Below are 57671 nucleotides of genomic sequence, written 5' to 3' on the forward strand. Positions count from 1 at the left end.
TGTGAAAGGATTTTAGAAAGAGTATGTTCGTCTGCAAGAACGTCTCCTGAATTTATAAAAAGAATATAATCACCTTTCGAATTTAAAATTCCTTTATTTTGGCCGTCGTAAATACCTTTATCCGGTTCGCTAATCCAAAATGAAAACTGATCGGCATACTTTAAAATCACATCCAAACTCCCGTCCTTGGAAGCTGCATCGATTATAATATGCTCGCATCGATCCAAACCCGTTTGACTCCGCACGGATTGGATGGTTTTTTCCAAACCGACACGATCGTTATAATTAATGGTCACAATCGAAATTTTCGGTTCTTGTTTAGTCATGTATCGAAGCTTATTGAAAATACGTTTTGAAATTCTTTTATAAAATATTCAAATTTTATAATGTAATATCTTAAAAATTTGCAACTTTATTTTTGTAAAGACGCTTCATTCGTTTTTTATCGAAGCCCTTTCTTAAAATTTTTATCCAACTTAAAATTTGTTTATAATCTCTACGACCTTATAAATTTCATCCGCAGTATGGAAAGATGAAATCGGAAGACTTAACGTTGTTCTGTGGATTTCCTCGGATATCGGAAATTCTCCTTCTTCCAACATTCCCCTCATCGCGACTTGTTGATGAGGCGGAATCGGATAATGAATTTCCGTTTTTACCCCGTTTTTCAACAGATATTCCCTTAAAACATCTCGTTTCGTATGGCGAATATTAAAGATATGATATACGTCGTACGTCTCTTCCGTTACGAACGGTTTGATAAAATCTTCCTTTAGATTTTCAAGATAAATCCGAGCTAAAGATCTTTTATGTTCGTTCATCGTATCCAAATACTTAATTTTGATACTTAGGATTGCCGCCTGCAATTCGTCCAAACGGGAATTGTATCCCGGTAAATCGTTTTTATATTTGATCGACGAACCGTAATTTCTCAATTTTTGAATAGCTTCCGCATATTGGTCGTTATCCGTCACAACGGCGCCTGCGTCCCCGATCGCTCCTAAATTTTTAGTAGGATAAAAACTAAATCCGTTTATTTCCCCGAAGGTTCCCGTTTTCTTGCCTTTATACAAAGCTCCGTGCGCCTGCGCACAATCCTCTACTAAAAATAAATTATTTCTTTCCTTTATCGTTAAAATCAAATCCATTTCACACGGCTTGCCGTACAGATGGACGATCAGAATCCCTTTTGTTCTAATATTGATTTTCTCTTCAATTTTTTTAGGATCAATATTATAAGTTTTTAAATTAGGTTCGACTAAAATCGGTTTCAAACCTGCGTGTAAAATCGCCAGGATCGAAGCGATATAAGTATTCGATGGTACGATGATTTCGGAACCTTTCTCTAAGTTTAACGCTTTCAGGGCGAGTATCAACGCATCCAGTCCGTTTCCGACTCCGATACAATGTCGGTTTCCGTTGTATTCGGTAAATTGATTTTCAAAGTCGGAGACTTCCCGCCCTAATATATACCACCCGCTTTCAATGACTTTCGAAAGCCGCGTTTTATATTCTTCAAAGTACGGCGCATTCGCTAAACGTAAATTTTCGTATTCGATCATACGGGACTTTTACCGACTAATTGAATAAAATCGGAATAATTTCGAATATAATCGTCTTCCCTATAATAATCGGAAGCCACAACCAAAAGGACACAACCCGAAGAAAATCCCTCCATGGAATGCCAAAGCATTTTTCCCAAAATCACTCCCAAATTATCTTTATTCATAAAGATTTTTTGTTTCGTCAGTCCGTCGTCTAGTTTCAAAGTAAAACTTCCACTAACGCAAAAAATAACCTGCTCAATTTCTTTATGAGCATGGAGACCTCGCATGCTCACTGAATTTTCCAGATTATTAATATAATATATACGTTTGATCTCGAAAGGAATATCGCGCAAAGATTCCATGATGACCAAGTTCCCGTCTCGATCATCGTGAATTTTTTTCAAATGAACGTAACCTGAATTTTTTACTGTGATTTCATCCATATAAATTTAAAAAGTATAATCCTCAATGATCCGTCCGTTCTCGCAAAGGAATCAAAAAACGTAAAAAGTTGCGACTCTTTATTTAACGTTTACAGAATATCCTGTGCGAATCGAACTCGAGGCAATTTAAAAGTCCACTCGCCCGCAAAATCCGGTTATCGTAAAAATTTACTCTGAATTTTTCGGAAACGATTCCGCCCAGACAAAAACATTCTTTTTGCAAGCACAAGACCGAAAAAGAAAACTTTCCAAAAAACCTCGATCCAAACGGAAGGGGAGTAAAAATTCCTTGCCTCCACCATATTATAGATTTCCATAATATTCAAACTTTTTAATTTTAGATCAAAACGATAAACGACTTCCCTCAATTGAGTCACGTATGTGTCGTATATTACCTTCAACTTTGTATATTCCAAATTGTAAGTTGAAATTCCGGTTCCGTAAATTTGTCCCGAATAGAATTTAAACATATGAAAATGATAAAATATAAGCGGACTTCCATTGATTTGAATCTTTCCGTCTCTCAATCGAACCGTATATTTTTCCACGTTCCAAAGAGCTACGCCGGATCGTTCGTTTTTTAATACACACACGTTTTCATACGTCCGAGGCCAAACATCCAGATATTTTTGATCTCCCAAACGACCGTCCTCAACTCTATTATAACACCATTCTAAACATTGTTCCCTCCAACGATTGAGGCATTTCATTCCGATTTCATCCCGATTGAAATAAACCATCTGCACGTTGTAAATTCCGTTTGCCTCGAGATGTTTGAGACGATCCGGAAATCGATGCGGGATAATCATGACGGAATGTTTTCCAATCTCATCGTAAATCGGAGTCACATCGGAAAAAAAATATATATCCGAATCCAAATAAGTGATGTGATTGATGTTCGGATTTTTTGCCAAGACGTAAGACGGTAAAACCGGAGAAAGTGTCCAACAATACTCCTGCCAAGTTCGGTTTCCTTTTGCGACCAAAACATCCCCCGACTCGACTTCGTTCAAGGAAAGCGCCGTAACGTGTTCGAGTGGATGCGTTTTAAGAAAGTCGTAAGTTTTATCATCCATTGCAAGAATCCAAAGATGAAAATCCCCGAAATGACGACCGATGGAGTCATACAAAGATAGTCCCAAAGGTAGATAATTAAAATCGAATAGAGTACAAAGATATTTCATTTTCCGATATCTTTGATTTCAAAAATCATTCCCATTTCTCTAGTCGGTATTCCGTCTAACGTTTCTACGGCTTGTAAATAACTGTTAAAGTCGGCCGCCAGCTTATATTTTTTATCGAACAAAGAAACAAATTCTTCAAAGTTAAAAAACCAAGCCGGATACGACGCTTCGTAAATTTCGGGAGAAACTCGTTGAGCGGACACGACGGACTTCGGCAAATCGATAAAATAAGTTCTATCTATTATAATATAAGGAAATTCGTAATCGATTATCTTTTTGATTAAGGCAAACGGATCCTTGATATACGGAAAGGAGCTCGAAGCTAAAAATGCGTTAATTTTTCGATCCCTTACACAAGCTTCGATTGAATCGTAAAAATGAAGGATATCGTCCTTAAAAAACGCATTGCCCACTTGTACAAAATTCGATTGTTCCACGATATTCCAAGACAACGCTCTCATCCCTTGCAAGAAAATTCGATTCTGATAGTAGCTGCTACCGAAAGAACCTCCAAAATCCAAAACGTTCAACTCGTCGTTTGTCATCGTTCCCGCATAAAGTAATGCGGATGTTAAGGGCCAAGAATACTGGATCTTATCGAATAGGACCGAATCCCTCTCATAAGCGGCATGACCTTGTTTCACTTTTAAAACGGACTGTTTACACTTTTCTATGATTTTCTCCGAATCGTAAGATCCGCATAATTTCGCCGCCTCCTCCCAAGTTTCGTAGATGCCGTTAAAGCCGATGCGAAGAGACCCGGGTTGTTTCCCGAACTTTACTCGTGTATTCAATCGAGTTCGAGCAAACTTCAGTAAATCGAAAAAAATCGGAGGTAAAAGTTTATAGATCAGTTTTTTTAAGTATATTCGTAAATTTGAATTCATCAGGGATATTTAAAAATTTGCATTGAACGTATTTCGGTTATAGTTTAAAATTTCGAATTCTAAATCGATTCGAAAAACAAAAGCTAAATTTACACGGTTTAAAAACCTTTAAGTAGTCGCATGATTCGATTGAGAATTCGATTTTTAAGACCGGACCTACGTAGTCTACGAAAATGATCTCGATACAAATCCCTCGCTTTTCTATTTTCCTCGATTTCAATTTTTTCGATTTTGATCGGCGACGAACTCAAATCGACGTCGTATTCATTCGTAATATCGCAATGTGTCCCCGAGGCGTCCAATCCGATATTGTGCACAAGGGATCTCGCGGGATACAACGTCAATCGATTCAGTAAAAACGCGGAAGCATGCCACCTGATCGCCCAAGAATCGTTTTTGGAGGAAACCTGATCCATTAGCATTTGTGTGTAAGGATACGATCCCTGCATATCAAATTCATACGTTAGTTTTCTTGATACCAAGTCGTCCAAAAGTTTTTGTCCATCCGGCTCGAATAAATCCCACGCCCTTTTCCAAGTCGCCCATCCCCAGCAATCAGCCCCTCTTAAAAAATAAGTTTCAGGGATTTTAGCGTTAAACGGAAGGCGATAGGCGTGTATGGAAGCGACTCGATCAACGTTTTCATAATATTCTAAAGCTTGATTTAAGTAAGTTAAAAAATATTTCGAAGTGATCATATCGTCTTCTAAGACGACAATTCTGCCGTATTCGGCTATAAGTTCGGTCACTCCCGAGATGATAGAGTTTGCCAAACCTAAATTCGTTTCCCTTTCAAGGACCGTAACTTTTTTAAATCCTACGGTTTTTTTGGCGATTGACCTGACTTCCTCGATCTTATCCGAATTCAGATTCGATTTAGGCCCGTCGCAAAAAACAAATAATTCGGATTGATCCGCATAATCATTTTTTAATAAAGAATCGATGGTCCTTCTTGTATGTTCCGGTCTATTATAAACAAAAAGTGCGATTGGAGCCAAATTCATCGTAAATTTCCTACGTTATCGACTTCCGAAAATCGTTAAACCGATATATCAATCTCCAAAAACGAACGGAGTCCAACTGTATAAAAAATATTTCACGCGTACGTTTAAAGAAAAGATTAAATAAAGTACTCGCGATAAACTGTGAAATTACGGTCGCAACGGCTGCTCCCTTAATTCCATAAAGCGGAATTAGAAAGTAATTTAATAATATATTCGTCAAACAACCCGATATACTTTTATACAATTCCCCCCTCGGTAAATTCTCCGTTAAATAATAACGGCTACTCGCCACGCCTAAAAAAACAAAAATTCCGGCCCAAATGTGGATCGCCAATATGGCGCCCGCCTCCGAAAATTTTTCCCCGAAAAATAAACGGATAATCGGATCGGATAAGAATGTCATCGGTATCGCTATCAATAACGCCAATAAAAACATAAAGGAATGAAGAAGACCCAAACGTTCTAAGTACAATTTTTGACTGAACTCTTTCGCTTTTAAAATCGCAGGAAAGATCGACGAAGCGATCGTCATCGGTATAAAATACCAAACCTCGCTGATTTTGACCGCAGCCGTATAAACTCCGACCGCTTCGTCTCCCAACATTTGTCCGATCATAATCTGATCGATCCGCATATAAACGATAACGGCAAGCCCCGAAAGCAACAACATCCAACTGTCCCTCAACAATGCACGAGCCCTCTTCCAATTGGCATGGATTACGGATAACGTTCCATCATGATACTTATATAATAAATAATATCCGAATAAACTAATAAATGATTCCACGAGACCGACCCAAATGAACGCGAATACTCCCAAACCATTCAGTATCAACAGGATCCTTATTCCGGAAAATATAAAGAACAGTCCGTTTTCAAGCCAGACAAAGTATTTAGAAAGTACCTGTGCTTCGTACCAATACTTTACGACTCCGAAGGCCCGGAAAACCAGCGTAAATCCTACGAGAAATACCATCCAGAATAGGTCCGGCTCGTCGGGTCGAAGAAACGGTATTAAAATAATTGCACCACCGAAGGCAAACACACCGGCGATGAACTGCAGTAAAAACGAGGTGGAAATGATTTCTTCTTTATGAGTTTTTTCTTTGATGAGTTCTCTGACGGCCACTCCGTCAAGACCAAGATTCGTAAAACTACCGATCAACGCCGTATATGCGATCACATAATTTAGTTTTCCGTAATTATCCGGACCTAAATATCGGGCGATCCATACCCCTAAAAACATTCCCATTCCCATTCGGAAAATTTTATCGAAAAACAGCCAACCGCTGTTATGCAATATATTTTTCAGATTCGGATATCGAGTATATAATTTATTGAGTAATTCCAATGGGTGTTGTCTTTTGATTGATGAAACGAGTTCAGCAAAGATCTTCCGTATTTTCATCATCGGCTACGGTCGTAATCAAAGCTCCCAATCCAGAGAACAATGCCATCATCTGCGGTTCCGAAGATTCCCATGGAATCGTAGTAACCAGATACGGAATCAAACAAACGTAGAAATGAAAATACCGAACGGATCTTCGATTTCCCTTGAAAGAATTAATGACGGCGATGACAAAAATGAAAAACGAATAGATGTAGAGTAGTAACGCCGTTATCGGGCCGGATGTCTTATGCGAATCAAAGAACACATTGTGATACCAAAAAGTTCCGTTGTTTTCGATCGAAATCTGAGGATATATAAAAAAACCGTTTTTAATCGTGTTCCAATAATCGATATAATGTTTCAACTTTATGGAATATTCGCCATGTAGAATCCTCTGACCTATTTTTGTATCTTGCAAAAACATATAAAAAATGAAACTTAGAAACAAAATACTTAACAGTGCGATGGTAACTTTATAAACTTTGTTTAAAGACGAAGCAAAAAACAACCTCCGAAGTTGAATCGTCGTCATAAAAAATACGTTAAGAATGATAATGTAAAAGAAAGTCCGGGCATTGAATAAAAATGAAATTGAAATACTAACGGTTAGTATCATTAAAAAAAATAAATGCTTCCATCTTGATTTTTTCTTTATATCAAAAAGATAACCGTTAAGACAAAAGAGAACAATAGGAAGTATACTAGCAAGAATGGTAATCCCCGGAGAATTATATTCCGCCTTATTAAAAAGATGAAACGCTTTCCCGTAATACGGAGGATCCAAGTAAACAAAGGTCGCAATTGAATTTATGATTGCGAACAAAAACATACCGAAAGCGATTCCTATAAAAAAAAACTCTTTTTGTTTTGCATTCGGAAGCGCGAAAATAATAAAAAATGAAAACAGAACGGGAAACGCCTTAAATGCGTAACTGATAGGATACAATTTACCGTCTATATGTTCGGGCATAAACGGGGTTTTATAAAAAAAGAAATAAGCTAATAAAAAAGAAAGGATCAACGGCAAAGCCAAAGCCGAAGGAATACTCCACTTAACTTGTCTCATTAATAAAATACTGATTATAAAACATAACCCGATCGTCAGCAAGGAAAGACGTCCGTGTACCGTTCCAAAGCCGATTGAAATCGAACAAATCCAAAGAACGATGGGAAAAGAAAAAACTCGGGGCTTAAACAAATAATCGATCACCGACAATACCTTTTTAAATGAAAAACAAATCAAATAGGCTCTCCCCAAATAATAACCTACCCGGCGCTTGCCTGTAGAGAGCGAGATGCTCAGTTTCCCTGACGAGCCATATATTTTTGATAAGCTGAACGGGATTTGGAAACACTCTGTAAATTTTATCGAGCCCCGAAGCCCGTAAAAATCGTTTTAAAGGTTTTAAACGTAATTAACATATCCAGCCAAAATGAAAAATTCTTTATATAATAAAAATCGTATTCTAATTTTACATTCATCCCGTCCACTTCCGCCGCATATCCTTGTTCCACCTGCGCCCAACCGGATATACCGGGTCTAACGATATGCCGATATGCGAAAAATGGTACGTCTTTTTCATACCATTCTGAAAGTTCCATAGATTCCGGCCTAGGACCAATAAAACTCATATCTCCTTTCAACACATTTAAAATTTGTAATGTTTCGTCAAAACGATATTTTCGTAATATTTTTCCGATCTTAGTGATCCTAATATCATTTTCTCCCTGGGTAAATCCTTTCCCTCTTTTTTCAACGTACATGGTTCTAAATTTATACATGGTGAAAGTTCTTCCTCGATAACCCATTCTTTTCTGCGAGAATACGATCTTCCCTTTGCTTTCGAAGCGTATAAGTATCCCTATTAGAAACATAAAAGGCAGAAAAGCGGGCAGAAAGATTAATGCCGTTATAAAATCAATCATCCGTTTTATTTTTTCATAAGCCCGAGAAGGTAACAACGAGCCGAATTCATTTTCTGATAGGTGTCTAATTTTTACTCGTCCGGTTAAAGACTCTATAATTTGTTTCGTATGATACACGGGTACTCGCGATAAAGTACAACGTGCTAAAAATTTTTCCCACTCGGGAGTTAAACCCTCTGCACGAAGATCCGCTACTACCGCATCAAATCTTTCCTTTCCTAAATCTGGTTGTTTTAAAAAAACAAACTGGGTTCCATGAGTCTCTCGAAATTCTAACGCTTCCCCAAAAGGCACTAACGCGAACCTTTGTAAACGATATCTATGCCCTATAAAATATCCTATATAACACCAAGATAATGTAGTAAAAGAACCTAATAGGATGACTTGAACGCTATAGTTTAGTCTATTCATCAAATAGAAAGCAATCAAAATGCCGAATACGATTGCAGTCGTAGGTAAAATGTAAGCGGAAGACTGAGTCCCAGGATACTTTAATAATCTCCTTAAGGAAATAAAAGTAATATTAAAAGCAATTAAAACGCCGATGGCCGAGTTTAAACTGTTCTTGTCTATATGATTCCAAAAATCCCATCCCCATCGAGGAATTATGGTAATACAAGTAACCAATAGACTGCCGACCGTTAACTGAAAAAGAGTGCTTAATAGCACTTGCTCATGCATTCTTGAATGGCGTCGGACATACATAATAAGTTACGAAAAAATTTTCAAGATAGTATCAGAGGCGTTATCAATGGAAAATTTACTTTTAAGTAATAAATTTGCGTTTCTACCCATTTGCTTTCTGATCTTATCGTCTAGTAAAATAAGTGCGTTTTTATAAAAACCGTCGTCATCTCCGGAAGTCGTAACCAAACCGGATCCGGAATCTTCCAATATTTGTTTAAGATCGTTTCCCATATTTACAGATCCTAAAATGGGTTTTCCCTGAACCATATAACCAAGAATTTTGCCCGGAAAATTATGCGTCTTATGATTAAAATGCAAAGTAAAAAGCCCAACGTCAAACTCTGCTAGCATGATTTTAAATTCCTCTTGCGGCACGGAACCAAGTAGAATCATATTACTTAATTTCAAATCCTGAATAGATTTTCGAACTAACTCTACTTCATCCCCCGCCCCAACCAATAGAAATGAAACATTTGTATGAGATTGCATCCTCGCTGCCAAACGAACAATATTCATCATATCCTGGGCCTGGCCGATATTTCCTCCGTAAAAAAAAACGACTTTCCCCTCTAAATTCAACTTTTTACGATAAAGGTTACTTTGATTCAATACCGGTAAATCGGTTGCCCAATTATAGAGGAGTTGAATGTTTTTAAATTCAGGAAATGTTTTAGAAAACCATTCGATATTACCGGGCGATTGAATACCGATTCTATCCGCAGCTTTGTAATTTAGTCTTTCATAATATTTGAAAAAATACGCTATTAAAGATTTTTCGCGAATCATGCCGTTGTCGATGATCCATTGTGGAAAAAAATCTCTTAAAATTAAATAGGAAGGAGCTTGCCAAAGTTTTTTCAGTCGAAACACCAAGTTTCCCCAAAAAATAGAAGGAGAATAATAGATAATCAGATTATGGTGATTTTGAATAAAATATTCTTTTAAATATCTCCATGCTTTTTGGGAAAGCATCCACTCATTGATAAGGCGTCTTATTTTTGAAACGTTCTTAATTTGACCCGATGAAAATTGTAAAATAGAAATTCCATTTAAACTTGTTTTCTTATAATTTTGACTCAATCCGATCCCAGGCGTAATGACAGTAATCTCATGCCCTTTCTCTTTGAGTTTTATAGCCAACTCATGCATCATTTTAGCTGCGACTTTCGTACTTCCGGGCATATAATCATCGACGACGATGCAAATTTTCAAAATAGGATCCTAATATTTTTTCCAGACCACTCGGTTTATATAATCAGTATAACTATGAATGATTCGAACAACTTTCTCCGAAACATTTGGCATACTATAATCACTCACGTTTCTTAAAAGTCTAAGTTCTCCTCTAGGTTGCTTTTCCAGAACTTGAAGAGCCTGTAATATTCTTTCTTTTTCCAAACCAACCATCATTACAATCGCCTCTTCCATTCCTTCCGGTCTTTCATGCGCCTCTCTAATATTCAAAGCGGGAAAATTAAGTATCGAAGATTCTTCCGTAATCGTGCCGCTATCGGAAAGAACGGCCTTTGATGATAGCTGGAGTTTATTATAATCTTTAAAACCCAAGGGCCTTAAAAGTTGAACGAGCGGATGAAACGAGACATTCAATACATCGATTTTTTTCTGCGTTCTAGGATGTGTCGAAATAATAACTGGAAATTTAAATACTTCCGCTATGGTATTAATGATATCTATTAGTTTAGTGAAATTTTTGTCCGAATCTATGTTTTCTTCCCTATGCGCGCTTACAACAAAGTATCTCCCTTCTGTAACATTCAATTTCTCTAAAATATTGGATTTTTGGATTCCTTCCGAATAGTAATTTAACACTTCAAACATTGGGCTTCCCGTTTTAATGACCGTTTCGGAAGGTAAACCTTCTCTCAAAAGATACTCCCTAGCGATACTACTGTAAGTCAGATTGATATCGGCAGTATGATCGACAATACGCCTGTTAATCTCTTCGGGTACACGTTGGTCGAAGCAGCGATTCCCAGCCTCCATATGGAAAATAGGTATTTTTCTTCTTTTCGCGGGAATGACCGCCATACAACTATTTGTATCTCCTAAAACTAAAACCGCATCCGGACGCACCCGAGAAAGTAATTCATCAACTTTAATAATAACGTTTCCGATCGTTTCCGCACCCGATGCGCCTGCGGCATTCAGAAAATGATCCGGCTTTCTAAGTTCCAAATCATTAAAAAAAATCTCATTGAGTTCGTAGTCATAATTTTGACCGGTATGAATTATCATATGATCACAATATTGATCCAGTTTTACAAGAACGCGAGATAACCTGATAATCTCCGGTCTTGTGCCTATAATTGTGGAAACTTTTAATTTTTTCATATATCGATTTTACAAGAATACGTATCCGGTCGAGATCTATCGAAAATCTCACTTGCCCAAAGCATTACTATCATTTCACTTTGGCCGATATTGGTAATATCATGCGTCCATCCCGGTATAGACTCAACGATTTGAGGAGATTCCGATCGGGTTATAATTTCAAAATATTCATTTGTTAGAATATGCCGAAAACGAAACTTTGCCGTTCCAGTCAGAACAAGAAATTTTTCAATTTTACTGTGATGATAATGCTCTCCGCGTGTTATACCCGGATGGGCTGTAAAAAAAGAAAATTGACCCGCATCCTTGGTCTTCAACATTTCTACAAAAACGCCTCTTTGATCTTCATATTGAGGGACTGAATAAGAAAACGAATCGGTATCTAAATAACTAGTAAACGTTGCATATAAAGCTCGTTCTAAACCAGTCCCTACATTAGGAATTATTAAATCTTTACGACTTTGTTTAAATGACTGCAATCGTTCATAGAGCTGCTGTAAAGTTATTTCATATGAATGAATATTAGGATCGAAACTAGGAGACGAATTTTTTAAGATACTGAAGAATTTATCGATCACGTCGTCGATATACACTAAAGTAAGGGTTGTATCAGGATCGTTAATTTTGACGGGCAGATCTCTAATGATATTATAACAAAAAGTAGCCACAACAGAATTGTAATTAGGACGACTCCATTTTCCAAAAACATTTGGCAATCGGAGGATAAAAACCGGATTTCCATTTTCAGATTGTAAACGATTGAGTAAATGTTCGGCTTCTAATTTACTTTTACCATATTCATTATCCGAAGTAGCTTGGATTGAAGACGAGTAAAGAACGGGAGTTTTTTTATTTTTCTTTTTTAATAAACTACAAATATATTCCGTTAAATCCGTATTTACTTTTTTGAATTCCGATAACTCTTTAGGACGATTGACTCCAGCTAAGTGAAAAATAAAATCCGCTTCGGAAATCAATCGGGATAATTCCTCCTCGGTAGTTTCTTTGACATAAGAAAGGATCTTAAACTCTTTTGTTTCAAACAATTGAGAAGTTAAATTTTTTCCGATAAAACCGTTTGCGCCCGTTATTAAAACATTCATAATTCAATCAATGATTTCGGCTATCTTTCCTTCGATTGTATTTCTAATAAACTGCAACTTTAATAACATTTTCTTCATTCCGTCTAAGTTGAGTCTTTCCGTGTTATGAGAATTATAATCTTCCAAAGAAGAAATTTTTTTCTCCCCTTGATCAATAAACTTTCCATAATTCAAATCTCTTAAATCAGGGGGAACTCTATAATAATCATCGGCCATATCCTCCGCGCTCGCCATTTCTTCACGACTTAAGAGAGTTTCGTAGAGCTTTTCCCCGTGACGAGTACCTATAATTTCAATAGGATAATTAACATGATCCAACAATTCCAACAATGCTTTCGATAAAGTTTCAATCGTCGCAGCAGGAGCTTTTTGTACAAAAATATCGCCGTTATTTCCATTTAGAAACGCGTACAACACGAGTTCCACCGCATCCTCTAAAGACATCATAAATCGAGTCATATTCGGATCCGTTATAGTTAGCGGTTTATTATTTTTAATCTGCTCTATAAAAAGCGGAATCACAGATCCGCGAGAAGCCATTACATTTCCATAACGAGTCCCACAGACTACCATCTCGGAGTTTTCGATACTTCTAGATTTAGCAACCATGACTTTCTCCATCATTGCTTTGGATATTCCCATTGCATTGATAGGATAAACCGCTTTGTCGGTACTTAAACATACCACTTTTTTAATATTGCATTGAATAGCTGCCTCGATCACATTTTCAGTTCCTAATATGTTTGTTTTGACGGCTTCTAAAGGATGAAATTCGCAGGATGGAACTTGTTTCAAGGCAGCTGCGTGAAATACATAGTCAACGCCGCGGAAAGCGCTCCGAACCGAATCCAAATCCCTGACATCTCCGATAAAAAACTTCAATTTAGAATTGTTATATTTCTTTCTTAAATCATCTTGTTTTTTTTCGTCTCTACTAAAAATTCTAATTTCTTTAATATCGCTATTCAAAAATCGATCTAAAACCGCTTTTCCAAAAGAGCCGGTTCCTCCTGTTATCAAAAGAGATTTGTTTTTAAACATTTATTTAAACTCCAGGTACTTTGTTTTTATCTACTAAAACATCATGAAAAAAACCGAACGTAGAATGTGCGGTTTTTTTCCAATTATAGATTTTACTTTTTTTATAGGCGTTCTGCGCTAATTTCGTTCTTAACTTAGGAGACTCAATGAGTTGGACCAAAGACTCCGCTATACTCATAGGATCCTCAGGATTAAAATACAAAGCATTATCTAGACGTTCCTGAAAAAAATGAAACACTGCCTTGAACGAAAGACCAAACGATCACATTTTCATACGAAGGATATCGAATAGATACGTTCAAAGGACAAAGCAATCAAAGGTAAATAACGGAGAATTCACTTTACCTATCTCTAATTTTCTTTATTTTGAATATAAATATCTTTCTTTGCAAAACCCGTCGGCTTTACAAGACGAACCAAATTTCTCAATCGATTGTCAAGATTACTTATCATCCGTCTTAAATGTTGTTCAGGGCGCGCGATAAAACTCGTAACATTAAAGTATTCTTTACCGATTGGAGATTTTTGAGAAAAATAATAATTAGAAACACAGTTACGATTTTCATCGACCACGATTGGACTTACAGAATGCCAGGACCAAGGATTTGTTTCCATGATCGCCAAACGGTTGAACGTACTCTCAATCGTTACTCGTTTTTTGACTTTCTTATCCCATAGTTCTAAGTTTCCACCTCGTTCGAGAGACCATTCGGGAGTCACGTAATACAAAAGGTTCAAGGTACGATATCGAGTTCTTGTCATTTCATGAGAGTTATCAATATGGGGATTGAGAAAATTTCCCTTCCCCATCAAGCTTAAACCGCCCGCATAAAGGGTCCGGTCCGGTGTTTGCTCAACGATTCCTGTGATCTCTTCTACTACGCGAATTATTTTCTCATCTTGAATCGCAAAGGTTATATCTTTTAAGATAGGATCGAATTGATCGAAATTTTTTGAAGTATATCTTTTCTCTCGAAAACTATTCATCAAACGCATCTCGTTTTTCTTTGGAAAAACAGAGTAGATTTTTTTTGCAATTTCTTCCGGAAGTACATCATCCAGATAACAATAACGAACTCCTACTTCGTTAATAGAGTTTTGAAAGTTTTTTTTCAATTCCTCTAACTTTGATGATAACTTGGATTGAATTAAAGAAACTAATTCTTCTCTACTTGGCATTTTTGTCATTTTCCTAATTTACCTTTTGTATTTTGTAAGAATGCAAATGTTTCGTCCGCCGCCTTATCCCAAGAAAATTCCTTGGCTAACTGAAAAGACTTTTGAGAAAGCTTACCGCGCATCTCTTCGGAATCGATCATTGAAGTTAAAGTTTCCACAATTGACGACACATTGAGCGGGTTAAAGTATCCACCGGCGTCTTTCAATATTTCGGGCATAGCGGAAAGATTCGAACATGCTACCGGAAGCCCCGAAGCCATTGCTTCAGTTAGAACCTGACCGAAAGTTTCACAAGAAGATAAAAAAACGAATAGGTCCGCTTCTTTGTATTTTTTTTCAATCTCCGAATATGCGATCCTATCATGATATTGAATGTATTCACCCTTCGGATCCTCGCTTTGCATTGCGCGGGTTAATTTTTTTAACGGCCTGACTTCATCGGGATTACCGATTAAATCTAACGCAACCGGATACCCGACATTCCTAAGTTTTCCAACCGCATATACTAAGTTCCATTGATGTTTGTATTCTCCGAGAAAAGATACATAAAGAATCCGAAATGGAGTTTCAATTGAACAAGACTGAATGCTTCTTTGCTTTTTTGGTTCTCGAAAGAATTTTTTATTAATCCCATGATTCACAATTTTGATTCGCTCGATTGGAATCTTTACTCTTTTTAAAACGGCATCTCTCGCAAATTTGGTCAAAAAGATCACTCCATCCGCTTTTCGAAATGTGTATGATTGAATAAAATAAAGCATAATGAAACGAAAAGTATTTTTTGAAAAACCGTACCTCTTAATCTCATTCCACTCGAATGGTAGTAAGTTCTGGCTCATCGTTACAAACGGTCTAAAATTACCCGAATAGGTGCCGCCGGGAACAAAAAGGAGATCCAATTTGGTTTCTTTCAATCTTTTACTCAATATAAACCGGTTCCAAAAGAACCTATATAAAAAAGATTTATCTAATAAAGATTCATAAACCTTTTCAAGCCAAGGTTTGTCTTTGATACTATTTAATGTGTCCGTTCCACCCCAAATATAAACTTGATGAAAACCATATCTATTCGGTTGCGCGGCATTCAAGAACTCAATCAAATGAGTCACTCCACCGCCGCCTCGTATGTTGGATGCGTCGATTCCTAAGATCATTGTTTGGATTGATACAACCTTATAAAAATAAACTTTTGGAAGAATTTAAAAGTCCAACTATCAAAAGTTCTTTGAATAAAAACAAAGTTGTCGAAAATTAATTTTTCAATAATTCTAATATGATGTAACATTGAAATTTTAAGAATCGAAGGTAATATAAAAGCCTGAAATCAAAAATCATCTTTATTCATGATTCAGCGAAGTTTTCTTCTGAACTTTTTGAATCATTAAGCTAATGTAATATAATAAAGCACTTTGTATTACGGTAAACTCAAGTATATATTTAATGAGCGTATTCGGAAGGTCTCTAAAAAAGAAAAAAGGCAAAAAGGAACAGACTGCTATATAAACACCGGACAAACTTTTTTTTCTCTTTAAAAAATTTAAACCTAAAGATAAAAAAAACATAAATATCATGGCTCCGATCAATCCGAAATTGACCACTAACTCCACATAATTGTGGGTTGTACCTTGAAATGAGCTTATACTGTTTCCCAGCTCCTTTGCAGCTTGAATGTATTTAAATTTTTCCGGAAATATAACAGAGGGAATGATGCCAATTAGGTTGCTCAATAAAGGAGTAGGAAAATGAAACAGTTGAAGCTCATTTTCTGTTAAATGAGAAAGCAGGGTCATCCCTACATAACCCGGTTCCATAAATAAATTTTGCATAATTCTGAAAGAAGTCACCGGTATGCCTACACGAATATTGCCCCATATCGAGTTAATGATTGCTACAATCACTAAGATAAAAACAATTACAGTTAGTTTAAAATTTTTAAATAGTCTCTGTAATATCAAAAGTATGGAAATTATCGACAAAGTCAAATATCCGCGATCCCCGGTTGAATACATTAAAAGCCCAAATGACAAGGAGGCTATTAAATACTTATTGAAAAATATCTTGAAGAACTTTTGCTTCCACCCGTATCCTTGCATAGCATCTATTTCTAAAGAAGCATTTATACAAAATAAAACAATCAAAGCAATATTCGCAGAAATGAACCAACCCCTTTGAAGCGGCCATTCCGAAACTGCGGAATACCCTCTGAATAAAACGGGGAGCATGTATTTCAGAGCTATCATTCCAAATATAACTAAACCGTAAAAAAACAAATCCATGGATATTTTAGAAAAATTGAATTCCGTCTTCAAAAAATTCCACTGGCGAGCTTTCTTTTTAGCAACAATCTCTCCAAGTACGAAAGAAACAACTAAAAGCAAAGAAGTAACTAAATAGTATATTTTAGCTTCTAAACTTACTCGTTCATACAATTCAACGACATCAATGCTTAAAAATAGTCTGTTTTTGTTTCCGATTTCATAGGCAATAAAGGGCAAATACCAATAATAAATAAATCCTAACATAATTAGAAAGTTATGATCTATGATCAATTTCCATTCTTTAATATTTACCTTAATTATGTATAAAAAAAGAAGCGCTATTATAAAAAGAATCAATTCAATAATCATTTAATCTTCTCCCAATTTCGATCGATACACGGCAAAGTTTCTTTACATGTTAAATTAAAAAAATTTAAAATTCACGATAGATCTCCTATGAGAGATTTTCAATGTAGGAACTTACGAGCGCCGTCGTTTTACAATTGTTTTAATGTTTTCAACTGCTCAAAGAACAAATCAACTTTCATTGTAAAAAGAAAATGATTTGTCAAGTCAGAGTGTAGAATTCGCACATTGGGGCAACTTACCGGACTGAAACTCTACAAGCATAGCTGTAAAAAAATCTTTCTGCCCAAAAGGATTCCGAGTAGCATGTCGACTACTGTGAATACTACCGATTGGATTCCCCAAACAGTCCGAAAACGGAGTATTTTTGATCGTATCGCCTAAAATCAAGATGTGAGTAACGTTTTCATTTTTGATTTGTTTTAAGTAAGTGTTTGCATCTGCAGAATTAAAATCCACAAACTTAGACCAATCTAAGGATAAGGTCTTCCTTTGGGAAAGTGCAATCGATCGATGCTGAGACAATAAGACTGCATCCTTAGGCAAGACGGCATCGACCCATTTCATCAGATCATATCCATTTGCATTTTGATTCATAACTTTTTCTCGCAGTTGAATAGAAAAAGTTCCAGGAAATAACTGATAAATACCAAAAAGAAGAATGCCAAAAGTAATCAAAGTTTGTAAAACAATTCCCAAACTTACAGCCTCTTTAACGAATCCAGTATTCCATATTTTAAACGAGTTTAAACCGACTAAAGAGATCAATACCCAAATGAACGGTTCCAAAAAAAATCTAGAAGCTTTTTGCCCCATCAGGCTTCCGAAAATTACAAAAATTACCGCCATTGCGCTCAATACAAGTGTTTGTAAACTAGCATTCGGTTTTATGAATATTATCAAAAATAATCCAAAACCGATGACAGTTGTAATCACTCCAAAGGTATTGGGAATTACCAAAGACATTGGAAAACTCAATGTGCTGTCTCTATAATTCCGAAGGGCTGATTCAAATAACGTCGTGCCTGGCCATGAACCGGGTAAAGGGGAAACAATCGCATCGACAATGGAGCTATTAAAATTTTCCATCTTCCAAAACGCAGAAGGAAAAATGATTAAAACAAAGAAAAATATCCCGATCAAAGTTCCATAAATAAATAACCTTGCAGAACCCAACAAAATTATAGAAAAAAAACCGATTAAGAACGCCGATAAAAAGAACGAAAATTTTGCCTGAGTAACGGATAGAATCAACATACAAATAAGACTAAAAATCGATAATTTATTTTTATCGGATTTTACTTTAGAGCCAATTTCTAAAAGTAATACTACGGCAAACGAAGTCATTCCGATTTGAAGTAATTGAGGTTTGGGTGAACTTACTAAAAAAACCAAAACCGGAGACGAAAGAAATGCAAGAACGATAATCTTTCTCCATGTCTCATCATTTTCAGAAATTGTTTTGGAAAAAGTATAAAAAGCTAATATTCCATATATTCCCAAAAGACCGCAAAATTGAAGTAAAGGACCAAATTGTTCGGCCCCTAAGCTTAAACCAAACGCATTCAAAACTTCCCCGTTTCCGGCCAATCTTCCATGAAACCAGCCGGGAAATACCGGCATTTTTCCTTGGTTTAAAATTTCAATGGCAACTCCAATATGGTAATCTAAAGAGTCGGCGTTTGTAACGGGCCCAAGGGAAAGAAACCCATAACCAATCATCAACAAGGTTATGAATAGATCTAACAACTTATTTTTTTCAAACAAGTCAAACTTAGTTTTAACGAAGAGATATTTTATTTTGAAAAAGCGAATCAGAGAATCCTCTCTATATGCAAAACCTCGTTCCGATTCTAGATTAGAGTGAGTTACTTTATCGCGAGTATATTCCTTTTTTTTAAAAAGATTTTTATAAAAATTACTAAATGTTACTTTGTTTATATTTTCTCTCAGAAAAAAAAATATATCTATAAGACCAAAAACTATAAAAAGAAATGCGACACTTTTCATAAAAGTGCGAGAAGTAAAACCGAATAATACCAAAGGATATAATACAATGCTCAATAATAAAGCGCCCATCAAGGGGGCTTGCCACCGGATCCAAGTATTCTTGATTTGTCCCAAACTACTTTGGAATAATTTTAGAGTGTGAAACCCTAAAAAATCACAGCCAAATATTAATAAAATCGAATATACTGCGGACAAAGGGGGATAGACGATATTCGTATCCAAGCCAAATTTCATACTTTCCAGAACTCTCCAGCGAGATCGTATTTATCCCCATTCATACCCAATTTAAACTCTGCTACACCGGGAGTGCGCTCTTGATCAATCCCTCCTAAATCAAAACGAAGATAACCCATTTTTTTCAACTGAACAACAGAATTCCATAATAGAAAATGAGTCGCTCTTAATTTTCTACCCAATTCTCCATTCCACCCAATGAGATAAGTTGCGGCCGATCCATGAATTGCAATACATACGCCGGCAATCGGTTCATTCTCATGGATCGCTCTTAAAATTAAAAAAGCATCTTTTCCGTTCGGACTTTTTTTCATTTGTAATAGCATACTTTGAGAAATTCCGGAAAAATTTTTACTTGAGGTCAATTCTTGATACCTCTGAAGCATCCACTTAAACAGTAAACCACTAGATCCAGTTTCCAAAATTAAGTTATCTTTTTCAGAACCAGTCAGCATATTTCTCCATTTTGCGTCCAATTTTTGTCTCAAAAAATTTAAATCTTTTGTAAGATCTATAAATGAAGAAGACCACGGTTTAGATCTAGTTTCATTAAATCCAATCTGATTCATAAAAATTAAAAACTTTCCGTCCAAACTAACTTCTGGGTTAAAGAATAATACAGAACCTTTTAATAAATTGCCGAATTTTGATAATTCATTAAACACTAGTTCTTTAAGATCAAAATTCACTTCGTTAAAAAATAGAGGACCTCTGTTGATTCTATATACTTTAAAAATTCCCAAAACGGATTTTTCCAGCATTTGAACAATCGCAATTTCGCGATTTTCGAAAGTAAAAATACCTCGATGAACTTTCCATCCTTCGCATAACCCTTTACTTTCTCCATATATCCATGATTGTAAAAGGTTTGAATTAGGAATTTGTTCGAATAAACTATCCCAATTTTCACGAGCAATGGAATTCCACCTTACCTTTAATTTTATAACATCTTTACCAGTATCATGTAAAACGATCTTATATTTAACTATATCATAAATTGGTAAAGTTTGATGTATAGATAGAAATAATCTTGAATTTCTCAATCTAATTGCATTTGAATAATAATAAGGATTATCATATATCTCCGAAGGAAGATCCGGCCATGTTGAAACAGGCAATTCATCTTTTAATAAGGTCTGAAACATTGACTTTGCCGTATCGATTTCGTCAAAGGAATATTCTGATAAGTATGGAGCCCAACCTGCCGATTTTCTATCGATATGAAGTTGATAGCGATTTGACAAAATTTCGTCCCAAATTTTCTGAATCCGAATTTTTGTTCTCGCGATCTCATTGAGTCGTGGGGCTAATTCGTTTAACATTTTCTTCGCAAACGAAGAAAAAAAAGGATAGGAGACGATCTGCGTGGATATTTCATTCAAAAAATCTAAATTAGAATTTTTACGATTTCGAAATCCTAATTTCTGAAGCAGACGTTTCAAAAACCATTTGATCAAAAAGAATCTCGTATTGCCGTTTTGCTCGTAATGTTTCTTCAAAACCTCGTTGATTCGATCTTCATCTTGTTGATCCCAAACAATTTTCGAAGGGCCTGAGTTTCGAACAACTAAGATCGCTCCGTCTGGAATCGGAAGATGTTTATGAGGACTATATAATATAAAATCGCCCTTTTCACCCACTCCCTTAATCGGTTTCAGCACGTGCGCGGCGTCTTCAATCAAAACCGCATTTCTTAATCGACAAAATTCAAAGGCTCGGTTTGTATCACTCGGTTTACCGAAATAGTGAACCAATACAAAAACATCCATCGTATTGTTCTTAGCTAATTCTTTGCAAGCAGCGTAATCGGGTTCGCGGTTTTCTTGAATCGGATAAAAAACAAACTTAACTCCCTTAGAGCGAAGGAGAAACAAAGAAGAATTACAAAAATAGTCGGGCAACCAAAAGGTAATTTCTTTCCGGTCTGAATGAATTTGCTTCCAAACTGCAATCGCCAATAAGGACCAAGCGGATTTTGAAAACCATACGGAGACATCTGAAGGGCCCATCCATGTTTTTGAAAGGGACTTTTCATCAATTCTTTTTAAAGAAAATGCGGAGATTAAACTTTTCCAACTCGGCAACGGAGCCAACAAAAACATCAATGCCGTCCCCAAGATTCATAGATTCGAAGTTTTCCCGTGTAAAGAATATCGGCTCCGCCCTCTAAGATCGCTCCTATCAAACGATCTGAATCCGACGGTGAAATACTTTCTCGTCGAATAACCCAATTTTGTAAAACTTTGTTTTTCCCTCTCAACCCCGTATGCACGAATTCATAATTTTCTCTCGCGATTTTTAAAGCATCCCTGCTGAAACTTCCCAAATCTCCGAACGTATATGCAAAATGTCTAACGTTAATTCCTAGTTTGTTTTCCAATTTTTTTTTCGATGCGACGATTTCATCTCGGAGTCGATCCGTTGAATCGATTCCAGAAAGCCTTGCATGAGTTCTCGTGTGGCTTCCTATAGAATGACCTTTGTCTAATAATATTTCCAGATCTTTCCAATTCATGGGAATCCAAAAGTCGGGCACTTGTTCCGGTGTAAAACTGGGAAAAATATTCTCCGATATAAAATTCTTTCTCTCTTCCGTTTTTTGAACGTCAACGAAATCGGAAATGATGAAGAATAAAGCTTTGATCCCAAGAAGTTCAAGAATTTCTTCTGCAACAATTCTATTCGAAAGATAACCGTCATCAAACGTAAGCAAAAGATTTCGACCTACGATTTCTCTTTCTCCACTGATCATTTCGCAGAAAACTTCAGGGGAGACAAACTTCCAATCTTTAGAAATTCTTTCCAGTTGTGAACGGAAACGAGGACGTTCTTCCGAAGTTATATCATGATAAAGCAAAACCCTTAATTCGGAATTCTTCTTAATTTTTAAAGAACGTAACAGCGTATTGAAAATTTTCAAAGGAAGATAGGACGCCGCTAAAATATTATGAAAAAAAGACATTCGATTCTAAATTATCTACGAGTAGCCTTAAAACTTTTCTGGCGAGCCAAGAACGCATTGAATCCGTAAATTTTGGAATAATAGTAATCCAAAATCCCGAAGAAATTATTTTTTCTTCCGCTAAAGGTTAATCTAAGATCGGGATGAAAAAAACATTCGGAATAACCTTCTCTAACGTTTCGTGTACCGTAGAGGCGAACTACTATTTCTTTTTGAGCTTTATTCGCTCTATTCAAAAGAAAACTTCCTTCTATTTTCCCCTCTTTGTGATAGTTTTTACCCGCCAAAAAACATATGATACGATTCAGCGGAGTCGCATTTAAAGAATAGTTGATAAACGTTCCATTCAGTTTTAAAACACGATAGGCTTCATTACAGGCTTTTGCAAAATCGGGAATATGCTGAAACGTTTGAACGGTCCAGACCCCGTCAAAAACCTGATCTTGAAACGGCAAAGAAGTAGCATCCGCATGGAGAAGATAAACGTTCTTTCCGATTGAATCTCCTAAAAACTTCTTTGCATGATTTAAGTTTTCCCTTAGAAAATCCACGACGATCACCTTTACATCCGGTCTTTCGTTAGGAATATTTCTCCAATGCCAACCCCAGCAACCTCCTATATCCAAAATGATTCCGTTCGGTTTTATCTTCTTTAAGAATCGTTTTATTTCCCGATCCATTACCGGAATTGAATGATTCTTCGAAATGACTTCGGAATAATCCGAATATTCTTTGGAAGCTACCTCACTTCGCATCTTCAATTCAACTTCCTGTTCCGAAACGGGAATCTCAGCGGAATAAATTCCGTCCTTTGCAAGTTTTAACGATTTTAATATTGTATCCATTGTATTCTACAAACAGTAACTTCAGTTTATTTTAATATTCTTCTTAACTAACGTGAATTCGGTCTAAGAAAATTTGGGCGAATAAGAAACTCAATGCAACGACTCATAGGAAGGCGTTTCCTGGGTCGTCGTTGCAGCTCGCGAATTTTATAGCGGACTGGCTCGCGACCTAACGTTGCGACAGCAGGCAGCAACGTTTTGAGTTTCCCGAGCGACCGTAGAAGCGCAACATTGAGTTGTTCGCTTGAACTCAATGTTGCTCCTAAACTCAATGAAACGGGCTTCCTAAGGGGCGCCGTTTCAGGTCGCAACATAATACTACAATCGCTTTCGCATTGTTTACATCGAACTCACATTAACTAAAAAATCAATCCGAGTGAAAAGTTCGTATTTGCGTAAGATCTTTTCATACTTTATCGAATCGATTTTTAAATTTAGCCGCCAACAAAGAGATAAAAGTAATCGGCGACTGAAAAAACGATCGAACCAACGAATTACAAGCGGCAATCCATTTCCTCTCCCGAAGATATACAAGCCCTCTGTCGAATTTAAGTCTCACCTTGAATCGTCTCCAAAGACTTTCTTTATTCGATTCGAAATCCTGAATTTCAAATACGTGATGTCGAATCAAATTCTCAAGATGATTCAAATGTCTTTCTAAAGAAGCCGACTGATTGGAACCATGAATCGTATATTCTCCTAAAACTTCCGGGATGAACAAAAATCTTGCTTTTGCCTTTGCCAACCTTAACCAAAGGTCATAGTCTTCAACGGTAATGAATTCCGGGGTTTCGCTGAATAACAAACTTTTATCCGTTAAAAACATTCTCCTAACCGTCGTAGCCGAGGTAGAAAGTCGGTTTCCATAAAAGAGCATCTTTCTATAAAAATCGTTTTCATAGGGGCCATAATTTAAAAGCATCCGCTCTTTCGTCTCGAACTGAACCATGTTTTCATTGTTACAAACGACGTCGATTTGGTTCTCTAATTTTTGTATTTCCGAAACAATTCTTCCCAATTTGTGAAGCGACCACAAATCATCCGAATCTAAAAAAGAAACCCATTCTCCCTTTGCTTCTTGAATTCCCTTATTTCGGGACGCGGCGATCACTCCATTATTGTGTATTTTTGTTAAGCGAATTCGAGAATCCAGAAAGGAAGCCACGACTTCGTCCGTATTATCAATAGAATGATTGTCGATTACGATCGCTTCCCAATTCTGATACGTTTGATTGACGACCGAAGATAGAGACAGTTTTAAGAAATGTGCGTGATTGTAAGTAGGAATAACGATTGAAACGAGGGGATTCATAAGAAATAAGTTTTAATTCTTGAAATGTAAATTACAAAAAACTAATAGTTCATCGACCTCCGAAGTAAATGTATCGGAATATCGAAATCCTGACGAAAGAAGTTTTGTAATATCAAAATCCAAATCGAGCGAAGCCTCATTTTCCCCCGGAGATACCCTTTCCAGTTCCGGTAAAAAACCGAGAACCGATTTACAACGTTTTCGAACGAAGTTAGCCATCTCCCAAACAGTCAATGATCTTTTCCCACCGACGTTATACGTATTATTTTCACTATGTGGTGTTATATGGAGAAGATGATAAGTTACGCGACATACCTCTTGAATGGAAATAAAATCCCTTTTTTGCAACCCAGATGTTTTCAGTACCATTTTTTGAGTCATAACTGCTTGTTTACAAAGATCGTTTACGAGCAACATCCAGCAATTGACATTCGGATCAACCGGCGCTCCAAAGGCGTTTGACAAACGAAGGTTAATTCCGAAAATTTCACCCGATGTAGTACGATCGTTAACTTCCTTTTCACCCGCCGCATTACTAAGAGCGTAAGGATGTTGATTTGTTAATGGAGAATTTTCCGTAATGTTCCCTTCCAAAGGGCTTCCATAAACATGAGCAGTTGAAAAATATAAGAATTTTGAAATATGATTTTTGATCGCAGCATCCAGTAAACGCCCTGTAGCTTTTCCGTTAAACTCGAGCGCCCCTTGCGGATCTTTTACTACATCTTGTGCATTCATTCCTGCACAGTGTACAATTGTATCTACTTCCTCACAGATAGTTTCCAATGAAGATTGAGAATTCCAATCCATTGGAATGACTTTTCCATACCGGATATAACCTGGTAAGGGAAAATTTTTTGTAGTTCCTAAATGAATTTCAGATTCTCCTAATTCTCCCAAATACTTAGAAATTCTTCCGCCTAAGAGGCCAGACGAACCTGTTATTAAAATTTTCTTCTTGGTCATGAACCCCAAATGAATGGAATAGATAAATCGTCTTCCGACAAACGATCGGACTCCGTCGGATCGTGAGGGATATCCGTAAAATTTGCGACAAAAGCTTTTTCATCGGATATGCAAGTAAATCCGTACCAAATTCGAGGAGGTATTTTAATTCTTTGATAGTGTCCGGGTCTCCCCAAAATGAATTCACGAATTTGTCCTTTTGTTTTGGACCCTTCCCTATTATCATATAGAACCAACTGAATCCTTCCGATCGGTACCGCAAAGTTTTGCGTTTGTCTTTTGTGAAACTTCCAAGCTTTCACTGCTCCTGGATTGACTTCGGAAAAATAACACTCTCCAAAACTTGAATATTCTGGATCATCGCAACGCATCATATGCAATACGGAACCTTTCGGGTCGAAGATCTCTTTCAAAGGGATCACAACAACTCCTTCCAACATTTCTTGGCTCATATTCATATTACTTTATCCAAACATAATTCTTCTTCGATGCCAATTCACAATAAAGATGAATTTGAGAAAGTGTAAAGGTGTAGATCTCTTCTTTTTTTTCCAACCAATTGCGATACCAACTTACGGTAAAATCAACAGTTTCGGAAAATCCGAGAACCGCCTGCCATTTTAAATGAAACAATACCTTGTCACAGGAAAGCTTGAGAAGATTCGCTTCTTTCCCTCCGCCTTCATAACCTTGTGGAACATACCACTTGACTCCGGGCCATCTTTCTACCATCGCATTCAATAATTCTGATACAGTTTGATTGACGCTCGCTTCCGGTCCGAAGTTAAACGCTTCTCCATTCAATCCGTCTTGTCCAAGATACAGTTTTGCACCTAACAGCAAATAACCGCTCAGAGGTTCTAAAACATGCTGCCAAGGTCGTGTCGCCAAGGGACTTCGAATGGATACGGATTCCCCTTTTGACCAAGCTTTTATACTATCCGGAACAATTCGGTCATTCGCCCAATCTCCACCGCCGATCACGTTCCCTGCTCTGGTGATACCTATCCTCGTTTTAGAATCTTTTAAAAAGGAATGGTAAAACGATTGAGCAACCAAGTCAGCACAACTTTTGGATCCGCTATATGGATCATGACCGCCTAACGCGTCCGTTTCTCTAAATCCCCAGCACCATTCGTCGTTTCTATAGGCTTTATCGCTAGTAATCAAAACCGCGACCTCAATCCAATCTCTTGTTCGGATCAAATCCAAAAGGTTCACCATTCCCATTACGTTAGTTTCAAAAGTAGACGCAGGATCCTGATACGATTTACGAACGAGAGCCTGAGCGGCCATATGAAATATGATTTGCGGCTTGAACTCATCGATCGCATTGGAAAGTGATTTTCGATCTCGAATGTCCCCTCTAAAATCCTTAATTTTTTGATCTAATCCCAACAGATCAAAATGATTGGGTGAAGTCGGCGAGTCGAGAGAGAATCCCGCCACTTCTGCTCCTAAGGAATGCAACCAGACCGCAAGCCAAGATCCTTTAAAACCGGTATGTCCGGTAATCAAAACTTTTTTATTCTGATAAATATTTTGAAACATGCTTACGTTAATTTCCAAGGAGCTTTATTGTGGATCCACAATTCTTCCAACGTCTGTTTATCTCGGAGCGTATCCATACACTGCCAATAACCGGCATGATGAAACGCCATCAGTTGACCCGCTTTCGCAAGAGACTCCAAAGGCGCTCTTTCCAACATCGTCGATTCATCTTGAATATAATTTAAGATCTCCGGTTCAAAAACAAAAAAGCCTCCGTTGATCCAACCTTCTTCTGCTTGCGGTTTCTCTTGGAATTGAGTTACCTGATTTCCAGATATCGAAAGTTCTCCAAAACGAACCGGAGGACGAACTGCAGTAACTGTAGCAAGTTTTCCGTGAGATTTGTGAAAGCTCACAAGTTTTTGAATGTCTACATTGGAAACGCCGTCTCCATACGTAACCATGAAAGTTTCTTTTGATAATTGATCCTTTAAACGCAACAATCTTCCGCCAGTCATTGTTAGAGCGCCGGTATCGATCAACTGCACGTTCCAATCTTCCGCAGTAGGATTCGAATAATCCACCGTTCCCGATTTTAAACTTACGGTAAGATCGCTCATTCTCGCATGATAATTGAGAAAATAGTCTTTGATAACTTCTCCTTTATAACCCAATGCCAAAATGAACTCTCCAAATCCGTAATATTCATAAATCTTCATAATATGCCAGAGGATTGGTTTTCCGGCAATTTCCACCATCGGTTTGGGCTTTACCGTAGTCTCTTCGCTCAAACGAGTTCCCAGACCACCGCAAAGTATCACTGTTTTCATTACAACTCGCCTTGCTGTTTTATCATAGAATCAATAAGTGCATTCCATCTAGGAATGTCCTCTTCCAAATTAAAAAAGGAATCTAAATCGTCGGCACTCAATTTTTTTACGGACTCAAAAACTTCTATTAGTTCAGAAGCATTCGATACAAAAAAAACATTTCGTCTTCCGCGCAACGGACTCATATTCAAGGTTTCTCCGTCCAAAAAAGATATCACCGGGAGTCCTGCGCTATAAGCGTCTACAGCGGCAAATGTAATATTACTAGTATATACGAAATCATACTGATCTAATACAGAAACCAGAGGAGAATCAATTATATTAAATTCAACATCCTCATAATCTCTTTTAGATACAGGGCAGACCGGATGTGGTTTGACGGTAAAAGTACAGTTCGAGTTCATTTTAGAATATGCTTCAGAAAATACTTGCATCCGCCTGAAAGTAGCTAAGGGAAGATAATCTCCCAAAATTAACATTCGATATCCTTGGGAATCCTTGATCTCTTTACTTTTTTTTTATGAGAAATCTGATTTAAAAACATATATCTCAGAGCTTCCACGTCAACGATTCGATCCGAAGGAAAATCGGATTCGAGCAGAGCCGATTTCGCTCCAGGTCCGTTGATCGCAACCTGATCCGGAAATGGTAGGAAACAATTTGAATCTTTGTGGTAGGAACGAGGATCGTAAAAGTATCTCAAATCCCAATATCGAATCGTGGCATGTGGCACGCCAAAAACATTTAAATTTCGCGTCTTCATCGCGTGAACCAACGCGATTTCCCAGGATTGATTTTCCTGAAGATAGAATACAGTTTTTGATTCGGATAAGTCCTTTGAAACTTGATAAAAAAGATTGATATAAAGACAATTCAGCATAGCTGCACGACCCCGTAAAGAATCGATCAAATCGTTTTCATAAAGATATCGTAGATCAGCATTTTGATATTTCAAAAATTCCCGTATCTTACGTATCCGAAAAGAAACAACATTCATTTTTAAGAAATCAAAGATACTTTGTATTATGACTTTGAGCGAAAGATATTCTTCGATCAAAGAATGAAATTGGTTTGTTTCCGTATCATTGAAAGACTCAATTAGATTCTTTGCATCAGAGATCGTTGGTAACACTTCGTAATCTACGTAAAAGTGAAACCAACGAGTCAAAATGTTTTCTTTTTTTAACAAAACGACGAGTTTTCCCCAATAATCCGAAGAGAAAATACTCTGTTTCGCCAGGTCTCTGTCAAAATTAAAAAATAACTAAAAAAAACTAACTTCGAAGAATTCGTATTCTTTTTTTTGGAAAAAAAAGTCCACCTACCTATTGCAAAATGAAAAAGGAAAATAAATGATTGAAAGAATAAAGGTAAAAAACGACGAATTTTATGAACTATTGAAACGTTAACTTCTTTTTTGTCGATTTTGTATTTTATCTTTCGAGTCTTACAATACTGTTTTATAGATTTTGCAAGAACTCGGCTTTCCGTAAAAAATCGTATGGAGTCGATCTTTAACGGATTTAAAAAATCTAAAAGGGCAAAAAATTTGATCCGATTTGGAATCTCCGACGATTTTCCGTAGTTATTTTCAACAAGTAAAGACATCCACCAAAAACTAAGTCCTGGTCTGATTTCCAACCAATCTACAACCCTACGATTTTGAATCTTAGCCTCACCAATTTCATATGCAAGAGAAAGATATTCCTTTCTATACAAATCGGATTTCGATTCGACTAATCTCGGTATAGAATGAATATTTAGTTTCTGATCTTCATAAAAACTATTCCAGAGTAGAATAATTCCATCGAAGTTTGGAATCGGATCGTTGACATCCCATATCAAAATAGAGACTTTAGAATTTTTTAAATCTGGCATAATAGAATATGAATACCTAAAGTTGATTTAAATATTCATCTTCCGGAACTTCATTACGAAGAGATTCGCCTTTAAAAAATCGAATGATTTCTTCGGCGGCCCCTCTTTCCATTAAAAGTCTACAATCATAAGAACAAGAACCCATATGCTGAGTCAATAATACGTTCTCCAATTCACGTAAGTTACCCTTATAAGGTTCTTCCTCGAATACGTCGATCGCTGCCCCACCGATTGTTTCATTTTTTAACGCTTCGTAGAGAGCGGTTTCATTGACAATTCCGCCTCTTGCAGTATTGATCAAAAAAGAATCTTTTTTAAAAATTCTTAATTCTTTGGAATCGATTAGGTTTTTCGTGTATTTCGTAAGAGGAACGTGAAGAGATACGACGTCAGAGTTAGCATAAATCTCTTCTTTTTCCACAAAGGAAAATGGAATCCCGAGCTGATTTAGAATACGTTCAGCTTCTGAGGATTTGTCTGCGAGATCATTGATTAGAATTTTCTTGGGACGAAAGCTGGAAAGAATTTTTAAAACATTCATTCCGACTCTTCCCAGCCCGATCAAACCGATCACACTTTCACCCAATCTTTTTCCAGTAAACCTTGACCAATTTCCTTTTCTCAATTCACGATCGGCATTGGGAATATAGCGAGTAATCGAAACCATTAAACCGATTGTCAATTCTACAACCGCTTTGGTTACCGCGTCAGGCGTATAAGAAACTCGGATCTTTCTTTCTTTACAAAGAGAAAGCGGTACGGAATCCAACCCAATCCCAACTCTTGAAATAAATTTCAAACCCGGATTCGCCTCAATCAAAGGAGTTAAGTCTTCGGTTCCTGCAATAATCCCATCCGCATCTTTTGCAATTTCAGCGACTTCCGTAGATTTCAATTTCCTTTTCAAAGGATTGGTAGTGATCTCCCAGCCGGTTTGATTCAACAAATCCAACGGTTCCGGATCGTGGTTTCCGAAAGGATACGTGGAAATAAAAATTTTCTTTTTCATCTAAATTATCTGATATATTCTTTGGAAAAATATTCTGAGATTAAGTTCCTGTTTTTCGAATTCAATTCCATCTCATAAACTTCCAACTTTCCCATACCTCTACTCAAGATACAGGTTAAATTGGCATTCACATTCTTTTTATCCTTTTGAAGAAGGTTACAATACTCATCGATTGAAAAATTCGAAAACTGAAAGTCTGGAAAATTTGCTTTTAATAAAGTTCTCATCGATCGATAGTCTGCCTCTGTAGCCAAACCAAATCGATAGGAAAGAAAATTTGCAAGGTCCATCCCGATGGTAACCGCCTGTCCGTGATTGATCCCGTAGTTGGTCAACGCCTCGATGGCGTGGCCAAAAGTATGCCCATAATTAAACTTACGCCTTTCTCCTCGATCAAATTCGTCGATTTCAATCACTTTCTTTTTAATAGTAAGGCTTTCGTAGATAAAACGAACCAAGTTGTTACGATTCGAAAAAATCTCCTGTCTTTTGGAATGTAAATCTTCAGTTAAATTAGAGGCGCTATGCAAGTAGTAATGATACATTTCGCCGATTCCGGATTTGATATCGTCTTCGGTTAGAGAGTTCAGAAAAACGGGATCTATATAAATCATATCGGGAGGATTAAACGTTCCGATCAAATTTTTAACATTTTGAAAATTGATCGAAGATTTTCCTCCGATACAACTATCGGCTTGTGCCAGTAAGGTGGTTGGTATAAAAATCCAAGGAACTCCTCTAAACAAAATGGATGCAGTAAAACAAACGATGTCTTGGGTGATACCACCGCCGATCGCTACAATTTTACTATTTCTTTTTACTCCGTTCGCAATCAAACTCTCGATCAACTTTTGTGAAGATTCGATATTTTTATTTTGTTCTTCCGCCTCGATGAAGAACATTTTTTTGCCAATGACGGTAGAATCGATTCGATCCTTCAGATATAGGGAATATATTTTGCTGTCTACGACAAAGAAAGCCCCCTCTTCGAAAAGACCGCGTAAAACATCGTAAATGTCGTTTGTAAATAGGACTTCGTAATTCTTATGAGATGATTTGATTCGGATTGTTTCAGACATTTACAAACCCTCCATCAACTATGATGTTCTGACCGGTCAGATACGTATTCAAGTCGCTACTTAAAAATAAAACTACTTTTGCGATTTCTTCTGGTTTCGCCAATCTTCCGATGGGAATCTGAGCTTCTAACTGCCTTATTTCAGATTCACTGAGATTTTTTTTTGTCAAGTCCGTCATCACAAAACCGGGAGAAACTGTATTGATAAGTATATTAAATTTTGCTAATTCATTTGAAGTCGACACGGTAAGACCACGAATTGCGTATTTTGTCATCGTATAAATACTTCGTTTTTCCCTGCTTATCGAACCGAAAATGGAAGCGATATTTACAATCCTTCCATATGCATTCTTTTTCATTATTTTCGAGACAGCCCTTGTTATAAAAAATGGAGCGTTGACGTTTACATTCTGCATGTCGTCCCAGTCTTTATCCAAAGTATTTTCGATAAAGTTAATGCGATTGATTCCCGCGTTGTTGACGCAAACATCGAGTCTTTCCAAACCTTCCAAATATTTGATAAAATCGTTCAGATTTTCCCTATTCCGAAAGTCCACGGATCGATAAGTTGAATTCGGATGTCTAAAATTTTCCCCCCGCTCAGCAGAAGTCCCCGTAACGATCACGTTTCCGCCTAACGCGAGAAATTCGGTCGCAATTTGCCTTCCGATTCCCCTTGTTCCTCCCGTTACAAGAATTGTCTTATTTTTAAATAGAATTTGCATTGGTTTATGATAGAACGAATAAAACTACTTTTGGTCAGGGTTGGGAATGGAATAATTTTTTCTCCATTCCGGATCGGCATAATAAATCCGATATACCAATCTCATAGTTTGATATGCTTCTTGGTAAGAACCGCTTTTAATTTCTTTGTTTTGTAAAACCGCATCTGCAAAGTATGAAATTTCTTCATCCCAGGATAAATCCTTATTGTAACGAGTTGTTTGCTCAATAGGGTCTCCGTTGTCGTTATCGGGATCCGCGGTTACGATCGTCATAGTTTCCGCTCCGTAACTTTTCGAGCCGGAAAGTATACCGCCCAAGATGATACTCCCCCGTTCCAGATTGATATCCAGATTAAAGCGGTGTCTCCACTGTGTAGCGGAGGAATTTAACATTCCCACGATCCCATCGGACGTTCTCATGATAGCGTAAGCATTATCCTCTACGTCATATCTCCAAAAGCTATTCGAAATAAAACTATGAACGTCTATAAAATCACCCGCAAATAATCTCATCAAATCGACAATATGAATTCCTTGGTCTAATAATACTCCACCGCCAGCAATTTCTCTCTTCGTTCTCCAATCCGGTTGGTTGAACGTGATCAATTTCGATTTGCCGTAAACTCCTCTTAAATTGATGATTCTTCCTAATTTTCCGGAAGCAATCATCTGTAAGGCTTCTTTAACGGATTCATGATACCTGTGATTGAAACCATACATTAGCTTGAGTGTGGGATTTTTTTCAGCGACAAGAATCACCCTTTCAATGTCGTTCATGTTTCTTCCCGGCGGTTTTTCACAAAACACATTCAAACCTCGGTTCAAACCAGCTATCGTAGCGTCAGGTGCAATGTCATTCGTCAGACAAACAAGAAGAACATCCAATTCCTCTTGGAGAAGTCGATTGTAATCGGAATAATAACGAACTTGGTCTGGAAACTGACCTTCTTCCTTAAAATTTTTATCGCATACAGCCACAACTTTCATATGTGGATGACGATCGATACAATCTCTCCGTCTTTTGCCTACGACACCGTAGCCTGCAATCCCTACCCTCAGTTCTTTCATATGATTTAAGTTTTTTAAAACAATTAGTAAAGATTATAATATTTGTCTTTCTGAATATGATTTTCGACTAGACCAATATCGGAAGGACTATCGACCGAATAGGATTGAACGTAAGGATAAGGCGCTATGTACTGCGTAAAGTTCATATCCAGAATTCTATTGCTATCGCACGCTTCCAACTGTTCCAGTCTGGTTTCAGGATGTTTCGTAAATTCTTGTAGATATTTCCACCGGAATGCAAAAATTCCGTAAATTCTACGAGCTCCTAATTCGGGCGAAAAATTACCCTTACAATAAGGTAAAGGCATTCTGGATGTATATAAAACCTCTCCTTTGGCATTGTGGATAATTTTAACAGTATCGGGATTTCTCCAAATTTCTTCTTCCGTTATGTGCATTGCGAGTACGGTAGCCGGTATAGACTTATCATTTTTCAAAGGAGCAATGACCGCATCCATCATGTCTGGCGCAAGCATTGGTTCGTCGCCTTGGACACAAACGACGACATCCTCATCTTCTAACTTTTGTGTAAACATCGTCCCCGCTTCCGCGACACGATCCAACGCTCTTGTGTGATGGGAACCCGTCATAAAGACGGGAAAGTTTTTACTCTTTGCAAAGTTGAAGATTTCCTGGTCACAAGTCGCGATCACGAGTTCATCCCAATGTGAATACAACTTTGCACGATGATATACGTGCTCCAGCATAGGTCTCCCTAAAATAGGAAACATGGGCTTTCCCGGAAAGCGAGACGCGGCCATTCTTGCAGGTATAATTCCAATGGTTCTCATTCTATGCTCCTAAAATCTCTAAATATTCTAATTTACTAATAATATGAATAGCCAGGCTCTTCATTTGTAATTTCCGAATATTCCTATAAATTATTTTTATCCCACTCTTCGATATACGCACTGCTTTCAAATTTTCACGATATGATATCGAAAGAATGAATTTAATTTATATTCCTTTGTTTATTAGAACATTATTCGCTATATCCAACTTAGCAATCATCCTGAAATAGAATCGTTATTTTGAAACGAGATGGAATAATTCCACTCAGGATGAAATCTATGTGTTTTTATATTTAAAGAATTCATAATATCATCGGAAATTTTAATACCTGTTTTGTATTTTCTTTTATCCATCTTCGCAAAGACTTTTAAACCTTTCTTAGTTTTAGTTGAACCGATAAGGCCTACGACGATCTTATAACTGAAAAGGGGTCTTTCTCGTCAATTCTTTGCAATATATGAAAAGCGCCTATGTTCAATTTTATTCCATCTGCTTGTTCCGGACGGAAAATGACAAACCGTGATTTTTTTGATTTCATTTGTCAATTTTTGAAGAGAAACTTTCCAAAGTTTGATTCTGTAACCGCTGCTAAAATACAAAGTTTGTAAATCGTTCCAGTGAAAAGGAATCCAGCTTAGTAAAACTTTCCTTTTTAATTCTTTTAGCTATATGTTGAAAATGATCATAATCATAACCCGCGGAAAAACGATGTATTTCTTTCATTACATCTAGCTCATCATAACATAAGGCCCAAATTTCTTTCGTAATATTCTCAGAAAATGGCAAATGCGTTACACCATCATTGGATGTCACGACTAAAACTGGAATACCTGAAGCCATACTTTCCAGGCAAGTGCTAGAAGTGGAGCTTATTAATAGATGTTTCCCTTGCAAACATTCCCCAACGTTACCTTCCAAAATCGGAAATTCTAAAAAATTATTTTTTTTTAAAAAATTTTCGATGTTATTCATGGAGTAAACAGGATGAAATTTTAAATAAAATTTAAAACCAGTAGTCAATGATATCTGAATATTCTTAACTATTCTAAGAATTTTTAAAATTTGATTCAATTCAATCGGTAGCGTCACTAAAATCTCGAACCTTCCTGAATTTGTAACTTCTTTCAAATGTTTCTCACCATTCTCGCAAAACAAATGAGTGTATCTAAAGGCTGGCATAGTATCCAATTTTAAATTTTTACAATATTCAGAATAATCCGATATAAAGCTTTGACCAACAAGGAATATATAGCCAGGAACCATTTTTTTCTCGAATTCCTTTTCCGTCGGAAACAAATGAAATTGGCTTGCAATCGGGACGCTACCCAAGCATCCGTAATATGGAGAATCTTCATAAAATTTCTTGAGGCCCAAAGCAAAACCTCTATCAATTTGCTGATTTTCAAACCAATCGATGAATTTTTCAATACCTACTTTCTTTTGCTTCAGTCGATAAATAAATCTATAATTTAGCATCGAATTCAATATTGAACTTAAAACGGAAGTTCTTATCAATTCATAACGAAAACTTTTCGTAATATTGATATTTTGAAATACAAGATTTTGCTTATACAGATGCTTCAACAAAGTTAGAGGCAGAATAACGACAATCCATAAGTCAAATAATTTCAGAAATTGAAATCGATGTATAAACTTAACATTTGAATTTCTAAGCTTGAGAAGGCTTACCCTATATTTTTTCACTAAGATTGTGAATAAATAAAATACTTTTGGTTTATTTTGAATCGAATCTTGAAGGCCAGGGTAATATAAATCCGTAAACTCGCCTTCCAAAAAAGACGATTCGACCAGAAAAGAATCGAGTAAAATGAGATCATTAGGAATTTCATGTTTGGTAACATAAAAACGCACCAATATAAATTCCTTAATCATTCGGTAAATACTTAGTGTATATAACGCCGGTATTGAAACGATTTCCTTTATTACTTGTTTGATCGGAAAAATTACCCTAATATCCTTCAATTCTGGATCGCCTTTAAGCACTTTTGCGATCGTTAAATTTTTTATTATGACCGTTCGTACGCCTTCGCCTTCCTCTTCCTCTCGTTTAATTTTTCTTAAAAACTTAATATAGCAAATAGATTCATAAATTTTATTTAGATAAACGTCTCTAGTCGCCGCCCCGGAAAGTAGATAGTTTAGATCGTTAGAGTATTGTAAAATTTCAGAATCGTAAAACTCATTAAAATCATTTATACCGTCTTCCCAAATTTGATTTAAAATTTTAGAATGTTCTTTTGATAAATTATTGAAATTTATTTCCATTTGATAAGAGTCGCTCTACAAGGAGCAGCATACAACATTAAAGTATATTTTCGTAATAGCTTTCGTTCAAAATACGGAAGAATATGTATTTACAAACTAAAGATAGACAAGTCTTTTCCTTCAACCGAAAACTACATGTAAATTCCGTGATACACTTTTAATTCTTTTTTATCCGTTGTTTACCAGTTTTCGTCTTTTTTCCAAAATCCACGTAAAAGATCCCCATAGAGTTTTTCATCAATACTTTCCTGCAAATATGCAAGTAACTTATCCGGAATAATGACGTTACTTTCTTTAAATATAGTATCTACATCCAGGCCATTGGTCTGTAAGTGAATTTTTTTAAAGCCATTTCTTTCATGAAGGGCTTTATAAGCTTCCGTTGAATAAAGAACTATATGCTGTTCCCCCATAAGAATTCTTTTAGGATCCAGTCCCGTTTTCCTGAATATATCAATTAATAAAGATTGACCGTGCGGTACTTCCGAAACAAACAGACCTCCGGGAACAAGCAAATCAAAAACTCGTTTCAAGAACACATCAGGGTTTAATACGTGCTCGACTACCCCCCAAGCCATAATTACATCAAATTTTTCCGTGGTTTCATAGTCGTTCAAAGGACCATGAAAAACATTTTTATATCCTCTCGTTTGTAGCCAAGAGACCGCAACTTTATTCATTTCGATCGTATGGGATTCCCAACCTTCTTCTCTAAAAACATCAATTACTTCTCCGATACCGGCGCCTATATCAAGAACTTTCCCCTTACGATCGTTAGACCGATGGTTCATTATTTGCAAATATTTACTACGGCCAATCCATTGTTTTCTTTTTTCAAAAATAGGCAACATAGAACGAGTATACATTTCACTGTAATATTCATCGCTATATAGCTCTTCAATACAAACGTCCAATAATCTTGGACTCACGTATAATGTCTTACATTCGATACATGTAATATGATGAAAACCGTTTAGATTAAAAGAATGATCGATTTTCTTCGAGTTACAAAATGGACAAGGAACTTCCATAGTATATTTTGGATTTAAAGTTTGAGAATTTATATAGTATTTTCCTAACATCGCTTCCCATTTATTTTTTAAACCTTCAAAATCCGGCTTAATCTCAGCTGCTCTTAAAATTTTTGCCATATGCTTTCTTCCTACATTTTTATTTTTAACAATCTATTAGTATTTCAATTTATAGCCATATCTCAATTTACTAAAGCAGGAGTACGATACAAATTCGCAAGTTCCTCATTCGCGATACCCAAACGATTGCTTTCATTCGATTCATCCGCTCTAGCCCAACCTCTTCTTTCATCCGCCAAGTAGAATGCGTTTAATAATTGAATGGTAGACTTTGCATCTTCATAACTCACGGAAAAAAGTATATTCTTCTGATAGAAGTCGACGATCTCTTGATATAGTTTTCCATGTCCCTTTCCATAGACATTCCCGGAAAAATCTTCAGAATTTTGTGTACAAGCGGAAGGATCTGGTGTATAAATTTGAAGTTCGTTTACAGCTATACCGCCTATTTGTGCCAAACCGTTTTCACAGACGATTGACAAACTCGCTTCAAAATCGATCGGCCTTGCCGCTGTTGTCACTTCGACAGAACCTAAAGCGCCATTGTTAAAAAGCACCGAAGCTACCACAGTATCTTCTACTTCGATGTTTGCGCCCATCGTTTTCATTTTTGAACATACTTCGTTCACGTTTCCACCGAAATAACGCATCAAATCGATATGATGAATTCCTTGATTGGTCAAACAGCCTCCATCCATAGCAAAAGTTCCTCTCCAAGCGGCGAGGTCATAATAATGCTGAGGGCGGCACCAACGAACACGAACTGATATAATTCTGATTTTTCCCAATTCCCCTGATAACAATCCTTTCTTTACCCTCTGGACCGCAAGATTATGTCGATTTTGAAAAACCGGGAATATGCTCAGTCCCTTCCGCTTAGCAGCTTCGAAAACCTGATCGAGCTGAGAGGGCTTCATAAAAGTCGGCTTTTCCACGATCAGATTCTTATTATATTTTTCTAATATTTCCAAAGCATGCTCGTAGTGCATTCCGGAAGGAGTAATTACGGCTACAGTGTTTATCTCCGGATTTTCGATTAACATTTTGTGATAATTTGTATAAGCTTTCGCCCCATATTGATCTCTATATGCGTTAGATTTCTTTTCGTCCAAATCACAAACAGCAACCAATTCCGCACCTTCGGTCTCGATGATAGATTTACAATGATGTCCCGATACCCGACCGCATCCGATGATAGCCACCTTTGCATTCTTTTGATTTAAAATATTTTTTTTATCCATTCTTCATTTCCATACGAATTAGTTCTATGATTGGTTTAAAATTTTCTTTTGTAGTGATTGAAAAACGACTATATCCCCGAAGACAGTCTTCTTTAAAGTCTTCCCTATAAAGGACGCGATCCTTGAGAACCTTATGAATTTTTTCTGCGTGTTCACCGAAACTTACGTGCTGAAAATTCCCATTTGTTTTTAGCACTTTAAATCCGAAAGAAGTCATTTCGTCAGAGAAGTATTTTTTGCCTTCGTTTAATCTTTTTACGGAAGCATACATCGCGTCAGAATGATCTATCATTTTCTCCATAAAAGCAATGCTAATCGTGCTAACTTCATACATCGGTCTCAGCTTATGATAAAATTTTATAATTTCAGGATCACCTATCGCATAACCAATCCTGAGTCCGGCAAGTCCCCAAGCTTTCGCAAACGTTCTCGCGATTATCAGATTCTTAAATTCTTTAGTCAGTTCAACGCAAGTATCCTCGTAAAAAGGATGGTATGCCTCATCCACAAGAATGATTGTATTTAGCTTTTCGCAGAGTTGGATAATTTCCTGTAATTCTTTTACGGATAATACCGTACCGGTTGGACTATCCGGATTTGGAATAGAGAACAACTTCGGCTTTACTTGAGCGATGTGTTCTAAAATTTTTTCTAAAGTAAGAACAGGTCCATTCTCACCTTTTTCATAGAGAAGTGGAAACGTCTTAGCGCCGAACATTTTGGAATATACCGGATACATTGCAAAGGTAGGCAAAGTATGAACGACTAGATCTCCTTCGTTGATAAAAGCCTCGAAAGTCAAACGAATAGCACCGTCACTTCCAGGAGTAAGGATGATCGATTCAGGAGAAGTATTTGTCCAGTTTGCAATCTTACGATACAACTCTCCGCACTCCGGATATGTTGACAATGTTATAGGATTCAGTTCGGATAACAATGAGGAAGTCACCTTAGAGAGTTCCGGATCTAAATTTTCGTTCTTATCAAGCCAGAGTTTTTGATTAGATCGAGGAATTGACAATTGCCAATCGGGTCTTTCTAAACTTGGATCTAATAATGGCTTTCTCAAATTAGCGTTCATATTCATCGCTTGTTTTAATAGAGTTCTTAAGATAAAGATGCCATTGCTTGCGCAATTTCAGCTGGAAGTAAAAATTCTCGTTTGAACTGAGTAATTTCTTTTTTTGATTTTTTAACCGCTAAAACGCCGAAACACAATTGGTTATAAGGAGTTCGAGCCGTTTTACTCGGAGCGCCATAATAGCCGTAAGCAAAAATATCACCCGCACCTAACTTTTCAAAATATTTAATCAATTCCTTTGAATTTAAGATCACATACGGCGCGATTTCACCTTCAGAAAGACCTTCATAATTGATGTATTGGTATGACTTTTTTATATCATTCACAGTTTCGGAATTTGTGATCCGAAAACTCGCGATAAAGATTCCGTCATCTTTTACCATAGACCAAGCTTTTTGTAAGAGTGTTTCGAAATTCAACTGCCAATCAATACAGCTCAGGGAGAAAACTATATCGAAACTATTTTCTCGAATCGAGGGATGATTTAGCAAAAGAAAATCCTCTTCTAAGATTAACGCATCGGGATAAATCTCTTTCGCAATCACTGCAGCTTGTGAATTGATTTCAATTCCGATATAATTGCTATGATCGAAACGTTCTTTTAGAGCCAAACCCAATCCTGCACAGCCACAACCGATATCCAATACTTTAGGATTTCCTTGTGGCCAAACTTTTTCTATAACTTCTTTTTCAGATTTATAAAATTGGTTCCATCTTATTCGATTTTCTCTAAAATATTTACTTATATCATCGTTATTATACTTAATGCTCTTCGCCATCGCTATAACCTATTTTAATTTTTTAGTTCTGCTAAAACTGTGACCGGAGCGCCGTCCGCTTTCTCAAAAAGAAAGGGAGAGACGATCAGTTTGTTAAGAGTTTTCCCGAGTTCGGATAGTTTCATATCTTCGATTAATAAAATCGGGTCACCTTCTATACTTACACCGCCCAGAGTTTCGGAAAGAAAAGCGCGATGAGATTCTTTTCCCATATTTCTATGAGCTCGGCTGCTTAGAGAAATGTAATCGAAACCAAAAAACTTCAATTTCCGATTCTTTCTTAGCCATAAACCAACGTTTGGTTCTATTGCAGGGTTTTGAAAACAATAATATTCCAGATTGGTTGTTCTGTATTTTTCGAAGCCGGTTTTCAAAATCAAAATATCCGCATTCTTCGGAATCTTTTCCAAAAAAGGAAACAATACTTCCAAACTTAGTATTTCTTCCGGAGCTGCAAAGTATTCGATTGTGTATGGAACTTCACAAATCCAAAAATCGGGAGGATATTCGTCCAAGGCTTTTCCATCGTCTCCGAAATGAAAAGGAGCATCGATATGTGTACCCATATGATTTGAAAAGAGGAGTTCCGTTTCGTTCGACGTATCTCCATTTTTAATGGAACGAGTTCGATTGATTTCTAACTTACCATTGTTTGCATAAGACGGTGTGTCCGATTTCAATAAATGATTTAAGTAGATATGACTCATTTTATTAAAGTTTAATCAAAGAAACACATAACAACATTTACAGAACATTAAGATATAACCATTCCTCTCAATACAATTTTAAGAAATACTTTAATTTATCTATGGACAGAAACAGAAGCTTAAACTTTTGCCTATTTAACAAACTTACGATTTTATAGATTAAAGTTTTAAAAAACGATCTCCGAGTAAACTAAATTTGACAGGTAATTAAATTTCACAAAACACCTAACTTTCCATCGTTCAGAATATTGCCTTTTAAAAATTCAATTATATAATCACTACAATTCTTAGAATATCTACATAATAAAGTTTTTATAGCCGAAATTGAATTATTAAGAAATATTCGATCTTTAAAAATCAACTTTATTGAAAATAGAATTTTTATTATTTTACTTCAAAAATCGTAAACGAATAGTTCGATTGAATTAAAAGCAAAGATTTCAAACAAAATTCATATGAGACAAAAAATGAAAGTTCTATTCTTCTTTCATAGAATAGAAAGTATATAGAGACCATAAGATCGTTTTTTAAATATTAACTAGCCCTGCAAGAAATTGCTTCCATTCACCTTGCCACTCAGAAGAAATTTTCGCATGATTTAAAAGAAATTTATCCCTTACTATCTGAATTCGATCCTGAAACCACCATTTTTCTATTCCTATCTTCAAAATTTCATCCAACTTATTAGCTGCCGCCTTCCAATCATCAAAGAGAATTTCGACTTCTCTCAATAAGTCTAAAAAAATTTTAAATTCAGAAGATTCCTTGAAATGGTTAGGGTTCCAAAACAAAAGCGTCGGTACGTTCATTGCTAGAGCCTGCAAATAGGCCGTACCTAAATGATCAAATACACTGAGAGATGAATTTTTCATTCTCTTCACGATATCAAAACTATCAGGATTTAAAATTTCGACTCCTTTTGGTAATTTATTCTTTAAATAATTATGGTTTGCCCAACTCATATTAGTTGTCTTAACCTTATATTCATAAGCATCGTTTTGATTAATATGATTACAAAAGCTAATTAAATTATCTGTATAATCTAATATCATTTCGGGTAGCATGATACTTTGTAACCTTATCAAATATACGAAGTAAGTATGAGTAACAATCAAAATCTCATTATTCCTTTTTTCGTGTTTCCCCAATATAGATAGACTCGGAGATGATAGAGGAATAATATTATTCTTATAACCGGATTGATCATATTTCCAACCCCAGGATATAAAGCCATCGGAGAGGCAATACTCTATCTTCCCCAAAGGAAAATTAGAAATTTGTCCATAACCACCACCGTGTTGAACCGAATACCAGCTACCTCCTCTTTCAAGTGTATCCGCCACCAAAAAGCGATTCGAATTATATACATCCATACCAATCCATATTTTGTAGGGATTCCTTTTTGCCATTTTGAGAACTTTAAATTCATCTGGTAGGTATCTAAAAAAATTTTTTTTAAATACCGTTTCAAACTCACTTTGAGTATCAAATTTTAAGGTTTCTACAAAAGACTGATTCTTATTGGGAAAAATGGATTCAATTTGTATTTCATCTTTAGATTTATTATAAATTCTACTTAGCTTATTAGACGGTAATAAAGACAATTTTTGCTTTTCAGATAGTCCATATACCAAACCCAGCCGAATGGAATCTATTGCATTATAACGATATTTTAATAGTGCAAAATATTTGTTTTTAAGTATGCCCTTTCCTTTTTGTTTAATTTTTCTCCAAAATGGAACAACTGCATTAGCTCTTTCAGAAGGAGCCTTGACATCAAAACGAAGAACATTGTTTCCGTATTCATTTTCCCTGATAAAATCAGACAATAAATTTAAATTGTAATGGTGAGAATCTGTTGCCTGATTAAAAAAATAATCCTCATTTGGAATGAAGACTTCATTATAATTTAAAATTTTTATTCTAAATTTCGACCGTTGTTCTCTTAACGAAAGCAATCTAAGATAGCGATCATAATAAATATGAATGAAGCTATGTAAATAACGTATTAAAACAATTGACCAATATTTTTCGCTCTTATCAACCTTAAATATTTCATTCATTCTTTCACAAATTGCAGGTAGAACTCTGTCATAGAACGAATCAATGTATGAAGACGCCTTTTCGACGTCTGTCCAATTTTTGTAAGGAGAATCTATAAATCTAAATTTTCTATGATCTTCAAAATTAACACTGGGATTATTTAAAAAACAAAAATTTGCAAGATAAACGGCATCTACTCTCTGCTTTTCATCTGGGAAAAAATCAGTAAAACCTGTAAGTATCAGATCTTGCATTTTATAACAAGTATTTTAGAGAACAATATAACTTACATTTGAATCAAAAGAATTTCTAAATATATAATGATCTTTAATTCCTAAGCTGTCTAACAACGCAATTGTTTCTCCCGGCGCCTTACCATCATTGATTTCATCAAACGCAATAATCCCTCCCTTGGGCATCCTAATTATAAAATTTTCAAGGGCGATTTTGGAGGGGGCATAAATGTCGAAATCAATGTGCAATAAAGCCACTATTAAATGCTTATTCTTATCGATGTAATTTGGTATTGTAACAGCTGCATCGCCGGGTATGAGTTCCATTTTAGGAATTTCCGATAAAGTTCTATTTTCGTTATGAATTTTACAAGAACTCAAAATTTCTTCATAAGATTGCTTTTTCGCGAATTCCTTCCAGTTATTCTGATCAAAATAATCGCCTGCCCGGTCTTCTTCGGAAATATTTTGAAAACCTTCAAATGTATCGAAACCAATGATTCTTCTATTGTGATTATATGGTTCCAGAATTGTACTAAAATGTAACCAGCTAAAAAATCCCGCCCCAAGATTTACGCCGCATTCAATAACAGAACCGTGAACATTAATTATCTTTTTATAAATTTCGTACCTATTTAAAAATTTGGCAACATCTCTTCTATTGACAAATCTTGGAAAATTAGACAACCTATCTTCCACTGGCAATTTGGAATCATTATATAAACTTGCTAGTTTAGACTGAAATGGTAATTTTTCTAAATCATTCATTATTTGTGTTTTCCTTGCTTTGAAGCAATTTTTCTCTTCTACGTTTTTCTTCCGGCCAATTTATTTTTGGTAATTGTGAAAGAAAGTGTCTAATTTTCGGTAATATTTCTTCATTCAATCGCTTTAAGGTAAAAGGAGTATATTTTTCATACTTTGTTTTTTCAGAATACATCGCATTTCCTGATATATTATCATAACGCACCAAAACAGTCCAACGGGCATACAATTGATCTTCAAACTTGGGAGATGAATGGAACACTAACCTATTTAAAGCAATTAAATCACCATCCGTAACAGAAGCCTTAGAGACGTCAGGATATTTACCCTGATATGTGTTTGGAACACACACATTATACAATCCCCATTCTTCTTCAATTTGTTCTTCATGATTCACAGGACCTTCGTTATGAGACTTCTTCCAGTAACTAACCGCGCTTTTTTCCTCTACTAAATGTAGAGGTAGCCAATATGTGACACTGTTTTCAGAATCCAAGGAGTTGATGTCTTGATGACATCCCTGGAAAAAACATTTTTCCCAGGGCAGATACATTTGAATTTTTAATTCTCTAACACTAGGTTTATCTATATTTATCCCTAAAGCAAAACTATTTAAAATCTCTAAACTAGCTAATTCATAGAAAGCAGGAATTCTTTGTATATATTGATATAATAAGTTTCTTTTTTCCGGGTTTTTACTCAGAATCTCCCAAATCAAATCTGACGTTATTTTATGAAATTCATCTGGATTATCTTCATATTTGATCTTCTCTCCGCTGATTTCCTCAATTACTCCTATTATACTATGTCTAATTTTCGATAGAATCTCTTTAGGAATTACGGAGTGAATTATTACTAATCCATCATTTAGATACTTTTTTTTTCATCTTCTAAATTCATAAATTTCCTTTTATATCAAAATAAGATAATTTTCCTTCTCCATGTAACCTGAAAAAACAATTTCTAACGATTTTGGCATCGTATAAAGCATCGTGTTTTTTAAATGATTTTTTATCTCCTACAAAAGCCTCTCTATCGATAACATCGGGATCATAACCGGACAAATAAAAAATAGTATCTAAATCGAAGTGCTTACGATGCCTAAGATAGTTGGGCAAATATCTTTCATAACTAAAATACTTTAATTCCGGGTGTAAGAGATGCCAGAGCTGAAAAATGAGTAATAAATCAAGAGACTTTCCTGCGGATATAAAACAAATTGCCTCTCCTTGAGAGTATTCACGAAGGAATGTATCCAGTATTATAAACGATTCATAAGTTGATAATGATTTTTTTTCATCTATATGCACTAGTACATTTTCTTTTACCCAATTTGTAAGTTGCTCCTTATCATAATCGTTAAAAGTTAAATACAATTCTTTTCCTTCTATTGTTACGAACCCAGCCGAGATTAAAGTGGTTTTAATATGGGAACTTGTATATTCACAATCTAAAAATACAATTTTCATTACATTAGTTTTTCATTTTTAAATAAGGTAGACTTTTAATTTTCTGAATTGTTAATTAAATTTCTTACACGCTCGGACTTAATCGAGCCATCCAGACCATATCATAAAATATGTTATCAAAGCAACGGGCTTTATGCCAAGTTCCTTCTATTTCGTAACCTGCAGCTAAAAAAGTTTTTATAGAAGCCGGATTTTCAGAAAAAGCCGCTGCTTGTAATCTCACTAAATTCAAACCGATCGAACTTAATGCCCAGTCTCCCACTTTTTGAAGACTTCGGCGAGATATTCCACGGTTCCTCATTTTTTCCTCGCCCAATAAAATCCCTACAGTTGCATGTCGATGTGGTATTGAAATAGAAGTTAGAGTTATATTCCCAATGTGACTACCTTGATAGCGAATAGCAAACAAGATGTCAGTCTCGGCAGACTCCATTCTTTGCCAGTATTGACTTAAGTCGTCATGATTATAAGAGTGCATTCGAGGCCCTTCCAGCCACTGAATCGTATCAAAATCCTTTAGCCATGAAAGCCAAGGACCTGAAAGATCTTTTTCTTTGACACAATCAATCCAAAGACCTTCATCAATATCCAACCGAAACGAATTAGTAACTATCTGCTTTAAAAGCATATTGTTAAATTTACAAAACTATAAGAGTATTATTCTATTGAGCTATAATTCTAAGAATATAAATCACAGTCGAATGATTTAAATAATCCAATGCGATGTTTTAAGTATATTTTTTAAGAACTAAAAAATGATTCAAAATTAATCCATCTAAACCTGAATTTAGTAATACATCAATTGCTTCCGAAGGAGTATTTACGATTGGAAAACCGTGCAAATTGAAAGAGGTATTTAAAAGGGCGCCTCTACCGGTTATCTGTTGAAATGCTTCAAGCAAAGAATATAACTCAAGATTATCTTTCTTTTTTAGTATTTGTGCTCTAGCTGTTTTATCAGCTGGATGACAAGCTGCATTCATTGCATTATAACCTTCATCTGTTGTATCAAAACTAAGGGTCATATGAGGCGATTCGAGATTTTTCGGATTTATAAGGTATCGTTCTGCAAATCCATCCAGAACAACGGGTGCAAATGGCATCCAAAAATCTCTACTCTTAATAGCGGAATTAATTTTTTCTTTAATTTTTAAATGAATAGGATCTGCTAAAATAGAACGATTTCCTAAAGCTCTTTGGCCAAATTCCATTCTACCAGCAGCCCTAGCAAAAATTTTGCCGTCAAAAAGTAACTGAGCAATTTTACTGTTTTCTGGATTTTCAATAATATCAAACTTTGTTTTGTCGAGTCCACTGACTGCTTTATTCTCATCTTTTAAATTAGATAATGGACCTAAATACAAACGCGTCAGAGGCTCTACGCTATTTGAATTCCATCGGACGGAAGATTCATTTGTTAGATCTTCTGCTAAGCAGATTCCGGCGCTAATTGCCATTGACTCGTCACCCGATGAACCTCCAATAAATAGACTCGCAACTTCTGGCATATCAGCAATCTTACCCATCGCCTTAATATTCATTGCGACTCCTCCGCTGATTACAATATCATGTATTTTATATTTCTTAATTGCATTCCGCACCCATTCAACGATTAATTCTTCGGTCCACTTTTGTAATGCAAAAGCGATATTATCGAAACGAACGCCTTCAAATCTCTCTTTAAACCAAAAATAACTATCTACGGGTTTCTCTTTCCATTTAAATTCTTCTCCATCTACATAGAGGGTATTCCTCAAAATATCTAACGCTTTTTTTGCATGCGTTTCCTTTCCATATGGAGCCAAACCCATCACTTTAAATTCATGCTCATTCGGTTTCATTCCCAGGAGTAAGGTCATATAACGATAAATTCTTCCAATAGCGCATTGGTCACTTTCATAAAGTCTTGAATACGTACCGGTTTCATCAAAAAGACCAATCGTAGCATTTTTCCCATCTCCCCAACCATCTATGGTAAGAGCCAATACCGGTTTATTACGATATGCTGATGCATAATAGGAATAGGCTGCATGGCATCTATGATGCTCGATTCTTCTCACTTTTGTTTTTTCAATTGATAGGAAATCAGCAAGAATTTGCTCTCTATCGACATCATATCTTTTTTGTCTTTCTTCAAAAGTAAGACTTTCAAGATTTTTAAAATAATTAGTATTTATACTTATCTCCGCTTTTTTCTTTTCTGGAAATGTCTCCAAAACAGATTTAAGCTTCTTATCTCCATTTACTAAAAACGGCTTCCATCTTAAGTGCTGCTCTCTTAAATAATCGTCTATTGTCCATTGGCTTTTAAGTAGCATTATATCATCGATAGGACTGCTAATACTCGCAATTGCTGCGCCGTCCAAATCTGAAGATTTAATTTTAGCTTCTTCTAAACAATATTTGATAGAGTTAGCCGGAAATGAGTCTTCGTTTTTAGATCGCGTAAATCTCTCTTCGTGAACGGCAGCTACAACTTTTCCATCTATAAATAAAGAGGCGCTAGAGCAGATCCCCCAATAGATTGATAATATTTTCATTTCCTTTATTTTCTTCTTAGTGAAATTTATTTGAAATAAATTTCAAAAATTACGAATTCTCCTTTTGAAATTTTACAAACACTGAAAGATAAATTTTGAGTTTTCTGGCAAGATGATAGTAATTCGAACAGATGCGAATTGAGAGAACCGCTCGATAAATATTCTAATTTTTATTTAAAGAAACACTTACAATAATTGTATCACATAGGCCAAGTGAGGCAAGTTGCGATTCGTAAATCTGGTGAACCATTTCATTTTCCAAAAAAGACCACTTCACGTGACCGCCGGGCTTTTCTTTAGAAAGCCAATAAAGATGATTGGAAAGAGGATATCTTTGAATTTGCTTAATCCAATTTAATTTCAAACCCGTCTGCTGAATTAATTTAGTCAAGGTAATATTATTAAATAAATAAAGATGCTGGCTCCAATAAGTAAATTTAGAGAATGCATCCGATTGATAAAGAACAAGCAAGGCATCGTTGGAATTTGGCACTTCAATAACTAACTCTCCGTCATCAGAAAGCATGGAAGCCAATTCTAAGATTGTTTTTTTGGGGTCAGTAAGATGCTCAATCACATGAAATGCTGTAATAATATCAAATCGTCTTCCTTCATCGAATATTTTTTGTAAGTTCGTCCACACTTTCAACCCGTTCTCTTTATAATATTCTTGAAGCCTTAATTCTAACTCAACACCTTCTGAAAGTGAGGTGTCTTTTAAAGATTTTAAAAGAAATCCGCCTGCACCGCAACCGAAATCCAAAAGCTTTTTATTTAGTAATTTGGTTTTCAGAAATTCATATCTTCGAGTATCGTCAGCATCCGATTCCCTTACCCAATTTTGTATAGATATCATTTCTTCACCATGCATACCTGAGTTTACATAATGTTCTTCAGAAATATGCTTTGAGTTAGATAAAAATACAAGTCCACATTCAGCACATTCCAAAACTTCCAAATCTGGATTGTCTCGAACAACGCCATCTCTTCTCATGTTCGACATTGATTTGCATAAATAACATTCCATTAATATTGCATTATCCTTAAAATAATATGCCGGGCTGATCTATTTTATATACATTATAAATGCAAAAAAATTGATGATTTTGATTTTTATTAACCAGACATTTTGGAACATTTTAAGCATATAGGGTTCTCATGATACCGACCCTCTTTATGCAACTTTCGTAAGTCTTTTGCTTCCTTACTATTCCACAGATCTACAAGATTTAAATTTGATGTATTACCCAATTTCAAATAACTGCTAAACATGGCGCAACAAGGAGTAACGTCTCCGTTCCCACGAATATACAACCTCTGCCAAGGTTGATTACATTTAAAGTTATAGTTATTAGATTTTTCTTTTCCAGCAAGTTTTTGAAAATCCCCTTCTATATCCGGCGTCATAAAATCTTGAATTACTATGAAATCAACTTTATCATTCCAATATTTAATAAATTCATCCATCTCCGCTTCATTTTCTTTCATTCGTACGAAATTGACTCCGACAATTGGAAGCTCAGAATTTAATTCTTTACGAATTCGAAGAAAATTATCTATATTTTTCATCACTTGATCAAATTTTCCTCCAATGCGAATTTTTTTATACGTATCTTCATTAATCGCATCTAAACTAAATCTAATTCGAGTCAGTCCAGATTTAATAATCTTTTCAGCTAGATCCTCTGTTACAAGCGAACCATTTGTATTTACCATTACATCAAGATATCCGAATTCAATAGCAAGTCCGAACCAGTCGGTAATTTCTTTATTTAAAAATGGCTCATTATCACCTTGAAAAGAAACGGATGGGGTATTATATTTTTTCCCCTCCAGCAAAATCTTAGTAATACTCTCGGTAGTCATTTTTTCTTTATAACCGAATTTCTCTTTCAGTTCAGGTACGCCTTGCACACACATAGGACATTTAAAATTACATTTAAAACTTGTTTCTATATGGAGAAACATTGGGAACTCAGTTTCCAACTCAAAACTGTTCACTAAGTCCCATTTCTTTCTATATTCTTCGAACTCAGTCCCCTTGACACGGATTAAAGTTTTTAATGCATCCGACTCTTTTTTGTAACTTTCCATTTACATCCTCTCGTATAAGCTAACTATTTTTTCTGGTGTCATTTTATCTTTCCAATTGTCACCAAGTGCATTAGTTAGAGGTCTTTCCATTTTAAGAGTCATATTTACCATTCGTTCCATAGCAGGCTTATCCAAGGAGCTACACACGTTTGTCGGCAATTGTATCTTATGAATTTTTAACATTTCCCGAAAACGATTCACCCATTGACCGTAATATTCATCTAATACATTAAAAGCTACACAATTTGCAAAGCCATGCCTAAAGCCTAATTCAAGACTAAGGCCGTATGACAACGCATGGCAAACTCCAACTTCGGAATTAACAATAGACACTCCTCCCATATACGAAGCTGTAAGTAGCATATCATCGTCACCATTTGATAGAAAAACATTTTCACAAAGTTCTAATGCTTTGCTTGCATTTCCCTTGGCAAGTTCGTTAATCATTGTTCCTTGTAAACTTTCGACACAGTGAATATAACAATCCATACCTGTATAAAATCTTTGAGTAATAGGAACATCCTTTATCAAAGAACTATCTAATATAATTGCATCAAACATGCTATGATCACTATTGATTCCAAACTTACGTTCTCTACCCATTAGCACGGCCGTACGACTAGCCTCTGCTCCAGAGCCTGCTATGGTCGGAATTCCAATCTTAAAAATTCCAGGATTTGGAACAAGATCCCAACCTTGGTATTGAGAAGCAGAACCTTCGTTGCACATCATCACGGATAAAGCTTTCGCCACATCCATAGTACTGCCCCCACCTATTCCAATGATGGCAGTAGGTAATTTATGATTTCGGATTTGAAGAAATTTATCCTTCAATGCATCGATTTGAAGCGTTGAAGGTTCTTTAGCACTAGCTGGAAACCATTCAACTGCATCTTCATTTCCTTTCTTCAATCTGCTAAGTAAAATTCCTTTTTGATGTACATCATCTATTATATAAATATAATAATCGTCCGTCGTATTTTTCTTAGGCAATAATTCATTGATTCGATCAATCGTATTACTACCAAAAAGCAAACGAGGCACTTGTTTAAAAATTCTAACAGGGGTCATTAAATTATCCTTACTTAGTTGCGAACTGATCCATATTTATTCAATAAAGCTTCTAAAATAACAAAATCGATTTCGTCATCTATCTCAAAATTTTGATGTCTTGCAATAACATGCCTGCATATATTATCACCAAACCAAAGCCCTTTTGAAACTAGGTTTTGAGATAAAATATAGACATTGCCGTCATCATAAAAAAAACCTTTATAATCTTGACGACGCATGTTATTATGCTTTCCAAATTCCTGATATTTACACCAAAATCCAGTGGCCAGGTTAGAAAAATTACCTTTTTCATATATATCCAGGCACTCATCAATTAACCCAACGTCTCTAATTGGCGATGTCGGTTGCAAGAGAATGAAGTTTTCAGCTTCTGGAATTTCTTTTGAGATTTGTCCAAGGACGGCAATCGTCTTCGCTTCATCGGTCGCTAACTCGGCAGATCTTTTTAAAACTGCACAATTCCAATCCTTTGCAATAGCAGCTATTTCTTCACTGTCGGTCGAAACAATAATTTGATCAATTCTTTTCGCTTGTTTAGCGGCTTCAATAGACCAGGCGATTAATGGTTTACCGCATAAGTTCTTAATATTTTTTCCAGGGAGTCCCTTACTACCGCCTCTAGCAGGAATTACAGCCAAATTCATTTTAAGATTAACCTCGAAGCTCGATTAAGGCTTGTTTAATTGAGGTAATCATATAATCAAAATCCGATTCACTCATCCATATATGAAACGGGAAGGAAATCATGTTATCAAAAAATTCATCGGTTTCCGGACAAGCCGCTTGTCCAAAACCCATTTTTTTGAATAGATCGTATCTATATAATGGGTAATATTGAACAATAACTTGAATTTTATATTTTTTGCTCAAAATAGAAATCAAATCGTTTCTATCCTTTCCTTTATTTTTCGCTTTATACTTAGCAACTAATAAATGATGGCTATGAGAGTTATGGCCATTTTGTTTTTGAAAAATTAGCTCCTCAAAGTCTTTAAATGAATTAATAAATTTTTGCGCTCTCTTCTTTCGATTTTCCGTCAGATCCACAATTCGTTTTAGTAAAACAGATCCTAATGCCGCCTGAGCCTCCGTTAGGCTAAAGTTATGCGGCCAAATTTTATCCAAATCCAAATCCACGTTAGACATAGCTGGAAGCCAATATTCGGTCTTATTTAAAAAGGGAGCATGTCCATTATGTCTTAAACCGGGAACTTTCCCTGCAAGAGGATCATTATTCTTCAAGGTAAGAATTCCACCTTCACCCATAGTAGTAATATTCTTTTGACCATGTAGACTAAAGGCCGCAAAATTTCCGAATGTGCCGCAAGGCTTCCCTTCTAAGGTCGCCCCCAGTGATTGGGCACAATCTTCAATTAGTAAAATATTCTTAGATTTTGCAAATTTAGCAATTTCGTCAATGTTTGGAATTATCATTCCATATAAATGAACAACTACAATTGCCTTAGTTTTACTCGTAACTAATTTTTGAATCGATCCAAACGATATTAAAAAAGTTTCCGGATCGATATCTGCCCATACTAAAGTAGCTCCGGTTCTCCCGAACGGGATTGCTGACGCACAATACGTATGCCCAGGAATAATTACCTCATCGCCTTTTTTCAATCCTGAAAGATCCGCAATGAGTTCTAGAGCATGCGTAGCATTTGTCACTCCAAAGCAAGTCTGTCCGCCAAGGTAACTTGAAAAATCACTTTCAAACTGCTGCAAATACCTTCCTTGTGTCTGAGGATCGGCAGTCTTCATCACATTCACCACAGTATCAATCTCTTCTTGAGTATAATCAATAGAACGACCCGACCACTTAATTTTGAAATCCACTTTAAACCTCTAAAATTATTTCTATAAATAAAATTTTTCTAAACGTGTTAGAGAAACGAGAAAACCTTCGCCATTATTCTTATGCCCCTGCCAAATTTCAGGTATAAAAGAGGCCTTAGGACTTTTGTCTTTAAGAATTTTTGCAAGCATATGAAAATCAATTTCTCCTTCTCCTACTTGTAATCCTTCACCATCCACACCTTTTGCATCTACTATATGCAAGTGTGCAGCAAAAGGAGAAACTTGTTCTACAAATTTACTAAACGACCAGTGGTAATGGTTACAAGCTAATTTAGAATGAGAGGCATCGAGACAAATTCGAACAGAATAACGTTCACAGAATTCTATGATTTCCTCAGCCGATAGAAAAAGATTATGATACCTTTGACCGCCAAAAAGCCACGGAAACGGAGGCATCGTCTGTGGAATAATCTCCACTCCTTCTGAATCCAATTCACTTAAAGATTGAGCTAAATTTTTATACAATCTTTCACGTATCGTTATATCTAACGGTTTATTTAATGAAAAGCCGCCCACATTCGTAACGATTAAGGGCTTTTTATTTGAGTTTGGAAAAAATTCTTTTAATTTCCTTGTTACATGAATAACTTTTTGAATCTCAATTAAAGACTTTCTTCTATAATTTTCATCGTCTGTGCAGAGATCCAACAAATGATCATTCTCAAAAAGTTCGGGGCAATGTACTATAAAATCAATGTTCAATGGCTTTTCAATATATTCGGAAATCTCAAGATTTAAGTCTTTATAGCTAAAATGAAATTCAACTAAGTCCATTTCAACCGTAGACAACATTTGCTTCAGGTCATGATAACGAACGGGCAATCCCCAAGGTCTTGAAAAAGTGAATGTCTTTTTAAATTCAACAATGTCGTCGGCTATATCCGATTTATAGAAAAAATCACCTTTTTTAAGATCTCTTTTTGCCGATTTTCCAATTAACCTTTCCTTAAAATAAGGCGGTAAACCTTTACCTGGACTTCTAATATCAATCATATCTGAAGTAATAATTTCACCGAACTTTAAATTTCGATTAATTAGCAAACTTTTACCTAATGTTTCCCGATTCATCAATTCGCCTTGAGTTATTTGGCGAAAATTTTTATTACCTAAAGATTCTTCTATTTGCCGAATACCTTCGACCATATCTTTAAATTCATTCGGCAGGAGACTTACCTTATGATCATTGCCTTCCATTTCCCGATCTAACGTAAAGTGTTTCTCTATTACTTTCGCGTCCAAAGAAATTGCAGCCAATGCAACTAGGTATCCACGTTCATGACCGGAATATCCGACCAAACAATCTCCGATCTTTTTCAAATGTTCGATATATCTTAGATTTATATCCTTAAAAGGAGCGGGATAAGTAGAATTACAATGTAATAAGATATATTGAGCACCTAAATCCTGCAAAATATGAATTGAATCTAATATCTCATCCTCTGTTGTCATACCTGTTGAACAAATAATTGGCTTACCCGACTTAGCAACCAATCGAAGCAATTCATGGTTCGTAAAATCCGCCGAAGCAATTTTATATGCGGGTATTCCATATTTTTCTAATTTTAAAAAACTCTCTTCATCCCAAGGAGTACACAGCGGTATCAACGACTCTTCACGGCAATAATCGAAAATACGAAATAATTCATCGTCCGAAAGCTGAAATTTATTCAATAGATCCAGAGTATATTGAGAACCTAAATCCTCTTCCACATCATTCGCATTTCCAGAGTTTCTATATAACGCATTTAAATTTCGCATTTGAAATTTGGCGCAGTCGGCACCGGCAAGTTTAGCCTCACGAACCAATTTTTTAGCTAATGCAAAATCTCCATTATGATTATTACCGATTTCCGCAATTATGAAGGCCGGAGAATTAGCACTTAATGACATTCCTTCGATTAATATCTCTTCCGAGGTTTCTCTCGCAATTGCTTCTAAAACACCATTTTCATTGATGAGCGGAATGATTGAAATTCTACTACTGAATGAATTTCGAATCCTTCTTGAACTTTCATTAATATATAAATACTTAAAATTTGTATTAACAATATTTTTTACATCTTGATCCAAACTACGATCGAGTATACCATCGTTAAGCAACCACCTACGGAAGTCCCCGTCAGTAATGACCCCAGCTAGCTTATTTCCCTCAGAAACAGCAAAAATAGTCTTAGACTTATTTGCTTCAATTTTTTTGAGAGCATTCTTAATGCTATCTTCAAGAAAAACGACATACTTTGAAATATTTTTATCAATAATCATAGGTGAGATCAGAACCAGTATCCATTATATATTTTCTTTCAAAGGAACGTTTAACTCTTTCATTAAAGCTATAAACTGAGAATTTCCCGGATCATATTCCATCAAATCTCTTACATATTTCGAGCGAGTTGTTTCCCATTCCGAGTCGGTTGTTTGGGTTATATAGTCCATCACACGTTCAAATTCAAACTCATCCATTTCATTTGTCCAAAAGGGGCCACGCTCAGGATAATCAGCCGGCCATGCAAATTTTCGGGATCGATCAAATACGCTTCTTAGAGTAAAAAAAGCAGTGCGGTGTCCCCTTGCGATAGATTCATAAACCAAAGTAGAATCAATTCCTACGACAATTTGCGCTTGGTCTATTATCTCATAACCGTTCAGGGAGTAACCCTTAGTTAAAAAAGTAAAATTTTCATTACTTATTTTACTTTTAAAAAATTGATATTGATCTTCAGTATCTCGAGAATTGGAAGCTGCAATTTCAAATCGAAAATCATTTTGATCACAATAATTACTCAATTTGTTCAATAAAAAATCTTCTGCTAAATAGAACTCATCGTAAGAAATTGGTCGGCCATCTACAAAAGAAAAAGCTACAGAATTTTCTCTTGGTCGATACTGAGAAATGAATAGAACGTTTTTTTTTTTATCCTTCGATGAAATTGAATTGTAATTATTTAAAAAACTACCGCTTCCAAATGTGATTCCTTTCAGATACTTAGAATAGACCGTACCGATATTTTTGTTAAAAAGAAACATATAATCGACGAAATAATCCTTAGCGTCCTCCCATCCAAACTGCTCATTTAAGTTACCTCTCCAACCGTTCTGAACAAGCACAGTTTGTATATTCGGGAACTTATTTTTAAAGCTGTAGAACTGCCAATTATTATCAATAAAAGTTACAACAACCTTAGGCTGCACGACACTTATATAATAAGCATAATAAAATTTCACAGAAATCTTTAGTGTTAATAAACATTTTAAAAGGATATAAAAATTAAAACTCTCTCCTCTAATATCAAGAATTGAAAATAGCTTTTCATCAAAATAATAAAAGAAATTATTTGATCCATTCCTATCGAATATTAAAACTTGTGCCCGTTTTGGCTTAGTCCATACTTTTTGAGCATTCCAAACAAATAACAACCTTCTAAACATTACTTTCATTTTAAAATAGCTCTCAATCATTTGAAAATCAATATAACTCGATATACTAAGATACTATAAATTCTGTATCTATAAATTTTCCGTATAAAAAACCATTAAAGTAATTAAAAGTGAACAAGAGAATATCTTTAAATGACCCTTTAATGAAATATGCTACTTTAATAGTTCGCTTACTTTTAAAAATATTATTCATTAAATAACTTTACCCAATCTCCTTGCGCACGCTCAAACTCCTCCATCCTCCCAATATCCAACCAGTATTCATGGATTGGAAAAATATTTACTTGTTTTGAAGATTTTAATTCATTTTCTATAAGAGTAGGCATATCGATCTTGCTACCTCTATCCACTGTCCTTACGAAATCAGGATCTAACAGATATATACCTGCATTGATGTTAAAACGTT

At 35.9% G+C, this 57671-nt stretch carries 52 protein-coding genes and 2 pseudogenes (2 of these 54 cut by a window edge); all 54 read right to left on the reverse strand.

Features of this window, described 5'->3' with window-relative positions:
* A protein-coding gene (locus LEP1GSC060_RS16775) for a glycosyltransferase family 2 protein (RefSeq protein ID WP_003009932.1) crosses the window boundary here: on the reverse strand, positions 1-326 show its 5' portion. Its footprint begins 460 nt before the window's first position; only the first 326 of its 786 coding nucleotides appear in the window; its start codon is at positions 324-326; the stop codon falls past the left edge of the window.
* A gap of 150 nt (positions 327-476) precedes the next feature.
* A complete protein-coding gene (locus tag LEP1GSC060_RS16780) occupies positions 477-1562 on the reverse strand; it encodes a DegT/DnrJ/EryC1/StrS family aminotransferase (protein ID WP_003009532.1) in 1086 nt (361 codons plus the stop codon).
* Positions 1559-1990 (reverse strand): sugar 3,4-ketoisomerase, encoded by a 432-nt coding sequence (locus LEP1GSC060_RS16785; protein ID WP_036096931.1) that lies wholly within the window; start codon positions 1988-1990, stop codon positions 1559-1561. The genes LEP1GSC060_RS16780 and LEP1GSC060_RS16785 overlap by 4 nt, the downstream gene beginning before the upstream one ends.
* Positions 1991-2145: 155 nt before the next feature.
* Positions 2146-3174, reverse strand: coding sequence for a glycosyltransferase family protein (locus LEP1GSC060_RS16790; RefSeq protein WP_003009375.1), 1029 nt, complete (start codon positions 3172-3174; stop codon positions 2146-2148).
* On the reverse strand, positions 3171-4061 hold the full coding sequence (locus LEP1GSC060_RS16795) for a TIGR04325 family methyltransferase (RefSeq protein WP_003009872.1): 891 nt from the start codon (positions 4059-4061) through the stop codon (positions 3171-3173). The genes LEP1GSC060_RS16790 and LEP1GSC060_RS16795 overlap by 4 nt, the downstream gene beginning before the upstream one ends.
* 98 nt (positions 4062-4159) lie before the next feature.
* Positions 4160-5065 (reverse strand): glycosyltransferase family A protein, encoded by a 906-nt coding sequence (locus LEP1GSC060_RS16800; RefSeq protein ID WP_003009413.1) that lies wholly within the window; start codon positions 5063-5065, stop codon positions 4160-4162.
* Between the two features lie 10 nt (positions 5066-5075).
* Positions 5076-6416 carry a flippase gene (locus LEP1GSC060_RS16805; protein ID WP_003009808.1) on the reverse strand — a complete coding sequence of 447 codons (1341 nt, stop codon included), beginning with the start codon at positions 6414-6416 and terminating at the stop codon, positions 5076-5078.
* Between the two features lie 31 nt (positions 6417-6447).
* Complete coding sequence (locus tag LEP1GSC060_RS16810) at positions 6448-7698, reverse strand: DUF1229 domain-containing protein (RefSeq protein WP_003009476.1); 1251 nt, start codon at positions 7696-7698, stop codon at positions 6448-6450.
* A gap of 122 nt (positions 7699-7820) precedes the next feature.
* On the reverse strand, positions 7821-9086 hold the full coding sequence (locus LEP1GSC060_RS16815; RefSeq protein WP_003009336.1) for a sugar transferase: 1266 nt from the start codon (positions 9084-9086) through the stop codon (positions 7821-7823).
* 6 nt (positions 9087-9092) lie between these two features.
* Positions 9093-10280: a glycosyltransferase family 4 protein gene (locus LEP1GSC060_RS16820; protein WP_003009782.1), complete on the reverse strand. Its 1188-nt coding sequence runs from the start codon at positions 10278-10280 to the stop codon at positions 9093-9095.
* 9 nt (positions 10281-10289) lie between these two features.
* On the reverse strand, positions 10290-11420 hold the full coding sequence (wecB, locus tag LEP1GSC060_RS16825; RefSeq protein WP_003009353.1) for a non-hydrolyzing UDP-N-acetylglucosamine 2-epimerase: 1131 nt from the start codon (positions 11418-11420) through the stop codon (positions 10290-10292).
* Positions 11417-12523: a UDP-2-acetamido-2,6-beta-L-arabino-hexul-4-ose reductase gene (gene wbjC / locus LEP1GSC060_RS16830; protein ID WP_003009923.1), complete on the reverse strand. Its 1107-nt coding sequence runs from the start codon at positions 12521-12523 to the stop codon at positions 11417-11419. Before wbjC ends, wecB begins: the two co-directional genes overlap by 4 nt.
* 3 nt (positions 12524-12526) lie before the next feature.
* Positions 12527-13564: a polysaccharide biosynthesis protein gene (locus LEP1GSC060_RS16835; RefSeq protein ID WP_003009508.1), complete on the reverse strand. Its 1038-nt coding sequence runs from the start codon at positions 13562-13564 to the stop codon at positions 12527-12529.
* Positions 13565-13568: 4 nt separating this feature from the next.
* A pseudogene (locus LEP1GSC060_RS16840) lies at positions 13569-13778 on the reverse strand (hypothetical protein); the annotation flags it as partial.
* Positions 13779-13915: 137 nt separating this feature from the next.
* Positions 13916-14743: a 2OG-Fe(II) oxygenase gene (locus LEP1GSC060_RS16845; RefSeq protein WP_003009878.1), complete on the reverse strand. Its 828-nt coding sequence runs from the start codon at positions 14741-14743 to the stop codon at positions 13916-13918.
* Positions 14744-14748: 5 nt separating this feature from the next.
* Positions 14749-15897: a glycosyltransferase family 4 protein gene (locus tag LEP1GSC060_RS16850; protein WP_003009765.1), complete on the reverse strand. Its 1149-nt coding sequence runs from the start codon at positions 15895-15897 to the stop codon at positions 14749-14751.
* Positions 15898-16080: 183 nt separating this feature from the next.
* Positions 16081-17370 carry a hypothetical protein gene (locus tag LEP1GSC060_RS16855; protein WP_003009943.1) on the reverse strand — a complete coding sequence of 430 codons (1290 nt, stop codon included), beginning with the start codon at positions 17368-17370 and terminating at the stop codon, positions 16081-16083.
* Between the two features lie 204 nt (positions 17371-17574).
* Entirely contained in the window at positions 17575-19611 is a 2037-nt protein-coding gene (locus tag LEP1GSC060_RS16860) for a DUF1420 family protein (RefSeq protein ID WP_003009580.1), read from the reverse strand.
* Positions 19608-21713 carry a lipid II:glycine glycyltransferase FemX gene (locus LEP1GSC060_RS16865; RefSeq protein WP_036096935.1) on the reverse strand — a complete coding sequence of 702 codons (2106 nt, stop codon included), beginning with the start codon at positions 21711-21713 and terminating at the stop codon, positions 19608-19610. The genes LEP1GSC060_RS16860 and LEP1GSC060_RS16865 overlap by 4 nt, the downstream gene beginning before the upstream one ends.
* Positions 21713-22573, reverse strand: a complete 861-nt coding sequence (locus tag LEP1GSC060_RS16870) for a polysaccharide deacetylase family protein (RefSeq protein ID WP_003009880.1) — start codon at positions 22571-22573, stop codon at positions 21713-21715. The genes LEP1GSC060_RS16865 and LEP1GSC060_RS16870 overlap by 1 nt, the downstream gene beginning before the upstream one ends.
* A gap of 11 nt (positions 22574-22584) precedes the next feature.
* On the reverse strand, positions 22585-23418 hold the full coding sequence (locus tag LEP1GSC060_RS16875; protein ID WP_003009677.1) for a class I SAM-dependent methyltransferase: 834 nt from the start codon (positions 23416-23418) through the stop codon (positions 22585-22587).
* A 406-nt stretch (positions 23419-23824) separates the two neighbouring features.
* Positions 23825-24730, reverse strand: a complete 906-nt coding sequence (locus tag LEP1GSC060_RS16880; RefSeq protein WP_003009310.1) for a glycosyltransferase family 2 protein — start codon at positions 24728-24730, stop codon at positions 23825-23827.
* Positions 24731-24742: 12 nt separating this feature from the next.
* Positions 24743-25696: an NAD-dependent epimerase/dehydratase family protein gene (locus LEP1GSC060_RS16885; protein ID WP_003009407.1), complete on the reverse strand. Its 954-nt coding sequence runs from the start codon at positions 25694-25696 to the stop codon at positions 24743-24745.
* Entirely contained in the window at positions 25693-26148 is a 456-nt protein-coding gene (locus LEP1GSC060_RS16890) for a dTDP-4-dehydrorhamnose 3,5-epimerase family protein (protein WP_036096998.1), read from the reverse strand. Before LEP1GSC060_RS16890 ends, LEP1GSC060_RS16885 begins: the two co-directional genes overlap by 4 nt.
* Before the next feature lie 7 nt (positions 26149-26155).
* Entirely contained in the window at positions 26156-27247 is a 1092-nt protein-coding gene (gene rfbG / locus LEP1GSC060_RS16895; RefSeq protein ID WP_003009712.1) for a CDP-glucose 4,6-dehydratase, read from the reverse strand.
* 2 nt (positions 27248-27249) lie between these two features.
* Positions 27250-28017, reverse strand: coding sequence for a glucose-1-phosphate cytidylyltransferase (gene rfbF, locus LEP1GSC060_RS16900; protein ID WP_003009633.1), 768 nt, complete (start codon positions 28015-28017; stop codon positions 27250-27252).
* Positions 28017-28496 carry a hypothetical protein gene (locus LEP1GSC060_RS16905; RefSeq protein ID WP_036096936.1) on the reverse strand — a complete coding sequence of 160 codons (480 nt, stop codon included), beginning with the start codon at positions 28494-28496 and terminating at the stop codon, positions 28017-28019. The genes rfbF and LEP1GSC060_RS16905 overlap by 1 nt, the downstream gene beginning before the upstream one ends.
* On the reverse strand, positions 28490-29206 hold the full coding sequence (locus tag LEP1GSC060_RS20675) for a hypothetical protein (protein WP_003009386.1): 717 nt from the start codon (positions 29204-29206) through the stop codon (positions 28490-28492). The genes LEP1GSC060_RS16905 and LEP1GSC060_RS20675 overlap by 7 nt, the downstream gene beginning before the upstream one ends.
* Positions 29207-29911: 705 nt before the next feature.
* Positions 29912-30904 carry a phosphoglycerate dehydrogenase gene (locus LEP1GSC060_RS16920; RefSeq protein WP_003009756.1) on the reverse strand — a complete coding sequence of 331 codons (993 nt, stop codon included), beginning with the start codon at positions 30902-30904 and terminating at the stop codon, positions 29912-29914.
* 5 nt (positions 30905-30909) lie between these two features.
* Complete coding sequence (locus tag LEP1GSC060_RS16925; RefSeq protein ID WP_003009344.1) at positions 30910-31983, reverse strand: AroB-related putative sugar phosphate phospholyase (cyclizing); 1074 nt, start codon at positions 31981-31983, stop codon at positions 30910-30912.
* On the reverse strand, positions 31976-32707 hold the full coding sequence (locus LEP1GSC060_RS16930) for an SDR family NAD(P)-dependent oxidoreductase (protein ID WP_003009650.1): 732 nt from the start codon (positions 32705-32707) through the stop codon (positions 31976-31978). The genes LEP1GSC060_RS16925 and LEP1GSC060_RS16930 overlap by 8 nt, the downstream gene beginning before the upstream one ends.
* Positions 32708-32731: 24 nt before the next feature.
* Positions 32732-33775 carry a Gfo/Idh/MocA family protein gene (locus tag LEP1GSC060_RS16935; RefSeq protein ID WP_036096938.1) on the reverse strand — a complete coding sequence of 348 codons (1044 nt, stop codon included), beginning with the start codon at positions 33773-33775 and terminating at the stop codon, positions 32732-32734.
* Positions 33776-33798: 23 nt separating this feature from the next.
* A complete protein-coding gene (locus tag LEP1GSC060_RS16940; protein ID WP_003009735.1) occupies positions 33799-34566 on the reverse strand; it encodes a 3-deoxy-manno-octulosonate cytidylyltransferase in 768 nt (255 codons plus the stop codon).
* Positions 34567-34782: 216 nt separating this feature from the next.
* Positions 34783-35166, reverse strand: a pseudogene (locus LEP1GSC060_RS21065) (ISAzo13-like element transposase-related protein).
* Positions 35156-36853 carry a hypothetical protein gene (locus tag LEP1GSC060_RS16950; RefSeq protein WP_003009949.1) on the reverse strand — a complete coding sequence of 566 codons (1698 nt, stop codon included), beginning with the start codon at positions 36851-36853 and terminating at the stop codon, positions 35156-35158. Before LEP1GSC060_RS16950 ends, LEP1GSC060_RS21065 begins: the two are co-directional and overlap by 11 nt.
* A gap of 179 nt (positions 36854-37032) precedes the next feature.
* A complete protein-coding gene (locus LEP1GSC060_RS20405) occupies positions 37033-38004 on the reverse strand; it encodes a class I SAM-dependent methyltransferase (protein WP_003009621.1) in 972 nt (323 codons plus the stop codon).
* Positions 38005-38066: 62 nt separating this feature from the next.
* Entirely contained in the window at positions 38067-39185 is a 1119-nt protein-coding gene (locus LEP1GSC060_RS16965) for a Gfo/Idh/MocA family protein (protein ID WP_003009883.1), read from the reverse strand.
* Positions 39178-40266: a pyridoxal phosphate-dependent aminotransferase gene (locus tag LEP1GSC060_RS16970; protein ID WP_003009450.1), complete on the reverse strand. Its 1089-nt coding sequence runs from the start codon at positions 40264-40266 to the stop codon at positions 39178-39180. Before LEP1GSC060_RS16970 ends, LEP1GSC060_RS16965 begins: the two co-directional genes overlap by 8 nt.
* Positions 40267-40292: 26 nt before the next feature.
* Positions 40293-41045 carry a class I SAM-dependent methyltransferase gene (locus tag LEP1GSC060_RS16975; RefSeq protein WP_003009686.1) on the reverse strand — a complete coding sequence of 251 codons (753 nt, stop codon included), beginning with the start codon at positions 41043-41045 and terminating at the stop codon, positions 40293-40295.
* 14 nt (positions 41046-41059) lie between these two features.
* Complete coding sequence (locus tag LEP1GSC060_RS16980) at positions 41060-41752, reverse strand: cyclase family protein (RefSeq protein ID WP_003009380.1); 693 nt, start codon at positions 41750-41752, stop codon at positions 41060-41062.
* A gap of 527 nt (positions 41753-42279) precedes the next feature.
* Entirely contained in the window at positions 42280-44049 is a 1770-nt protein-coding gene (locus tag LEP1GSC060_RS16985; protein ID WP_003009523.1) for an LIC12162 family transferase, read from the reverse strand.
* A 15-nt stretch (positions 44050-44064) separates the two neighbouring features.
* Positions 44065-44796 carry a class I SAM-dependent methyltransferase gene (locus LEP1GSC060_RS16990; protein WP_003009529.1) on the reverse strand — a complete coding sequence of 244 codons (732 nt, stop codon included), beginning with the start codon at positions 44794-44796 and terminating at the stop codon, positions 44065-44067.
* On the reverse strand, positions 44789-45511 hold the full coding sequence (locus LEP1GSC060_RS16995) for a hypothetical protein (RefSeq protein ID WP_003009903.1): 723 nt from the start codon (positions 45509-45511) through the stop codon (positions 44789-44791). Before LEP1GSC060_RS16995 ends, LEP1GSC060_RS16990 begins: the two co-directional genes overlap by 8 nt.
* Before the next feature lie 178 nt (positions 45512-45689).
* Positions 45690-46262, reverse strand: coding sequence for a hypothetical protein (locus LEP1GSC060_RS17000; RefSeq protein WP_036096942.1), 573 nt, complete (start codon positions 46260-46262; stop codon positions 45690-45692).
* A 64-nt stretch (positions 46263-46326) separates the two neighbouring features.
* Positions 46327-46890, reverse strand: coding sequence for a GNAT family N-acetyltransferase (locus tag LEP1GSC060_RS17005; protein WP_036096945.1), 564 nt, complete (start codon positions 46888-46890; stop codon positions 46327-46329).
* Between the two features lie 100 nt (positions 46891-46990).
* Positions 46991-48802 (reverse strand): carbamoyltransferase C-terminal domain-containing protein, encoded by a 1812-nt coding sequence (locus LEP1GSC060_RS17010; protein ID WP_003009473.1) that lies wholly within the window; start codon positions 48800-48802, stop codon positions 46991-46993.
* Positions 48803-48965: 163 nt separating this feature from the next.
* Positions 48966-49805, reverse strand: a complete 840-nt coding sequence (locus tag LEP1GSC060_RS17015) for a class I SAM-dependent methyltransferase (RefSeq protein WP_196221670.1) — start codon at positions 49803-49805, stop codon at positions 48966-48968.
* Between the two features lie 113 nt (positions 49806-49918).
* The gene (locus tag LEP1GSC060_RS17020) at positions 49919-50896 is read right to left on the reverse strand and encodes a radical SAM/SPASM domain-containing protein (RefSeq protein WP_003009422.1); all 978 of its coding nucleotides are present in this window, start codon (positions 50894-50896) and stop codon (positions 49919-49921) included.
* Positions 50897-51967, reverse strand: a complete 1071-nt coding sequence (locus LEP1GSC060_RS17025; protein WP_003009722.1) for an iron-containing alcohol dehydrogenase family protein — start codon at positions 51965-51967, stop codon at positions 50897-50899.
* A 14-nt stretch (positions 51968-51981) separates the two neighbouring features.
* Positions 51982-52614, reverse strand: a complete 633-nt coding sequence (locus LEP1GSC060_RS17030; protein ID WP_003009323.1) for an acylneuraminate cytidylyltransferase family protein — start codon at positions 52612-52614, stop codon at positions 51982-51984.
* Positions 52615-52621: 7 nt separating this feature from the next.
* The gene (locus tag LEP1GSC060_RS17035; protein ID WP_036096948.1) at positions 52622-53809 is read right to left on the reverse strand and encodes a DegT/DnrJ/EryC1/StrS aminotransferase family protein; all 1188 of its coding nucleotides are present in this window, start codon (positions 53807-53809) and stop codon (positions 52622-52624) included.
* 21 nt (positions 53810-53830) lie between these two features.
* A complete protein-coding gene (locus LEP1GSC060_RS17040) occupies positions 53831-56092 on the reverse strand; it encodes an N-acetylneuraminate synthase family protein (RefSeq protein WP_003009456.1) in 2262 nt (753 codons plus the stop codon).
* Between the two features lie 24 nt (positions 56093-56116).
* Positions 56117-57265, reverse strand: coding sequence for an LA_1612 family putative O-antigen biosynthesis protein (locus LEP1GSC060_RS17045; protein ID WP_036097005.1), 1149 nt, complete (start codon positions 57263-57265; stop codon positions 56117-56119).
* 185 nt (positions 57266-57450) lie between these two features.
* On the reverse strand, positions 57451-57671 hold the 3' portion of the coding sequence (locus LEP1GSC060_RS17050; protein WP_003009576.1) for a nucleotidyltransferase family protein. 835 nt of this gene lie beyond the right edge of the window; 221 of the gene's 1056 nt are visible here — the last part of the coding sequence; the start codon falls outside the window, past its right edge — the gene reads right to left on this strand; its stop codon occupies positions 57451-57453.

It is taken from the genome of Leptospira weilii serovar Ranarum str. ICFT, from assembly GCF_000332415.1.
Taxonomy (GTDB): domain Bacteria; phylum Spirochaetota; class Leptospiria; order Leptospirales; family Leptospiraceae; genus Leptospira; species Leptospira weilii_A.

Bases quoted from the DNA above. Each gene is read 5' to 3' on its own strand.
- rfbF (WP_003009633.1), bottom strand. From the start codon at position 28,017: ATGAAAACAGTGATACTTTGCGGTGGTCTGGGAACTCGTTTGAGCGAA.
- LEP1GSC060_RS17015 (WP_196221670.1), bottom strand. From the start codon at position 49,805: ATGTCGAACATGAGAAGAGATGGCGTTGTTCGAGACAATCCAGATTTG.
- LEP1GSC060_RS16935 (WP_036096938.1), bottom strand. From the start codon at position 33,775: ATGAAAGAACTGAGGGTAGGGATTGCAGGCTACGGTGTCGTAGGCAAA.
- LEP1GSC060_RS16975 (WP_003009686.1), bottom strand. From the start codon at position 41,045: ATGGCGAAGAGCATTAAGTATAATAACGATGATATAAGTAAATATTTT.
- LEP1GSC060_RS16930 (WP_003009650.1), bottom strand. From the start codon at position 32,707: ATGCAAATTCTATTTAAAAATAAGACAATTCTTGTAACGGGAGGAACA.
- LEP1GSC060_RS16835 (WP_003009508.1), bottom strand. From the start codon at position 13,564: ATGTTTAAAAACAAATCTCTTTTGATAACAGGAGGAACCGGCTCTTTT.
- LEP1GSC060_RS16850 (WP_003009765.1), bottom strand. From the start codon at position 15,897: ATGATCTTAGGAATCGACGCATCCAACATACGAGGCGGCGGTGGAGTG.
- LEP1GSC060_RS16980 (WP_003009380.1), bottom strand. From the start codon at position 41,752: ATGAGTCATATCTACTTAAATCATTTATTGAAATCGGACACACCGTCT.
- LEP1GSC060_RS16845 (WP_003009878.1), bottom strand. From the start codon at position 14,743: ATGCCAAGTAGAGAAGAATTAGTTTCTTTAATTCAATCCAAGTTATCA.
- LEP1GSC060_RS16965 (WP_003009883.1), bottom strand. From the start codon at position 39,185: ATGGATAAAAAAAATATTTTAAATCAAAAGAATGCAAAGGTGGCTATC.
- LEP1GSC060_RS16815 (WP_003009336.1), bottom strand. From the start codon at position 9,086: ATGTATGTCCGACGCCATTCAAGAATGCATGAGCAAGTGCTATTAAGC.
- LEP1GSC060_RS17030 (WP_003009323.1), bottom strand. From the start codon at position 52,614: ATGAATTTGGCTGTAATTCCTGCTAGAGGCGGTAGTAAGGGACTCCCT.
- LEP1GSC060_RS16985 (WP_003009523.1), bottom strand. From the start codon at position 44,049: ATGCAAGATCTGATACTTACAGGTTTTACTGATTTTTTCCCAGATGAA.
- rfbG (WP_003009712.1), bottom strand. From the start codon at position 27,247: ATGTTTCAAAATATTTATCAGAATAAAAAAGTTTTGATTACCGGACAT.
- LEP1GSC060_RS17045 (WP_036097005.1), bottom strand. From the start codon at position 57,265: ATGAAAGTAATGTTTAGAAGGTTGTTATTTGTTTGGAATGCTCAAAAA.
- LEP1GSC060_RS16795 (WP_003009872.1), bottom strand. From the start codon at position 4,061: ATGAATTCAAATTTACGAATATACTTAAAAAAACTGATCTATAAACTT.
- LEP1GSC060_RS16780 (WP_003009532.1), bottom strand. From the start codon at position 1,562: ATGATCGAATACGAAAATTTACGTTTAGCGAATGCGCCGTACTTTGAA.
- LEP1GSC060_RS16875 (WP_003009677.1), bottom strand. From the start codon at position 23,418: ATGGATACAATATTAAAATCGTTAAAACTTGCAAAGGACGGAATTTAT.
- LEP1GSC060_RS16865 (WP_036096935.1), bottom strand. From the start codon at position 21,713: ATGTTTTTGTTGGCTCCGTTGCCGAGTTGGAAAAGTTTAATCTCCGCA.
- LEP1GSC060_RS17040 (WP_003009456.1), bottom strand. From the start codon at position 56,092: ATGATTATTGATAAAAATATTTCAAAGTATGTCGTTTTTCTTGAAGAT.
- LEP1GSC060_RS20405 (WP_003009621.1), bottom strand. From the start codon at position 38,004: ATGGCAAAAATTTTAAGAGCAGCTGAGATTAAGCCGGATTTTGAAGGT.
- LEP1GSC060_RS16890 (WP_036096998.1), bottom strand. From the start codon at position 26,148: ATGAGCCAAGAAATGTTGGAAGGAGTTGTTGTGATCCCTTTGAAAGAG.
- LEP1GSC060_RS16970 (WP_003009450.1), bottom strand. From the start codon at position 40,266: ATGAACGCTAATTTGAGAAAGCCATTATTAGATCCAAGTTTAGAAAGA.
- LEP1GSC060_RS17005 (WP_036096945.1), bottom strand. From the start codon at position 46,890: ATGCTTTTAAAGCAGATAGTTACTAATTCGTTTCGGTTGGATATTGAT.
- LEP1GSC060_RS16925 (WP_003009344.1), bottom strand. From the start codon at position 31,983: ATGTCTGAAACAATCCGAATCAAATCATCTCATAAGAATTACGAAGTC.
- LEP1GSC060_RS16870 (WP_003009880.1), bottom strand. From the start codon at position 22,573: ATGTCTTTTTTTCATAATATTTTAGCGGCGTCCTATCTTCCTTTGAAA.
- LEP1GSC060_RS16855 (WP_003009943.1), bottom strand. From the start codon at position 17,370: ATGATTATTGAATTGATTCTTTTTATAATAGCGCTTCTTTTTTTATAC.
- LEP1GSC060_RS16940 (WP_003009735.1), bottom strand. From the start codon at position 34,566: ATGAGAACCATTGGAATTATACCTGCAAGAATGGCCGCGTCTCGCTTT.
- LEP1GSC060_RS16880 (WP_003009310.1), bottom strand. From the start codon at position 24,730: ATGAATCCCCTCGTTTCAATCGTTATTCCTACTTACAATCACGCACAT.
- wecB (WP_003009353.1), bottom strand. From the start codon at position 11,420: ATGAAAAAATTAAAAGTTTCCACAATTATAGGCACAAGACCGGAGATT.
- LEP1GSC060_RS16790 (WP_003009375.1), bottom strand. From the start codon at position 3,174: ATGAAATATCTTTGTACTCTATTCGATTTTAATTATCTACCTTTGGGA.
- LEP1GSC060_RS17025 (WP_003009722.1), bottom strand. From the start codon at position 51,967: ATGACCCCTGTTAGAATTTTTAAACAAGTGCCTCGTTTGCTTTTTGGT.
- LEP1GSC060_RS16990 (WP_003009529.1), bottom strand. From the start codon at position 44,796: ATGAATGATTTAGAAAAATTACCATTTCAGTCTAAACTAGCAAGTTTA.
- LEP1GSC060_RS16860 (WP_003009580.1), bottom strand. From the start codon at position 19,611: ATGAAATTTGGCTTGGATACGAATATCGTCTATCCCCCTTTGTCCGCA.
- LEP1GSC060_RS17000 (WP_036096942.1), bottom strand. From the start codon at position 46,262: ATGAAAATTGTATTTTTAGATTGTGAATATACAAGTTCCCATATTAAA.
- LEP1GSC060_RS16785 (WP_036096931.1), bottom strand. From the start codon at position 1,990: ATGGATGAAATCACAGTAAAAAATTCAGGTTACGTTCATTTGAAAAAA.
- LEP1GSC060_RS16800 (WP_003009413.1), bottom strand. From the start codon at position 5,065: ATGAATTTGGCTCCAATCGCACTTTTTGTTTATAATAGACCGGAACAT.
- LEP1GSC060_RS17010 (WP_003009473.1), bottom strand. From the start codon at position 48,802: ATGAAAATATTATCAATCTATTGGGGGATCTGCTCTAGCGCCTCTTTA.
- LEP1GSC060_RS16950 (WP_003009949.1), bottom strand. From the start codon at position 36,853: ATGGAAATAAATTTCAATAATTTATCAAAAGAACATTCTAAAATTTTA.
- LEP1GSC060_RS16885 (WP_003009407.1), bottom strand. From the start codon at position 25,696: ATGACCAAGAAGAAAATTTTAATAACAGGTTCGTCTGGCCTCTTAGGC.
- wbjC (WP_003009923.1), bottom strand. From the start codon at position 12,523: ATGAATGTTTTAATAACGGGCGCAAACGGTTTTATCGGAAAAAATTTA.
- LEP1GSC060_RS16920 (WP_003009756.1), bottom strand. From the start codon at position 30,904: ATGAAAAAGAAAATTTTTATTTCCACGTATCCTTTCGGAAACCACGAT.
- LEP1GSC060_RS17020 (WP_003009422.1), bottom strand. From the start codon at position 50,896: ATGGAAAGTTACAAAAAAGAGTCGGATGCATTAAAAACTTTAATCCGT.
- LEP1GSC060_RS16905 (WP_036096936.1), bottom strand. From the start codon at position 28,496: ATGTTAATTTTGGGAGATTATCTTCCCTTAGCTACTTTCAGGCGGATG.